We start from the raw sequence: 56,683 nt of genomic DNA on the forward strand, positions 1-56,683 counted from the left end.
CCGTTCGCCGCGACACACGGTTGGGGAACCACCTGGGGTTTCGTCGACCTGCTGGTGTTCGCGCTGGTGACCGGCTGGCTGACGATACGTACCGGTGGCCTGGAGGCCGCGATCGCGCTGCACGTGACCAACAACCTCGCCGGGATGCTGCTGGCGGCGGCCGTCGGCCAACTCGACCTGAACGACACGGCGGCCGACGCGCCCTGGCAGTTCCTCGCTGTCGACGTCGCGGTCCTCATCGGGTACGCGGCTCTGGTGTCCTGGCTGGCCGGGCGCGGACGGGTGCGGCGGGTTGCCGATACCGGTACCCGACCAGCCGACCTGCCGCCCTCGCCAGGGCACCGCGACCGGCACACCGCCGAGACGGTGCTTCCGGCAGCCGCCCGATGACCGCCGTGGCCGCTCAGCGGCGCACCGCGGGAGTGCTGGCGGCCGCGTACGGCCTCAGCGGCGCGGGCCGGCCGATCGGCACCGAGCACCTGCTCAGCGCGCTGACGCTGCGGGCGGGCGGCCCGGTCGCAGCGGCGCTGGACCGGGTGGATCTCACCCCGACGGTTGCGTTCGCCGTGCTCCGGGACCGCGCGGACGACTGGCACAGCGACGACGGAGGCCGGCATGTCGGGTCGGCCGGGCCGACGCCGCTGGCAGCGGGCGTGCCGGCCGGCCGGCACGGGCAGCGTCCTGGCACTGCGGCGGCCTGCCGGGCGTTCGCCGTCGCCGCGTCCGTCGCCGCCGACACCGGTAGCCGGGTCGTCAGCCCCGGTGACGTGCTGCACGGGCTGCTCGCCGATACCACCAACCGGGCGACCGAACTGCTCGCCTGGTGCGCCGTCGACCCGGCCCGGCTGGCCAATGCGTCGGGTGGTGCCGCACCGAGGGAACGTGTGGCCCGGGTCGGTGTGGAGCTGCACGCCACCCGCGACGCGCTGCTGGGCCGCCGCCGTTGTCCGGCCGAATCGCCGGCCGACCGGCTGTCCGGCTGGCTGCTGCACCGTATGCGGGTCAACCTCGCCCGGCAGCCGGTCTACTGGTTGCGCCGGGACGCGGTCGACCAGGCACGCCGGTCCGGGTTCCGCCACCCACGTAGCGAACATCTGCTGCTCGCCCTGCTGGCCACGCACGAGGTGGCCACCGCCTATCCGGAGCTGAGCGCCCGGTACGCACACCGTTACGACGGCGGACGGCGGCTGGCGGATGCCGGGTTGCGTTACCGCGACGTCCTGGCCGTGGCCCATGCCCACCGCGAACAGTTGGGCATGGACGCCGCGCCGGTCGCCGCGTTCCTGCCGGCCGCGGGCCGGGGCGAGCCCGCCGGAACCGGCGAGGTGCTGCGGGCGCTGCTCGCCACCGGCGGGAACCGGGCCGTGCGCCTGCTCGACCTGTTGGGACCGCACCGTGATACCGGGCAACCGGCCTGGTGAGCCGCGGCGGATGCCGCGACCTCCCGCCCGGATCGGTCTACCGGATCCGATCGCCGATGGTAGTTTTTGTCTGAATTGCTTATTTAGTAGAGATATGTCAAATAACAATGTCGTATGACTGTGCAGAGTTCACCGGGGAGAACTTGATGGAGCCGGGGTCCGATCCACCGGCGGTCGGCGGTCGCCCGGCGACTGATCCGGCGCGGCCGCCGGCCGCCGTGCGTCGTTCCGCCGTACGTCGCTACGACGCGGTGAAGCGAGTGCTCGACCTCACCGGTGCGGCGGTCGGACTGCTCGTCGCCGCACCGGTGCTGGCGTCGGTCGCCCTGCTGGTGTTGATCGCGTTGGGCCGGCCGGTGCTGTTTCGGCAGGTCCGGCCGGGTCGCGACGGCGAACTGTTTGAAATGATCAAGTTCCGTACGATGCTGCCGGTCGATCCGGGCCGGCACCTGGTCACCGACGCCGAGCGGATGACCCGGGTCGGGCGGTGGCTGCGGGCCACCAGCCTGGACGAGTTGCCGGAGCTGTTCAACGTGCTGCGCGGGCAGATGAGCCTGGTCGGCCCACGTCCGTACCTGGTCAAGTACCTCGATCTCTACACGCCCTGGCAGTCCCGTCGGCACGAGGTGCGGCCCGGTATCACCGGGTTGGCCCAGGTCCGTGGCCGCAACGACCTGTCCTGGGAGGACAAGCTTGCCTACGACGTCGCCTACGTCGACAACCGCAGCCTGCGACTCGACCTGCGGATCCTGACCGAAACGGTGCGCGCCGTGCTGCGCCGCGACGGCATCACGGTGCCCGGCACGGTCAGCGCCGCCGAGTTCACCGGCGCGCCGGTCACCATCCGGGCGGACCCCACAGCCGTAGGTAGCGATCGATCATAGTGTTGGTCTGTCGGGGGACTTCGAACTGGAAGAAGTGCCCGGAACCGACGACCTGTCCGGTGACCGCCTCGGGCACCAACTCCCGTAGCCGGCCGTAGTCGGCGTACGGTGCCGGACCGCCGATGTACAGCAACCGCCGGCCCCACCCGGTCAGCGCCGCGTCACCACCGGCCTCGACGAAGCCGGCCAGCCCGTCCAGCGTGGCCGCGGCGACCTCGTCACTGGGGCGCAGCATCTGTTCGATCGCCCAGTCCACCAACCGCGGATCGGATTCCGGGACGAAGAACGACCGGATGATGTCGATCCGTGCCTGTCGGGGGTCGTCCCCACGGATGGACTCGGCCAGGGCGGCTACCTGCTCCGCCGTGCCCGGCGGCACCGCGACGGAGGAGTCCAGCAGGATCAACGAGCCGATCCGGTCCGGCACCTGGGTGGCCGCGGCCAGCGACCACACCCCGCCCATGCTGTGCCCGATCAGCACGACGTCGGTCATGTCCAGCTCGATCATCAGGTCACGCAGGTCTGTGCCGAGTTCGGGCACCGTGAAGCCGCGCTCGCCGGCCGGGCTCCTGCCGTGCCCCCGCATGTCGACCGAGACGATCCGTCGACGCCAACTGGCCAGGTGCGCGGCAATCGGCTTCATGAACCGGTGGTTGCAGCACCAACCGTGTACGAGAAGTACGTCTTGACGGCCCCGTCCGGTCTGCCAGTAGCGCATCCCGGCGGCCATTCGCTCGTCACCCATCTGGATCGGCCTCCTTGGTCTCGGTGCTACGCCGCGCCCCGATACGGCCTGTAACCTATTGTGCCTCATCTGATTACAGTCGGCATCGCTGCGGCTACCGATCGTTGAGGGGGCCGGAACTGGTCACCCGGCGGCTCGGCGTCGGCAATCACCCGGCACGGGTGATCCCCACTCGTTCGAGGACGAGCGAAGCTGCGCCCGATGTCCGACGAAATCGACGAGTTCTTCGACTCCTTGGGAGCGCACGGTGACGGACGGTTGCCGCCGCAGGTTTGCGGGACGATCCGTTTCCGGCTCTCCGATCCGGCCGGAGACACTCGCAGTTGGTCGGTGACGTACCGCGACGGTCACGCCGAGGTCGAGTCCGGTGCCGGCGGCGAGACCGCCGACTGCACCATCGACGCGTCCGATGAAACCTTCCAGCGGTTGATCGACGGGCGGGAGAACGCCGTCGCACTGCTGCTGCGAAACGGCGTCTCGGTTCGCGGGGACCTACCGCTGTTCCTGGTCTTCCGCCGGCTGCTGCCGTTGCACGCCGACAGCGCCGGCCCGCCGTCGCCGGCCCGTCCGCTCGCCGAAGCGCGGCGCACCACGTCGGTGGTCGCCCGGCCGGTCAGTATCTTCTACGGCAACCTGTTCATGATCAGCGACCAACGCGGCGACATCGAGACCGTACCGTTCGTACCGCTCGGCCTGTTCTTCTACGACACCCGGTTCGTCTCGCACTGGCGGCTGAGCGTCAACGGCGAGCGTGTGCACACCCTTTCCGTCGACGACCTGCAGTATTTCGAGTCCCGCTTCTTCCAGGTGCCGGGCGAGCCGACGCACTACGTCGACGCGGACATCTCGGTGTTCCGGCACCGCTGGATCGGCGACGCGTTCACCGAGCAGGTGGCGTTGTTCAACCACCGGGAGGAGCCGGTGCGCCTGCGCCTGCGCCTCGACGTCGGCGCCGACTTCGCCCAGGTTCTCGAGGTGAAGGACGGCTACCACACCGATCGCGACATCATCACCACGGTCGAGGACACCGCGCTGCGGTTCCGCTACGAACGCGACACCTACTTCCGGGAAACGATCCTGTCCGCCACCGAACCGGCCCTGATCGACCCGGCCGGGCTGACCTTCGAGGTCGACCTGGCCGCCCACGAGACCTGGTGCACGGACCTGACCGTGAAGACGTTCGTCCGTGGCGCCGGTAACCGTGACCTGCGCGAGAGCCTGCGCAGCTACGCCGAACGGCCGAAGCCGCAGGTGCACCGGGAACTCGACGACTGGGTGGCCGCCGCACCGACGCTGACCTGCGACTACGAGCCGTTGCGCGAGGCGTACCGGCGCGGCGTCGTCGACCTCGCCGCGCTGCGCTACAAAGGGGTCAATTTCCGGGATCCGCTGCCGGCCGCCGGCATGCCCTGGTTCATGACGTACTTCGGCCGCGACGCCGCACTGAGTTGCCTGCAGGCGTTGCCGTTCGTACCGAGTACCGCCGTGCCCGCGCTGCGGATAATGGCGCTCACCCAGGGGACCCGCGAGGATCCGTTCCGCGCCGAACAGCCCGGCAAGATTTCGCAGGAGAGCCGCTACGGCGAGTCGGCGCTGTTCAACGAGGTTTCGCACGCCTTCGACTTCTCCGCCGCGGACACCACCGCGCTGTTCCTCGTGCTGCTCGACGAGTACGAGCGGTGGACCGGCGACACCGCTCTGGTGTGCGGCATGCAGTTCGAGGCCCGGGCCGCGCTCGACTGGATCGACCGGCACGCCGACCTGATGGGCACCGGTTACGTCTGGTACGGACCCCGGGCCACCCGCACCGGCGTGCTCAACCAGAGCTGGAAGTGCTCGCCGGGGGCGGTGTCGTTCGGCGACGGCACGCCGGCCACGTTCCCGCAGGCCACCTGCGAGATCCAGGGGTACGTCTACGACGCGAAGCTACGCGGTGCCCGGCTCGCGCGTACCTGTTGGGGTGATCCGGACCTGGCCGACCGGCTGCAACAGCAGGCCGCGGAACTGCGCGAGCGGTTCAACCGGGACTTCTGGATCGCCGATCGCGGGTACTACGCGCACGCGCTGCAAGGTGACGGCCGCCAGGTCGACGCCCTCACCTCCAACATCGGCCACCTGCTGTGGAGCGGTATCGTCGAGCCGGCGTACGCCCAGTCGGTGGTCGATCACCTGATGGGCCCGCAACTGTTCTCGGGCTGGGGGATCCGTACCCTGGCCAGCGGTGCGCACCGGTTCAATCCGGTCGGCTACCACACCGGCACCGTGTGGCCGTTCGACAATTCGTTCATCGCCTGGGGGCTGTGGCGGTACGGATACCGTGCCGAAGCGGCCCGGGTCGTGCGGGCGGTGCTGGAGGCATCGCGGTACTTCGGCGCGCGGCTGCCGGAGACCTTCGCCGGCTACGACCGGTCGCTGACGAAGTATCCGGTGCCGTACTCGGCGGCGGGCAGCCCGCACGCGACGTCGGCCGGTGCGCCGCTGCTGTTCCTGCGGGTGCTGCTCGGCCTGGAGCCCTACGACGGCGACCTGATCGTCGATCCCGCCGTGCCCGAGGATCTGGGCCACATCGAGGTGCACGACATCCCTGGCCCGTGGGGCAAGCTGGACGCCCTCGGCCGTGGCCGACGCGACCTGGCCCGGTCCCACCGGCGTGGCCGCCGTCCCGGCGACCCGTTGCGGGCCGCGTTGTGACCTGGCGCAACTGGTCCGGCGGACTCAGCTTCGAGCCGGGTTCGGTGGCCTATCCGGACTCCGAACCCGAGGTGTGCCGGGTGATCAGGCGGGCCGCCGCGAACGGGGCTACGGTGCGGCCGGTCGGGGCCGGGCACTCCTCGGCGCCGCTGGTGCGCACCGACGACGTCCTGCTGTCACTGGACCGGCTACCGGCCGGCGTGCTGGACACCCCACGCGACGGGCAGGTCTGGGTGGGTGCCGGTACCCGGCTGCACCGGCTCGGAGAGGATCTCGGTCGTCACCGGTTGGCCATGGTCAACCTGGGTGACGTCGACACACAGGCGATCGCCGGCGCGGTGAGCACCGGTACGCACGGCAGCGGTCGCGGCCTACCGAACCTGTCCGCGCTGGTCACCGGGGTCCGGATGGTCACCGCCGCCGGCCAGGTCCAGCAGGTCGAGGCGGAGCACGATCTCGATCTGCTGCGGGCCGTCCAGGTGTCGATGGGCCTGCTCGGCGTCTTCACCGCCGTCCGGGTCCGGGTGGTGCCGGTTTTCCAGGCCCGCCGCCGCGAGTGGGGGCTGCCGGTACAGCAGTGCCTGGACACCTTTGACGAGTTGCTGACGAGCAACCGCAACGTGGACTTCTACTGGTATCCGCGCCGCGACGACGCGCACCTGCGGACGGTCAACCCGGTCGACGACGATCCCGGGCCGTGGCAGTTGCCGGCGAGCGGCTGCACCGAGGAACAGGCCGGGTGGAGCAACGCCACGCTGAGCAAGCGACGGTCGCTGCGGTTCCACGAGATCGAGTACGCGGTACCGGCACCGGCCGGTCCGGCCTGTTTCCAGGAGGTGCGCCACCGGATCCGGTCGCGGCACCGTCAGCACACCGCCTGGCGGGTGCTCTACCGCTACGTCGCGGCCGACGCGGCGTATCTGAGTCCGGCGTACGGGCGCGACAGCGTCACCATCTCGCTGCACCAGAACGAGAACCTGCCGTACCGCGAGTTCTTCGCCGACGTGGAGCCGATCTTCCTGGCCTACGGTGGCCGCCCGCACTGGGCGAAGATCCATCGGCTCGCCGGTCGGCGCCTACTCGAGCGTTATCCGCAGGCGGACCGGTTCCTCGCGGCCCGGGATCGGCTCGACCCGCACGGCCTGTTCGTCAATGACTACCTGCACCACCTGCTGGGCCTGGGCGACGAGACGGCCGCGGCGGCCAGCCTATGATTGCCCGGTCGGGTTTCCGGGTAGGAACGGACGCGCCGGCGGCCCCGGCCTGACCGGTGCGGGTCCCGGTGCCAGGCACCCGCACGGGAAACGGATGGGACGTCGTGTCGCAGCAAACGCGCAACCAGCAGCCAACGGCCGGGCAGCAACCGCACGCGGCGCAGTCGCCGGTCGACGGTGCGTCGCCGGCCGGCGACCGACCCGGGCCGCCCCGCCGTGTGATGATCATCCTCGGGGTGATCGCGGCGCTGTTGGTCGCCGGTACGATCGTGGCGGTCGTGATCGACCGGTTGGGCTCCGGCTCCGCCGCCGGCCCGGGCTTCGACGGCGGCGACGGTGCGCCCGCCTGGACCGTTCAGGAGCCGCTGGGCGGCCGGACCGTCGCTCGGCTGGAGGTACTCGACGGCGCGACCGAGATCCGGGTGCTCGCCGCCGATCTCGGCGACCAGCTGTTGCGGGCGCGGACACCGCCGCAGGGCGCGGTGGCGCCGCAGGTGACCGTGCGGGACGACAGCGTGCAGGTCGGACTCGCCGAGACAGGCAACGGGGGCACCGGCGTGCTGGACATCGAACTGCACCGTGACGTGCGCTGGTCGGTCCGGATCCTCGGCGGCGCGACCGAGCAGCGGATCGATCTCACCGGTACCCGCATTTCCGAGGTGGAACTCGCCGGTGGGGTGAGCACATTGGATATCGTGCTGCCGGAGCCGGACGGCACCGTCGGAATCCGGATGTCCGGCGGAGCCGGCACCTGGCGCGTCGAAGCGCCGGCGCAGGTGCCGGTCCGGGTGCGGGCCGGTTCCGGCGCCGGCAGCATCAGTGTGGACGGCGAGCGCCGCGACGGGGTCGCCGCTGGCGAGACGGTGAGCACCCCCTCCTGGGAGGAGACGACCGACCGGTACGACATCGACGCCGCCGCCGGATTCTCCGACCTGACGGTGACCAGGGTGGATTGAGCCACCTTGGGCACGATGACGCCAGGCGTCGTACGGTACGCGAGTGGCGGTTGTCGTACGGCAATTGGTCGCCGTATGGCCAGGTGTCGCTACGCGGAGTGCTTGCCGCCTCCGGTAAGTGATTCGACTGGTTCCGTCGGGTGACTATCCTCGGGTTCGGGAAAGGCGGGTAGATGCCGATCGGCCCGACCGGCGAACAAGGCCACTTCGTAGGCGACGGCGTCCATGTCGGATCCGGCGTCGAATACCGCAGCGATGATGGCGCCACCGGGAGTAGCGGCGATGAACAGGAAAGCGGTGCCCATCTGGATGACGATCTGTCGTACCCGTCCGGTGCCGGCGTGTTGACCGGCCGCGACAGCGAGTGCGCGCAGTCCTGCTACCACTCCGGACAGTTGTTCCGCCTGCTCAAGCTCGACGCCTTTGGAATGCGCGAGCAGTAGACCGTCGGGAGACAGCGCAACGGCTTGTTGCGCTTCGGGCACCCGCTCCACCAAGTCGTCCAGCAGCCGGGAGACGTCACCAGTGGTGACCACGGGGTATGCCATGAACGGTCTCTCTTTCGGTCGGTGCACCTTGCCCGGGCAAACAGTACCCCCGACCGGACCCGTCAGCCGGTTACGGCACGAATCATCGGAATAGATTTCTTCTCTATGGTGGACGCCCGCGCTGCCGATCCGGCGAGTGGAACGACGAGCGGGGTGCCGCTGGCCGGATCCTCGATCACCATCACCCGCAGTCCGAAGACCTGCTCCACCAGCTCGGGGGTGAGCACCTGGGCCGGTGGGCCACCGGCCAGTACCTCGCCGTCCTTCATGGCGATCAGTTGCCGGGCGTAGCGGGCGGCCAGATTGAGGTCGTGCAGCACCATCACCACGGTCCGACCGTGCTCGCGGTGCAGCCGGTCGACCAACTCCAGTACGTCGATCTGGTGGGCCAGGTCGAGATACGTGGTCGGCTCGTCGAGCAGCAGGATGTCCGTGCCCTGGGCCAGGGCCATCGAGATCCAGGCCCGTTGCCGCTGACCGCCGGAGAGGGTGTCCACCGGGTGCGTGGCGAGCTCGGTCAGCCCGGTCCAGGCCAGCGCCTGGGTGACGACCTGTTCGTCGGCCCGCGACCACTGCCGCAGCCAGCTCTGGTGCGGCTGGCGGCCGCGCATGACGAGATCGGCGACGGTGAGCCCGTCCGGTGCGCTCGGTGATTGGGGCAGGATGCCGAGTCGGCGGGCGACTTCGCGGGTGGGCAACTGTTGGATCCGTTGCCCGTCGAGCAGTACCTCCCCGGCGGTCGGTCGGAGCAGTCGGCCGAGCGCGCGCAGCAGGGTCGACTTGCCGCAGCCGTTCGGTCCGACGATCGCGGTGACCGAGCCGTCGACGATGTCGAGATCGAGTCGCGGCACCACGACCTGTGCGCCGTAGCCGAGGCGCAGCGCCCTGGTGCGTAGCCGGGGCGCTGCGTCCCGGGCGCCGGCCGACGCCGTGGTAGGCGGGGCGGTTCGCGGGGGTCGCTCGACGATGTCGGGCATCGCACACTCCTGGCCGGGTCGGGGGACCTGCTCCGGCCAGCCGGAACACCGGCGGCCAGCCGTATCGCAAAGGGTAGCCTTGCCAAACGTCCGGCTCCACCCGCTGTCCGATCCGGTGCTCGCCGACCGCCCGACACGTGCTGCCGTGACAGCGGCTGGTCAGAAAATATCGGCGATGTGCCGAATGGTGGCAGCTGCGTAATTTAGCCTGGTTGCCGTGGTCTTGGTCCTGAAGGTGGGCTCTTAGCCGCGGCTGTCCCGCCTCAACCGTCCCACCGAGGCCCCGACAGACAGGAGCGGGCGTGGCCGATGCGTTGACTGGGTGCCGGGTGCTGATCACCGGCGGCACCGGTTCCTTCGGGCGGACGATGGCCCGCTATCTGCTCGACACGAGCATCGCCGAGGTGCGTGTCCTCAGCCGCGACGAGGCGAAGCAGGACACGATGCGCCGCGCGTTCGACGACGGCCGGTTGCGTTTCCAGCTGGGTGACGTACGGGACCCGGACACGGTCCGTCGAGCCTGCCGTGACATGGACTTCGTCTTCCACGCCGCCGCGCTCAAACAGGTGCCCTCCGGGGAGTTCTTTCCCCTGGAGGCGGTCCGGACCAACGTCCTCGGTAGTGCGGCCGTCATCGAGGCCGCCGAACGGACCGGGGTGCGCACCGTGGTGACACTCAGTACCGACAAGGCCGTCTACCCGGTGAGCGCGATGGGCATGTCCAAGGCGCTGATGGAAAAGCTCGTCCAGTCGTACGTGTACGACCGGCGGCCGAACGGCCCGGTCGTGTCGTGCGTGCGTTACGGGAACGTGCTCTACTCGCGCGGCTCGGTCCTTCCGCTGTTCGTCGAGCAGATCCGGCAGGGCCGGCCGCTCACCGTCACAGATCCGCGGATGACCCGCTTCCTGATGTCGCTGCCCGACGCGGTGGACCTCGTCGCCAGGGCCTTCACCCAGGCCCAACCGGGCGACATCTTCATCCGTAAGGCGCCTGCCTGTACGGTCGCCGATCTGGCCGAAGCGGTCTGTACGGTGTTCGAGGTGGCGCCGAAGACCGACGTCATCGGCGTTCGGCACGGCGAGAAGACCGCGGAGACCCTGGCGACCGCCCACGAGCTCGCCCGTGCCGACGATCTCGGCGAGGTCCTGCGGGTGCCGGCGGACACCCGAGGGCTGAACTACCACAGTGACCTGCCGGCCGGCGTCGGCCCGGGCGGTGATCGTGGCGGCGGCGACTTCACCTCCGACACCGCGACCCGGTTGACCGTCGCCCAGCTGGTCGAGTTGCTGGGCAACCTGCCGGAGATCAGGTCCGAGGTGGGCGCCGGGGAACTGGTGATGGTCGGATGAGCCACCGGCTCGTGCTGACCGGCGGCAACGGGTTCCTCGGCTGGCACCTGCGGGTGCTCTGCCGGGCACTCGGCTGGCCGGAGCCGGCGGTGATCGGTCGTGCCGAACTGGCCGATCCGCTGCGCGTCGCGGACAAGCTCACCGGCGCGGATCGACTGGTGCACCTCGCCGGGGTGAACCGGGGCACGCCCGATCAGGTCGCGGTCGGTAACGTCGCGCTGGCCAGGGCCGTCGCCGAAGGGCTGCGTCGCTGCCAACGACCACCACAGCAGGTGGCGTTCGCCAACTCGATCCAGGCGGGCAACGGTACGCCGTACGGTGACTCCAAGGCGGCGGCTGCGGCCCTGCTGGCCGAGGCCAGCCCACGCCCCGACGCTTTCATCGATCTGCTCCTGCCCAATCTGTTCGGCGAGCATGGACGGCCGGACTACAACTCGGTGGTCGCGACGTTCTGCCGCCGGTTGGCCGACGACGTCTCACCACAGATCCGCGACGATCGGCCGCTGGACCTGGTCCACGCGGGTGACGCCGCGGCCGCGCTCGCCGGAGCTCCGACCGGCGACACCTGGTCGACCGCGCTGTCCGCCCGGCGGATCTCGGTCGGTCAGCTCGCCGGACTGCTCGGTCGGTTCGCCACCGACTACCGTGGCGGGGAGATCCCGGCACTGGCGGACCGGTTCGAGACCCAGCTGTTCAACACCTACCGGTCGCACGTGTTTCCGCAGGCGTATCCGATGCCGCTGATCCGCCGTGGCGACCACCGGGGTGATCTGGTCGAGGTCGTGCGCGTGCACGGTGGCGGTGGCGGTGGCCAGGTCTTCTGCTCCACCACCCGGCCCGGTGCCAGCCGCGGCGAGCACTTCCATCTCGCCAAGATCGAGCGGTTCGCGGTGCTCGCCGGCAGCGGCGAGATCCGGCTGCGGCGGGTGGCCAGCCGCGAGACGGCACGTTTCCCGGTCAGCGGCGAGCGACCGGTCGTGGTCGACATGCCCACCATGTGGGCGCACCACATCGTCAACACCGGGAACGACGACCTGGTCACGTTGTTCTGGGCCGACCAGGTCTTCGATCCGGCCCGCCCGGACACCTATCCGGAGCTGGTGGAGCCGCCGCAGGTGCGGATCGGGTCCCCGGCGCCGACGGGTGCGCCGGTGGTGACCCGGTGACCCGGATCGCGGCGGAGGGTCTGCGGATCGGCGTCGTCTCGCAGTGGTACCCGCCGGAGCCGGCGTTCATCCCGGGCAGCCTGGCCACCGAGCTGACCGCTCGCGGGCACGAGGTCCGGGTGCTCACCGGCTACCCCAACTATCCGCAGGGCACGGTCTATCCCGGCTACCGGCAGTCCTGGCGGCACCGGCACACCGATGGGCGGTTGTCGGTGCGCCGGGTGCCGCTCTACCCCAGCCACGACGCGTCGGCGGCACGTCGGGCGGCGACGTTTGTATCCTTCGCCGCGAGCAGCGTCCTCGCCGCGCCACGGTATCTGGCCGACATCGACGTGCTCTATGTCTACCTGCCGCCGGGCACCGCGTACGCGGCGGCGGCCGTGCTGCGTCTGTTGCGTCGTGTCCCGGTGGTGCTGCACGTGCAGGACGTGTGGCCGGAGTCGGTGACGGCGTCGCCGCTGTGCCCTGGGGGGCTGACCGGCCGCGTGGCTGACGCCGCGCTGGCCCGGTTGATGCGTGCGGTCTACCGCTCCGCCGACCGGGTCGTCGTGATCGCGCCCGGCGCCCGCGACCTGGTAGCGGCCCGGGGCGCGGACCGACGACGGGTGCAGGTGGTGTTGAACTGGACCGACGAGAGGCTGTTCAGACCGGTGCCGGCGACCAGTCGGGCCCGCGATCAGGTCCGGGCGGGTGGGCGGAGCCGTTGCACCATCATGTACGCGGGAAATCTCGGTGTCTTCCAGGGCGTAGACGAGGCCGTTCGGGCCGCTGCCGCGATGGCGGGCAAGGTCGATCTGGTACTGGTCGGTTCCGGCGTCGCGGCACACTCGGCCCGGTCCCTGGCCGAGGAACTGGGCGCCGGCAACGTGCGGTTTCTGGGGCAGCGCCCGCCCGAGGAGATGGCCGAACTGGCCGCCGCCGCCGATTACCAGTTGGTGACCCTGCGGGACCTGCCGGTGTTGCGTGGGGTCATCCCGTCGAAGCTGCAGGCGGCGCTCGCCTGCGGGGTACCGGTGATCGCGGCGGCCGCCGGGGACACCGCGCGATTCGTGCGCCGTACCGGGGTGGGCTGGAGTTGCCCACCCGGGGACTGGCGCGCGATCGCCGACGCGTTCAGCGCCGCCGCGGCGGCCGGCGACACCGAACGGGCGCGGTTGGCCGTGCGTGCCCGGCGGACGTACGAGCTCGAGATGTCGCTGGCGGGCGGGGTGGACCGGATCGAGCAGTTGCTGCTGGAGGCGGCCCACCGGCGGGCGGTGGCCCGATGAGGAGCACCCGGGTGATGACCGTCGTCGGCACCCGGCCGGAGATCATCCGGCTGTCCGAAGTCGTCCGCCGGCTCGACGCCACCGTGGACCATGTGCTGGTGCACACCGGGCAGAACTGGGATCCCCAGCTGTCCGACGTGTTCTTCACCGAGCTGGCGTTGCGCGCACCGGACCGGTTCCTGCGGGTGGACACCCGCTCGCTTGGCCGGGTCTTCGCCGACGTCCTCGTCGGCGTCGAGGAGGCGATCCGCGCCCACCGGCCGGATGCTCTGCTGGTGCTCGGCGACACCAACAGTTGCATCGCCGCGCTGATCGCCCGCCGGATGCGGGTGCCGGTCTACCACATGGAGGCGGGCAACCGGTGCTTCGACCTGAACGTCCCGGAGGAGACCAACCGTCGGCTGGTCGACCACGTCAGCGACTTCAACCTGGTCTACACCGAGCACGCCCGGCGCAACCTGCTCGCCGAGGGTCTGCATCCGCGGCGCATCCTGCTGACCGGTTCGCCGATGCGGGAGGTGCTCGACCGGCACCGGGAGGCGATCGCCGCCGCCCGCGTGCTGACCCACCTGGGCCTGCATCCCGGCGAGTACTTCGTGGTCAGCGCGCACCGGGAGGAAAACGTCGACGATCCGGCCCGGCTGGCCCGACTGCTGGACTGCCTGCGGGCGGTCCACCAGCGCTGGCGCCTGCCGGTGCTGGTCTCCACACATCCGCGCACCCGTAAGCGGATCGACGCCGCCGGGTTGGCACCCGACGCACTGTCCGGTGTCGTCTTCCATGAACCGTTCGGCTTCTTCGACTACGTACACCTGCAGCGCCGGGCCCGGTGCACGCTGTCGGACAGCGGCACCGTCAGTGAGGAGGCGTCGATCGTCGGTTTTCCCGCGGTCACCCTGCGTGAGTCGATCGAGCGGCCGGAGGCATTGGAGGTGGGCGGGATCGTGATGACCGGTCTCGATCCGGTCGGGGTGGTCGAGGCGGTGAGCACCGTCACCGCGCAGGTGTCGGTGGCCGGCGTGCCCTGCCCGGCCGACTACCAGATACCGGACACCTCACGTCGGGTGGTCGACTTCATCCTGTCGACCGTGCGTCGCCACCACCAGTGGGCGGGGATCCGGGCGTGACCTTGGTGCTCGACACGGCCGGTGGCGCCGGCGGCGGTGCCGCCAGATGGCGGGCCGAACTCGACCGGCACCTGCGACGCGCCGGTGCCGGTCGCCGGTGCGGGGCGGTCGACCAGGTGACGGTGATCGGTCGGGGACGGCGAATCACCCCGGGCTGGCTGCTGCGTCGCGAGTCACTGGCCCGCCGGGCCCGCACCACGATCGCGGCCAACAACGTCTCATTCCTGGTCAGCGGCGGTCGGCGGGTGGTTCTGGCCCGCAACGCCCTGCACTTTCTCTACCCGGACGAGTCCCATCTGGCCACTCGTCTACCGCCGGCGTGGCGGGCCCAGATCCCGGTGGTGCGCCGATCGCTGGAGCGGGCCGACGTGATCGTCGTGCCCTGCAGCCCGATGGCCGAGCGGGTGGTCTTCCACCGGCCGGCGCTGGCTGCCCGGATCGTCGTCCGCCCACATCCGGTCACCGCGGTGCCGCGTCGCGGCTCGGCCGAGCGCGCGCTGCTGGTGCCGGTGGTGCCGGGTCCGTACAAGAACCTCACCACGGAACTGCGGTCGCTGGTGGCGGTGCTGGCCGGAATGGCCGATCCACCCCTGGTACGGGTCACCGCGAGCCGTACCCAGTTGCCGCCGGATCTGGCCGACCACCCGTTGCTGCGCGTGCTCGGGCCGTTGCCCTCCGAGGAGATGACGGACCATTGGGCCACCGCCACCGGGATCTTCTACCCGTGCGTGGTGGAGTCGTTCGGCTATCCGCTGGCGGAGGCACGCGCCGGCGGTGTCGCCGTGATCGCTCCGGACGGCGCGCAGGCCCGCGAGATCGCCGGCGGGGCGCTGCGGCCGTACCGTCCGGCGGATCCGCGCACGCTGCGGGAGGCGGTGATCCGGCTGAGTGAACCGGTGGTGCCGGATCCGGACCCATTTTCCCCGGCCGACTACTTCGACTGGCTACTGGACGGGGCGGCGGGATGACCGCCGTCGCGACGGAAAACGCGTCGGTGCCGGCCGGCGTCGGCCGGCACCGACGGGCACCGGCCGGCTGGCTGCGCCGGTTTCCGGTCACCATCGGACTGACCGTGCAGTACGTGCCGTTCGCGGTGGTGCCGGCGGTGCTGTCCGGCAACCCGCACCGGTGGTTCGTCATCCAGTTGACCGGACTGGCGGTGCTGGCCGCGTTCGGTGTGGAGGTGGCGCTGGCCCGGCTGCACCGGCCGGGACCACAGTGGGTGGCCCGACTCACCGGCCCGGTCGGCCGGGACCGTCGGCTCGCCCGGGGCGCCCGACTCGTCGCCGCGGTGGCTCTGGGCACCAACCTGCTCGGCACCCTGGTCGGGATGAACTCGTACCGGGTCGCGATCGACGCGGTGTCGCGGTCAACGGTCGAACCGCTGCTCACCCCGTTTCGGGCCTGGCCGTTGATCGCGGTGGTGCTGATCAGCTGTGCCTGGCGGGCGGGAGTGTTGCCGGTGCGGGCCGCGCTCGGCTGGCTCGCCGCCCTGGCCGCCAGCGTGCTGCTCAACGTCACGGTGGCGGGGATGTTCGCGCCCGCGTTCGAGTTCTTCACCGGCGCCGCCGCCTGCCTGCTGCTCCTCGGGCTGGTCCGGGTCCGCACGGTGCTGGCGGTGGTGCTGGCCGGTCTGCTCCTGTGGCCGATGGCGATCACGGTGCGCAACGAGGTCCGGATGGCCGCCGGAGCGGTCCAGTACCGCGACTACGACGCGTACGGCCGGTTGCGGCTGGACACGCTGATCGGATCGGCGGCCGGGCATCCGGTGCCGATCGACGTGGGACAGCCGGATTTGCTGACCATGGCCAGGTACGCGGTGCTGCCCCGGATGCTGGACCGCGACCGGCCGCAGGTGAGCACCGGCCGGCTGCTCGACACGTTCCGGGGTGGTTCGGGGCAGTCGTCGTACACGTTCCTGTCGGTGGGCAACCTGTGGCTGCTCACCGGGCCGGCCGGGATGATGCTGTTCTTCGCGGTCGTCGCCGCTTATCTCGGGCTGTTGCTGGCGACCCGGTCGGGGCCGTTCAAACTGGCCGCCGCCGTGCTGGTCATCGAGGACCTGGTGCTGGTCGGGATGATGTATCCGGACAGCATCGCCGGTCACCTGCAGGCGTTGGTCGCGCTCGGCGCCGCGTACCTGGTGGTGCGGTTGGCCGGCGGTGCCCGGCGGGCGGACCGCGGTTCACCCACGGACCGCGGTCGGCGGACCGCGTCGGTCGGTCCCGGCGATTCGACTACCGACGTACGCCCTATCTGATACAAATTGTCCGTATAGTAGATGTCGATGAGAGTGAGTGGTCCGTGCTGTCCCACGAGCCCAGCGTGCCTGCCGGCCCGTCGCTGTCCGGGCTGGTCCTGCTCGGCACCTCCGGGCACGCCCGCGAGATCCTCGCCATCGCGGAAGCCGCCGGCGATTACAAGATCATCGGCTGCACCGGTCCCCGGCGTGATGCCGATTTGGCCGTCCTACCGGTGCCATGGCTGGGTGACGACGGGTGGTGGCAGCAGCAGGCGTCGCCCGGGCCGCGGTACCTGATCGGCATCGGAGCCGGACCGGTCCGGGCCCGGGTCGACGCCCGGCTGCGCGCGGTACCGGCCCGGCTGGTCCATCCGGCCGCCGTCGTGTGCCGTGGCGCCGACCTCGGACCCGGCACCGTGCTGTGGCCGGGCGCGATCCTGATGAGCGACGTGCGCACCGGACGGCACGTGCACGTCGACGCCAACGCCTCGGTCGGGCACGACACCGTCCTCGACGACTACGCCACCCTGCTGCCGGCCAGCACGGTGGCCGGTGGTGCCCGCATCGGCTGCGCCGCCACCATCGGAGCCGGCGCCACCGTGATCGACGGGATCTCGGTCGGTGCCGGCGCGGTGGTCGGTGCCGGCGCGACCGTCATCCACGACGTACCGCCGCAGATCGTGGTCGCCGGTGTGCCGGCCCGCCCGCTGACCGGCACCCGTTGACCGAACTGTGAGGTCCCATGTCCGCCACCGCGCTGATCACCGGGATCACCGGCCAGGACGGCAGCTACCTGGCCGAGTTCCTGCTCGCCCGCGGCTACACGGTGCACGGGTTGAAGCGACGCTCGTCGAGCTTCAACACCGACCGGGTCGACCGCATCGACGTGCATCCCCGCGACCCGGACGCGCGCCTGTTCCTGCACTATGGTGACCTGACCGATACCGGTTCGCTGGTGCGGCTGCTGCGCCGGACCGAACCGGACGAGGTGTACAACCTCGCCGCGCAGAGCCACGTGCGGGTCTCGTTCGACACCCCCGGTCACACCGCCGAGGTCACCGGGCTCGGTGCCCAGCGCCTGCTGGAGGCGGTCCGGGTGGCGGGGGTGTCCAGTCGGATATACCAGGCGTCATCGTCGGAGATGTTCGGCGCCGCGCCGCCACCGCAACACGAGGGCACCCCGTTCCACCCGCGCAGTCCGTACGGCTGCGCCAAGGTCTTCGCCTACTGGACCGCGGTGAACTACCGCGAGGCGTGGGACATGTACGTCAGCAACGGGATCCTGTTCAACCACGAGAGCCCACGGCGCGGAGAGAACTTCGTCACCCGCAAGATCACCCGCGCGGTGGCCCGGATCGAGGCGGGCATCCAGGACGAACTGTTCCTGGGCAACCTGGATGCGGTCCGCGACTGGGGATACGCCCCCGAGTACGTGGCGGCCATGTGGCTGACCCTGCAGCCGGAGCGCCCTGACGACTACGTGGTGGCCACCGGCGAGGCGCACACCGTACGCGAGTTCGTCGCCGCCGCCTTCGACCACGTCGGCCTGGACTGGCAGCGGTACGTGCGGGTGGATCCCCGCTACTACCGTCCCGCCGAGGTCGACGTCCTCATCGGAGACGCCGGGAAGGCGCGTCGGCAACTCGGCTGGCAGCCCAAGACCCTCTTCACCGACCTGGTCCGGATCATGGTGGATGCCGACCGGCAACTGCTCGACGACGAGCGTTGTGGCCGCCTGGTACGGATCGACAGGTAGCCGGATTGCCCGCCCGCGCGTCGATCCGGGCCCTGGCCGCCGAGCGCGGACTCGAACTGAGCGCCCTGTTGACCGCGGTGATCGGGTTGGTCGCCAGCGCGATCGCCGCCCGGACCGTGGACGCCGGCGGGCGGGGAGCGCTCGCTGTCCTGGTCACCTGGGCGACGGTGCTCGCGTGGACCGCGACCGGTTCGGTCGACAAGGCGGTGATCGCCCGGGCCGATGTCCGGTCCCGACCGGTCGTGCCGCCCGCGGTCGGGCTGACCGTCCTGGGTCTGCTGGGTGTAGCGAGCGTTCCGCTGGCTCTGGGGGTAGGCGCCGTCGTCGTGGACGGGCCCTGGTTGGTCGTCATGTTCGCGGCTGTGACCTGTGGAAACGTGGCCGTCGACATGCGAGCGGCGGATCTGGTGGCACGTCGCCGCTGGTCCGGGCTCGTCCGGATGCGGCTGCTGCAGCCGTTGCTCTACCTCGGCGGCTGCCTGGCCGCCGCGGCGACCACCGCCATCTGGCCGGCGTATGGGATCTCGTTGTTCGTCGCGGCCGTCGGCGTCAGCGTCTGGCTACCACCGCTGCTGGTCGGCGGTTGGCGCCGGATCCGTCCGGTCTGGCCGACCCGGGGGCAGTCCCGGCGGTTGGTCGGCTTCGCCGGTGGCTACCATCTCGGCGCGGTGCTGCACCTGGTCAACCTGCGCATCGATCTGCTGCTGCTGCCGAGCGCTTTCGCACTGCCGCAGGTCGGCGTGTACGCGGTCGCCACCGCGGCCGGGAACATCGTCGGTGTGCTTGGCAGCGCGGGCCTGTTGCGTGGCCTGACCGGGCGGGCGCCAGGGAACCGGGTGATCGACGGCACAGGCCTGGGACTGTCCTCGTTGCTCGCCGCGGTCGTCGCGGGCAGCGCGCCGTGGAGCGTGCCGCTCGCGTTCGGGTCCGGCTTCGTCGCGGCGGTGCCGGCGGCCCAGTTGCTCTGCCTGGCCGGGGTGCTCGTCGCGGTGCGGCACGGGGTCAACGGGCGACTCGCCGGGCAACACCGCCCGTGGGCGACCGCCGCGGTGAACGGCTGCGCCTTGCTGGTCTTCCTCGCGGTGTTCCCGTTCTGCCGCACGGTGACCGAGGTGGCGTCGGCGACGGTCCTCGCGTCGGCCGTGTCCCTGGCCCTGGCCGGCTGGTTAGTCACCATGAAGCCGCATGCCGCGCAGGAGGTCATCAGGGAGGTGCAGCCGTGCGAATCCGCATCGACGCCTCAGCCATCGTGCCCGAGCGCTCCGCCGGGGTCGAGTCCTTCGCCTACGGGCTCGTCAGCGGGCTCGCCGCTGGCGCCGACGAGGTCGAGGTGATCGTCGTCGCCGGCACCGCCGAGCGGTGGCGCCAGCGGACCGGCCCCGCCCCGGTGCGGTGGCGGGAGGTCCAGCAACCGTTCACCGCGATCCGTCAGTCCGGCGGGTTGCGCCGCTGGGTGCCGGGCTGGGTCAGTTCCTCGGCACCGGCCCGGCGGGCGGTCGCCGCGCTGCGCCAGCGGGCCAATCCGGTGCCCACCGACGACGCGGTCACCATCTACCCGTTCCACCGGGTCCCGGTGCGTGCGGCGCGCAGCGTGCTGGTCCTGCACGACCTGCGGGTGTTCCAGGACGAGTTCCGCAGCGCGGCCGACCAGGCGCTGATCCGGCGCAACGTGGCCCGGGCCGCGGCGGTCGTGGTCTCCTGGCCGCATCCGTACCAGCAGGTCCGCGAGCTGTTCGGGCAGGCTCGCGGGCGTACCGCGTTGATCCCGTTGCCGGCGTTCCATCCCCGCCCCGCCGGGCTGCCCGCGCGCTCCGAGCCGGGCCTGCTGCTGTACCCGTCGGCCACGGCCCGGCACAAGAACCACCGGACGCTGCTGGCCGCGGTGGCGCAACTGCCCGAGGTCCGGCTGGTGTGCCCCGGCCCACTGGTGGATCCGCAGGCAACCCAGCTACGCCGACGGGCGGCCGAGCCCGACCTGGCCGGCCGGGTGAGCTTCACCGGGTTCGTCTCCGAGGGGGAGTTGACCGCGCTGTTCAGCCGGGCCGACGCCGTGGTGGTGCCGTCGCTGTGGGAGGCGGCCAGCGGCGCGATCTTCGAGGCGTTCAGTTGGGGCCTGCCGGTCGCCTGCGCGGATGTCGCGCCGCTTCGGGCGCAGGTCGAGTTCGCCGGCGGCGACGTCTGCTTCTTCGATCCGCACAGCCCTCGGTCGATCCGGGACGCGATTCGCCGGCTGCGGCGTGAGCGGCGGCGCTACGCCGAGGCGTCGGCGCTGGCCGGACACCGGCTGGCCGGACGCACCTGGGCGGACACCGCGGCCGACTACGCCGCGGTCTGTCGGTGGGTCGCGGACGGCTGCCGGGGACCGATCCCGGGATCGGGCCACGCGGCGCCGGCCGACCTCGCTGGTGGCGGCCGGTGAGCCCGCGGCGCGGCGTCCCGACCGACTACCGCTTCCCGCTGGCCGAGCCGGCGTTGAGCGACCTGGAGGAGAAGTACGTCCTGGACGCGGTGCGCAGCGGCTGGGTGTCGTCCCGGGGCGCCTACCTGGACCGGTTCGAGCACGAGTTCGCCGCCTGGTGCCGGACCCGGTACGCGGTGGCCACGGCCAACGGCACGGTGGCCCTGCATCTGGCCCTGGCCGCGGCCGGGATCGGGCCGGGTGACGAGGTCATCGTGCCTGCGCTGACCTACGTCGCCACCGCGAACGCCGTGGTGTACTGCGGTGCCCGCCCGGTGTTCGTCGATGTCTGCCCACGTACCTGGTGCCTGGACCCGGGGCAGGTGCGCGCTGCGGTGACCAACCGGACCAGGGCGGTACTCGCCGTCGACCTGTACGGCCAGCCGGCGGACTACCCGGCGTTGCGTCGACTCTGCCACGAACACGGCCTGTTGCTGGTGGCCGACGCCGCCGAGTCGCTCGGGGCCAGCGTGGCCGGCGCGCCGGTGGGTGCCCTGGCCGATCTGACCACGTTCTCGTTCTTCGGCAACAAGATCCTGACCTGTGGCGAGGGCGGCGCGGTGGTGACCACCGATCCGCTGCTCGTCGAGCGGATGCGGATGCTGCGCAACCAGGGCATGGATCCGCAGCGCCGCTACTACCACCCACTGATCGGGTTCAACTACCGGCTCACCAACGTCGCCGCGGCGATGCTCTGCGCGCAGTTGGAACGGGCCGAGGACCTGCTCGCCCGCCGTAGGCGGATCATCCGTGGGTACACCCGTGCCCTCGCCGGCGCTGCCGGACTGGCCGAGCGCCCGCCGCCCGACCCGGGGACACGCCGTGCGCCCTGGATGGCGTGCGCGCTGGTCGCGGGTGGTGGCCGGGCGGTACGGGACACGCTGTTGCGCCGGCTGGCGCACCTCGGGGTGGAGACCCGGCCGTTCTTCGTCCCATTGCCTGAATTGCCGCCCTACCGGGGATCGGCGGGCCGGTTTCCGGTCTCGACCGACCTGGCCGCGCGCGGATTCAACCTGCCTACCCTGCCACGGCTGACCGACGGCGACGTCACCGAGATCGCCGCCCGGGTCCGCGCGGTCGCCGCGGGGCTGCTCTAGCCGCACGGCCGGCGATCGGTGTGCGGCCCCCGACGAGGATGGCGGCTGCCTGCCGCTCGGCCACCCCCGGTGGCCTGCCCGGTGTGGTCAGCTGAGGCAGGATGGTGCCCAGGGGTGGTCGACGGCGACCGGTGCCTACCCGCCGCCTGCCGCCGGCCCCGGTCGGCCACCGCCCCTGCCCGAACCGACAAGTGCCCCGGAGAGACTCCCGTGACCGTCGACGTTCACTCGCAGACCTCGCCTCCCGACGCCTTCGCCGTGCCGACCGATCTGGAGACACCGAACCTACTGCTTGATCTGGACGTGCTGGAACGCAATCTGGACGAGATGGTCGGGCTCTGCCACCAGCACCAGGTGGCACTGCGCCCGCATGCCAAGACGCACCGCGTCGCGCAGATCGCGCAGCTGCAGATGCAACGCGGGGCGGACGGCATCTGCGTGGCCAAGCTCGGCGAGGCACATGCCCTGGTCGCGGCCGGGGTGCCGCGGCTGACGGTGGCGTACCCACTGGTCGGGGCGGACAAGGCGCAGCGTGCGGTGCGGCTGGCTCAGCGGTGCGAACTCACTGTCGGCACCGACAGCGTGGCCGGCGCCCGCAGTCTCGGTGAGGCGTTCGCCGGTTCGGGCCGGCTGCTGGACATGGTGCTGATCGTCGACAGCGGACTCGGCCGCTGTGGGGTCGACCCGGCGGACGCGGCCCGCATCGCGTGGGACATCGCCGAGCTGCCGGGGGTGCGGTTGACCGGGGTGATGACTCACGAAGGATCCGTGTACGGGGCCACCGACCGGGCCGATCTCGCCGCCCGGTCCCGGGCTGCCGCCCAGGCCATGGTCGCCGTCGCCGACGCGATCCGGGCCGCCGGGTTGACCCTGTCGACCGTGTCGATGGGCGCCTCGGCGTCGGCCCGCCATGTCGCGGCCGCCCCGGGCGTGACCGAGATCCGCCCGGGGATCTATGCCTTCAACGACCTGGGGCAGATCGCGTTGGGCAACGCCACTGCCGCGACGTGCGCGGTGCGGGTGCTGTCGACCGTGGTCAGCCACGCCCGGCCGGACCGGGCGTGTATCGACGCGGGCTCGAAGGCACTGAGCCAGGACGGCCTTGCGGCGGTGGCACACGTCTCACGGTTTCCCGGCCATGGCCAGCTGCTGGGGTTGCCCGGCTGGTACATCGACCGGCTGTCCGAGGAGCACGGCTGGCTGCGCTGGGCCGGGGCCGGCGAGCCGACCCGGCTGACGGTGGGGCAGCGGGTGCAGATCATCCCCAACCACGTCTGCACCGTCTTCTCCAGCCTCGGTGAGGTCACCGCGCTGCGCGGCGGTGCGGTCGAGGCGGTCTGGACGACGATCGGTCCGGGCGCGTCCCGCTGAGCCGGTGGCCGCGGCCGACCGTGACACCTGTCACCGCGCCGACTGGCCGACGGGAACTGCCCTGGTACGGCACGCTTTCGGGACGGTCGCGCGTCCGTCCGCCGGCTTCGTTCCGGCTGCTGAGGTGAGCCGCGACGGTGACGACGCGGTGATCCGGGTCGAGTTGCCCGGCGTGGGCGTCGACGAGCGGCACGGCCGGCGCTGGCGCGAGGTCCGTCACGGCTCGTTCCGCCGTTCGTTCGCACTGCCCGCGCAGGTGACCGCGGACGCGGTCACCGCCAGCTACGACGCGGGGGTGTGACCGGGTTCTCGACCCGTTCGGCACACCCGACCATCCGGCTACCTGTGTGCGTGGTGCCCCGGGCGCGGTGACGTGTGCGGGGCACCGCCACAGGAACGACCATCCAGACACCAACCCCTGCTAGTTGCAAAGACATTGCAACAAGGGATACTGGTCGAGACCTGCTGGGATCAGACCGAGAGGTGGACGATGGCCGTCTACACGCTTCCCGACATGCCGTACGACTACGGCGCGCTCGAACCCGCGATGTCCGGCGAAATCCTCGAGTTGCACCACGGCAAGCACCACGCCGCGTACGTCAAGGGCAGCAACGACACGCTCGACCAGCTCGCCGAAGTCCGCGACAAGGGTGACTACGCAGCCTTGGTCGGTCTGGAGAAGACGCTGGCGTTCAATCTCTCTGGCCACGTCCTGCACTCGATCTTCTGGCGCAACCTGTCACCGGACGGCGGTGACCGCCCCGACGGGGAACTCGCCGCGGCGATCGACGAGCACTTCGGCTCGTTCGACGCCTTCGCCGGCCAGCTCTCGGCGGCCACCAAGGGGGTGCAGGGCTCCGGCTGGGGGGTGCTGGCCTGGGAGCCGCTGGGGCAGCGGCTGCTCGTCGAGCAGGTGTACGACCATCACGGCAACGTGGGGCAGGCCACCACCCCGGTCCTTGTCTTCGACGCCTGGGAACACGCCTACTACCTGCAGTACCGCAACGTCCGCCCGGACTACGTCGACCGGCTCTGGGGCCTGGTCGACTGGTCGGACGTGGCCAGCCGATTCACGGCGGCGCGCTCCGTCGGCAACCCGATCCGACAACCGTGAGCGGTGAACCCGACAACCGGGTGGCCTTCGCCGAGTCGGCGTTCGTCGCGGCGCAACGTGCCGCCGGCTTCATCGGCGCCCGGCATCGAGGTGACCACGACGGGGCGGCGGCCCTGCTGGCCGAGTTTCCTGACGAAGCCACCCGGACCAGCGGGTTCTGCCTGCTCGCCGAGTTGGCCCTGGCGTTGGTGCGGGCACAGACCGGGCAGCGCATGGAGGATCTGGTGCAGGAGCTTTCCCTGCACCTGGCTGCCGCGGCCGCCGATCCACCACCCGCTCCACCGCCGAGCCGGCCACCGGCCGACTGAGCCGCGGCCGGGCGGGACCTGACGTACCGTCCGGCCGCGCGACAGGCGATCATTGGCCTGACTCAGCGTACGTCGGTCGACCGGTGGGGGTGGAGCGCGGTGCAGATGCGCCTGCACGTGGGTTGCGCGATGTGGACGCACAAGGCGTGGCAGGAACGCCTGCTCGGGCATCCGCGTACACCGCAGGACCGACTGCGCCACTACGCCAGTTGGTGCAACGCGGTCGAGGGCAACACGACGTTCTACGCGACACCGACGCGGGCGACGGTGGCCACCTGGGCGGACCAGGTCGATCCCGACTTCCGGTTCGTTCTGAAGCTGCCCAGGACCGTCACGCACGAGCACCGGCTGACCGGCGCCGACGGGCCGGTACACAGCTTCCTGACAGCGATCGAGCCGCTCGGGCCACGGGCCGACCCGCTCTGGATACAACTACCCGGATCGTTCGGCCCGCACGAGGTACCGGCGCTCGTGCGCTTCCTACGGCGGATGCCGGCGACGTACCGGTACGCCGTTGAGGTCCGCCATCCGGCGTTCTTCGTCGACGCCGCCGCTACCCGGACGTTGGAAGACGCGCTCGCCACCGTGGCCGCCGAGTGGATCCCCTTCGACACCACCGGGTTCTTCCGCAGCCCGCCGACCAGCGACGCGGAACGCGACGCCTGGACCAGCAAGCCCCGTACCCCGCTGCGGTCGCGCGCGTTGACCGACCGCCCCGTCGTGCGCTACCTCGGTCGCGACGACCCCGACCAGACGGCCGACGGATGGCGGCACTGGGTCGATGCCACCGTGACCTGGCTGCGTGAGGGCCGCTCGCCGACCATGTTCATCCACACCCCGGACAACCGCGAGGCGCCGGTGCTCGCGCGCCGTTTCCATGACGAGGTGCGCGCCCGGGTGCCCGAGCTCGAGGCATTGCCGCAGCCGACACCGGCCGGGCCGGCGACCCTGTTCTGACCACCGGTACACGCCGGCCGATGCCCCGGACCGCGTCTTGACAGGCGTCTGACCAGCGGCGATAGTTCCCGGCGTCGGGACGACACGCCGTTTCGCGCCGAGGAGGAGGCACCAGTGAGCCGAACCGAGAGCCTGCGGCATGCCCGGCAGGGCCGTCCCCGGCCGGCCGAGCAGGCGGCGACGATCGAACCCGCCCGCCGCGAGGGCGACCTGCTCTGGCTCTCCGGCCAGGTCGCCATGGCCGACGGCGGGTTGCTGGCCACCGGCCGGGTGGGTGCCGAGGTCGACCTCGGGCAGGCCCGTCGTTGTGCCCGGCAGTGCGCCATCAACCTGCTGTCCGTCGTCGAGCAGACGATCGGCCTGGACGCGGTCGGGTCGGTGCTCCGGTTGGCTGTCTATGTCGCCAGCGACCCGACCTTCACCGACCAGCATCTGGTCGCCCACGCGGCCACGGACGTGTTCTCCGAGGTGATCGGCGGCCCACCGCACGTGCGGACCGCACTCGGTGTGGCGACGCTGCCGTTGGGCAGCCCGGTGGAGGCCGACGCGGTCCTGGTACTGCGCGGCTAGCCGATCCTCGCCGCGGATCAGGCCGAAGCGCCGGATCCGTGTGCGGCGGCGGCCGACGTCTCGGCGGTGCTCGTCGCCGCCCCGGTGTGGCGTGCCGGTGTCGGCGGCCGGGCCCCGAGCTGACCGCCGGTTCCGACCAGCGGCGGTTCCGGCTGGCAGAGGGCGGCCAGGTCGTCGGTCAGATCGTCGGGTCGGCCGTACGGGTCGAGCAGGTGCACGTGGACCGGGTCCAGCGCCGGGACGGGAACCTGGGAGATCAGCGGATGCAGCGGGCGAGCGTCGCGTTCGGCGCGACCGAGCAGGTCCTCGTGCAGCTTCTCGCCGGGGCGCAGACCGGTGTAGACGATGGTGACAGGGTTGTCGTACTGCTCGGCGATGCTGCGGGCGACGTCCGCGATCCGCACCGGTCTGCCCATGTCGAGCACCAACGCCTCACCGTCGCGACCGATCGCCGCGGCCTGGATGACCAGCTGCACCGCCTCCTGGACGGTCATGAAGTACCGGGTCACCTCGGGATCGGTGACGGTTATCGGTTTGCCTGCGGCTGCCTGGGCGCAGAATGCGTGCAGGACCGACCCGCGGCTGCCGAGCACGTTGCCGAACCGTACGCTGAGGAAGGTGCCCGGATTGACGCCGGCGGCGAACGCGGTCAGTCGTTCGGTGATCCGTTTCGAGTAGCCGAGCACACTGGTCGGATCGGCGGCTTTGTCGGTCGAGATGTTGACGAAGCGTTCCACCGCGGCGGCGGCCTCCAGCAACGTCTGGGTGCCCCAGACGTTGCTCTTGACCGCTTCCCCGGGATGGCGCTCCAACAAGGTCAGGTGCTTGAGGGCGGCGGCGTGGAACACCACCTCCGGCCGGCGGGTCCGGATGATGGCGCGGATCGCTTCGCTGTCGCGCAGGTCGGCGAGGATCAGGTCGGGGCTGTCCAGCAACGCCCGGCCACGAAGCGACAGTTGTACGGCGTGCAGCGCCGACTCGTCGCGGTCGAGCATCATCAGTTCCCCCGGCTGGAAGCGCTGGATCTGCCGGCAGAGTTCAGAGCCGATCGAACCGCCGGCTCCGGTGATCAGGACACGCTTGCCGGTCAGGTACCCGGCGATGGAATCCAGATCGGTCTCGATCTGGTGCCGGCCGAGCAGGTCGCTGTGGTCCGGGTCGCGCAGGTCGGTGACGGCCGGCTCGTTCTCCAGCAGTTCGCTGACCGACGGCACCACCTTGAACCGGGCGCCGGCCTGGTGGGCGAGTTGACGGACCTCGCGGATGAGCGCGGCGTCGGCGTTCGCGACCGCCGACACGACGGTGCTGGCACCGGTCGCGGCCACGGCGGCGGGAATGTCCTGGCGAGCGCCGAGCACCGGGACGCCGTTGAGCCGTAGTTGTCGTTTCGCGGGGTCGTCGTCGAGCAGGCCGACCGGCAGATACCGCCCGTCGGGCTCGTCGAGCATCGCCCGCAGCAGCGACTGCCCGGCGGAGCCGGCGCCGAAGAGCAACACCGGTTGGGCGTCCCGTCCACGGCTGCGCAGGCGCCGCTCGCGGCGTAGCCGGCGTAGGTAGCGCACACCGAGCATCTGGGTCAGGGCGAGGCACCCACCGACCAGGGGCGCGCTGGCCGGCACCGGGCGTTGCGGTGCTGCGAGATCGAGCAGGAGCAGCACCGCCATGGTGGTCAGTACGCAGCGCGACACCGCCCATACCTCGTCGAAGCTGCCCAGCCGGTACCGGTCCCGGTAGAGGTAGCCGGTGTGGGCGAGTGCGGTGTGCAGCACGACCGCGGCGAGTATGGCCAGCAGCAGGCCGTTGAGGTGCATGCCGGTGAGGGCGAACTCGTAGCGGGTCCAGGCCGCGACGACCAGCCCTGTGCACCAGGCGGCCAGATCGGCCAGCCACAGTCCGGCGACCGTGCGTTCGCGTGGGCGACGTGCGGTGGTGTCGTCAGGTCGGGTCGATAGCTCCATCACAGCCCCGTTCGATCGGCGTACGGGCGGGCCGGCCGGCAGTGCCGGCGGCGGTCGTCCCTGTCTCGTCCACTGGCTCTCGTCCACTGACTACGGACGGAAAGCTCGATGTCATTATTTCACCAGAAACATCCCTCTAATTGGGCTAATTAGTACAAGATGGGTTCGACAGGACTTGGTGGGAGCTTTGGAGGCCGTACCGATGGAACTGCGTGACTACCTCGACGCGGTACGGAAGCGATGGCTGTGGGTGGTGGCCGCGGTTGTCGTTGCGGTGGGTACCGCAGCGCTGATCAACGCGCGGGCTACCCCGCAGTACGCCACCTCGGTGACCTTCTTCGTGTCGACCGCCACCGTGCAGGGGGTGACCGATGCCTACCAGGGCGGCCTGTTCTCCCAGCAGCGGGTGAAGTCCTACAGCGGCCTGCTGACCAGCGACCGTCTCGCCGAGACCGTGGTGGACCGGCACAGCCTGGGGCTGACCGCCGGGCAGGTGCGCGCCCGGATCAGCGCGCGGCCGGTGCCGGACACCGTGATGCTGCAGGCGACGGTGACCGACAGCTCGCCGAACCGTTCGGAGGCGATCGCCGGGGCGATCGCCCGTGAGTTCGTCACCCTGGTGCAGCGGCTGGAAACCTCGCCCGGCGCGAGCCGTCCGGCGGTCAAGGTCGAGGTGATCGCGGGTCCCCGGCTCAACCCCGACCCGGTCGCCCCGCGGCCGGTACGCAATCTGAGCCTGGCGACGCTGCTCGGGCTGGTGGCCGGCGCCGGTCTGGCGTTGTTGCGTGGCCTGCTCGACACGACGGTCCGCACCGCCGACCAGGCGCAGGCGGTGACGTCGGCGGCGGTGCTCGGCACGATCCCGCTGGACGCCGCCGCGCGCCGGGAACCACTGATCGTCGGCCGGCAGGCTCACTCGCCCCGGGCCGAGGCATTCCGCCAGCTCCGGACCAATCTGCAGTACGCCGACATCGACAAGCCGTTACGCAGCCTGGTGGTGACGAGCGCGATGCCGGGCGAGGGCAAGACCACCACCGCCACCAACCTGGCGCTGGCCTTCGCCGAGGCAGGCAGTCGCGTGCTGCTGGTGGAGGCCGACCTGCGTCGCCCGCAGGCCACGTCCTATCTCGACATGGAGGGCGCGGTCGGGCTCACCAACGTGCTGGCCGGCCAGGCGGAGCTCGACGACGTGCTCCAGCCCTGGGGCGACAGCGGGCTGACCCTGCTGCCCAGCGGCTTCATTCCGCCGAATCCCAGCGAGCTGCTGGGCTCGCAGCAGATGGCCGACCTGCTGAGTACGCTGCGCCAACGGTTCGACGTCGTGATCGTGGACACCGCGCCGCTGCTGCCGGTCACCGACGCGGCGCCGATCGCCGCCCAGTCCGACGGGGCGATCCTGGTGGGACGGTGCGCCAAGACCACCGAGGCCCACCTGCTCGCGGCCGTGACCGCGCTTCGGGCGGTCGACGCCCGCCTGCTCGGCTGTGTGCTGAACATGGCCCCGCAGCGCAGCGGCGTGTACAACAACTACTACCAGGATCGACGCCGACGCCACCGCGGCGGACCGGCCCGGCAGCCCACCGTACGCGCCGTCGCCGTCGCGGCGGCCGATCAGCCGGGCCCGGACCGGTCCGGGCCGAATTCACCGGGCGCCGACCAGCGCGAGCCGGTCGGCAGCGGCGCGATCAGGGCTTCGTGATGAGATCCAGCAACACGTCGAGTGTCCGGCTGATCTGGTCGGCACAGTCGCGGAAGTCGGCCAACGGTCGAAGCACCGGATCGGCCAGGTCGTCCTGGCCGGCCGAGACGGGTTGGATCCGGCTACGGGCCGCGGCCGCAGCCGTGATCAGGCCCCGGGCCCGGGCGGTGGGTGTGTCGGCGGTGACACCGACGGCCGCGCCGGTGCCCACGGGCGCCGCGACGACGGCCCCGGCGAGCCGGCCGAACTGCCGGACGGTGAAGGTCCGGGCCACCGCCTGCGGTGCCAGGTTGACGCAGTGCGCCCGATGCCGGCGGCTGGCGGTCAGCACCAGATCGGCCGAGCCGAGGTGGCCGGCGCCGACCAACCGGCTGCGAAAGCCGGCGACGTCCGCCTGGCGCTCCCGCAACACGCGCTCGGTGTGCGGGTGCATCGGTTGGTCGGCCAGCGCGTGGGTGCCGGCGCTGTGTACGGCGAACACCTCGGCTTGCGCGCCCAGCCGGCATGCGATGGCATGCCGGGCCAACCGTTCGGCCATGGGCGAGCGGCAGATGTTCGCCCGGCACACGAACAGGATGGTGAAACGGTCGTCATCCGGGACGGTGACGTCATCGTCGGTCAACGGTGCCAGCCATTCCGCGGCGCCCTCGTTGCCCTGCCCGGTCGCGATGATCCGGCGACTGCGCCTCAGGGGGACGCCGCAACCGGCCCTGAGCTCGGGTCTCGTGCAGCCTAGCGGCTGGTCGACGCTCTCGGCCGGAGCATCGCGATGACCGGCCGGATCCATCTGTCCGCGCCCGACGTGGGCGATCTGGAGGCGGAGTTCGTGGTGAGCGCGTTGCGCTCCGGGTGGGTCGCGCCGTCGGGGCCGGAGGTGGACGAGTTCGAGCGCGAACTCGCCGGCCGGGTCGGCGCGCAGTACGCGGTGGCGGTGAGTTCGGGCACCGCAGGTCTGCACCTGGCCCTGCTCGCGCTCGGCGTCGGCGCGGGACAGTCGGTGGTGGTGCCGACGTTGACGTTCGCGGCTACCGCCAACGCGGTCGCGTACACCGGAGCCGTACCGATTTTCGTCGACTGTGATCCGGCTACCGGAAACATCGACAGTGGGCTGCTCGGCGAAGCGCTCGATCGCCGCGACGCACCCTGGCCCCCGGTGACCGCGGTGATCCCGGTGGACATGTTCGGCCGCTGCGCCGACTACGACGCGATCCTGCCGCTGTGCGCGGCGCACCGGGTACCGGTCGTGGCTGACGCGGCGGAGGCGCTCGGTGCGGCACTGCACGGTCGTCCGGCGGGATCGTTCGGCCGTGCGAGTGTCCTCTCGTTCAACGGCAACAAGATCATGACCACCTCGGGCGGCGGGATGGTGACCACCGACGACCAGACGCTGGCCGCTCACTGCCGCTATCTGGCCGGCCAGGCCCGCCAGCCGGTGGCCCACTACGAGCACACCGACATCGGCTACAACTACCGGTTGAGCAATCTGCTGGCCGCGCTCGGTCGGGCGCAGCTACGTCGACTCGACTCGATGATCGCCCGACGCCGGGAACTGCGCCAGCGTTACGCCAAGACCTTCGCCGCGGTGCCGGGGGTGAACCTGCTGGGCGATCTCGGCGACGCCGCCGATCAGGGCGCCAACGCCTGGTTGACGGTGATCGTGGTGGACCCGCAGCGGGCCGGCTGGGATGTCGGTGCGCTCGCCCGGTACCTCGCCGGACGACACATCGAGACCCGACCAGTATGGAAGCCGATGCATCGCCAGCCGGTGCACGCCGGCGCGTACCGGCTGGTCACCGGCGCGGCCGACCAACTGTTCGGCACCGGGCTCGCCCTGCCCAGCGGGTCGTCATTGGGTGACGAGCAGATCGTCGAGGTGCTGGCGGCGATCGACAGGTTTCTCGACGGCGACCGGAGCGGGCGATGAGTTCCCGCGATCTGGTCATCGTCGGCTGCGGCGGGCACGGTCGCGAGGTGTTCGGCATCGTCACCGCGATCAACCGGTGCGTCGCCGGTCGACCCTGGCGGGTACTCGGCTTCGTCGACGACGATCCGAGCCCGGCCGACAAGGAGTCGCTGGACCGCCTCGGTGTGCCGCTGCTCGGCGCGGTGAGCTGGCTGACCACCACGACCGCACCACCGGCCTACGTGATCGGCATCGGCGTTCCCGCCTACCGTCGCGCGGTGGGTCGGCGTATCGACGCGGCCGTGGTGAACCCGGCCGGCGGAGCGCGGCCGGCTGCCGCGACCCTGGTCCATCCGAGTGCGACGGTCGGGTTGGCCAGCCGTCTCGGCCCCGGCACGGTGCTGTTCGCCGGAGCACGGGTGACCACGAACGTCAGGCTCGGTCGGCACGTGCATCTGAACCAGAACAGCGTCGTCGGGCATGACACCACGATGGACGACTACTGCTCGGTCAACCCGTTGGCGGCGGTCTCCGGCAGTTGCCGGCTGGCCGAGGCGGTGCTGGTCGGCACGACCGCGGCGATCCTGCAGGGTCTGCGGGTCGGCGCCGGTGCGACCGTCGGCGCCGGTGCCTGCGTGGTGCGCGACGTACCGGCGGGCGCGGTGGTCAAGGGCGTACCGGCGCGATGAGGCGGTCGAGAGGGCGCCGTCGGCACCTCGCGCCCGACGCGCCGGTGGACGCGGGGGCGAGCGTGCGCGTCGTGGTGATGCTCAAGACCACCGAAGGCGGGCGGTGGATCATGCCGCAGGTCGAGGAGCTGCGCCGGCGCGGCAACGACGTGACCGTCGTCCTGCCGCCCGGCGCCGGACGACTGCGTGAGCAGCTGGACCGCGCCGGGGTACCGATGGCCGACTCACCCTTTCGTTTCCGGTTCCGGCCATCGCCGTCGACGCCGCTGCAGTTGTGGCGGCTGCGGCGGTTGCTGCGCCGGCTGCGGCCGGACGTGGTCCAGTGCCACCACTACCATGCGGCGCTGGCGGTCCGCCTGTGCTCGCCAGGGCTCGGCGTGGCCCGGGTCTTCATGGTGCCGGGACCGCTGTTTCTGGAATCACGGTGGATCCGTGCCGTCGAGCGGCTGCTGGTCCGGCTCGACGACGTCGTGATCGCCGGCAGCGTTCACACCGCGGCGCTCTACCGTCGGCTCGGCATGCCCGAGCACCGGGTCAGCATGGTGCCGTACGGAGTGGACACCGCCGCGTTCGTTCCGGCCGACACCGCCGCCCGGGTCGTCGCCCGCCGTCAGTTCGGCCTGCCGGACGACGTGTTCGTGGTGATCATGGTTGCCTATGTGTACGCCCCCCGGTCGATCGTGCACCGCGGGCTCGGCATCAAGGGCCACGACGTCCTGCTGGCGGCCTGGCGTGCCTTCCGAAGCGAGCGTCCGCGGTCGCGGCTGGTTCTGGTCGGCGCGGGGTGGGACGCGGCGGGGGAGGAGCACCGGCAGGACCTGATCAGCCGGTTCGACGTGCTGGGTGATCCGAGCATCGACTGGTTCGCCGGCGTCGTCGATGTTCGTCGGTACTACGCGACGGCCGATCTGAGCGTCAGTCCGTCGCGATCGGAGAACCACGGGGCGGCGCTGGAGGCCGGGGCATCCGGTGTCGCCTCCATCGTGTCGACGGCCGGTGGCCTTGGCGAAACGGTCGATGCGGCGTGTGGCTGGGTGGTCCCGGCGGGGGACGTCGCGGCGCTGACCGCCGCGTTGCGGGCGGCCGAGGCCGAGTTCCGGTCAGGTGCGCTGACCCGGCGCGGCCGGCTCGCCCGCGAGCGTACCGAGAGACTGTTCGACAGTGGTGACTGCGCGCGGGCGATGGCCGACGTGGTGGAGGCTGCCGGTGGCGGGCATCGGTCGCCGACGCGGCGCCGGACGGTCGGGGCCGCGCGACGCTGACCCGCGTGGCGGTTGCCGTCGGGGCAGGCATCCCGGCGGTCCATGGGATCAGGTGGAAACCGACGAAATGCCCTAACAGCCTGTTACCGTCATAGCGGATAGCACATCTTGCTGGCGTTGCGGGGGGCACAGTGGAGAAACTGCCAGGACCAGCGGCGGGCACTGTCGCGGTCAGCACCGAGTCGCGGCTGCAGCGCACGCCCGACGGAGCGGTGTGGGCCAGGGTCGGGCCGGCGCACTCCTTCTGGACCCGATATCTGTCGGCGTTCGAGCGGGTACGGCTGCTCGCCCGGGTCACCGACGTCACGACGGCACCGGCCGACGGGTCGCGGGTGGACGGCCTCGGCGTCGAGGTCTGGCCACTGCCGTACTACGTCGGTCCGGGCGGCTACCTGCTGCGTCGACGGTCGCTGCGCCGGTCGTTGCAGGCGGCGGTCCGCGGTGTCGAGGCCGTCATCCTGCGGGTTCCGTCGCCGATCGCCGCGACGCTGGTCCCGATCCTGCGCCGGCAGCACCGCGGCTACGTGGTGGAGGTGGTCGGCGATCCGTACGACGTGTTCGCCCCGGGCGTGGTGGATCATCCGCTGCGGCCGCTGGTCCGCCGCTGGGCCGTCCGTCGGCTGCGGGATCAGTGCCGCCACGCCACCGGTGCCGCGTACGTCACCGAGACCCACCTGCAGGCCCGCTACCCACCCGGCCCGCACACGGTCAGCGCCTGGTACTCCAGTATCGATCTGCGGGCGGGAGCGTTCGTCGGCGAGCCGCGGCCGGCGCCACCGGCCGGCGCCCCGGTCACCCTGGTCTGTGTCGGCGCACTCGAACAGATGTACAAAGGCGTCGACGTGTTGCTGCTGGCGATGCGCCGGTTGATCGACGACGGTATCGCGCTGCGCCTGGTGCACGTCGGTGACGGCCGGTTCCGGCCGGGGCTGCAACGGCTCGCGGCCGCGCACGGTCTGGCCGGGCAGGTCACCTTCACCGGGAACCTGCCGGCGAGCGAGGTCCGGGCCCAGCTCGACGGCGCGGACCTGTTCGTGCTGCCGTCGCGCACCGAAGGGCTGTCGCGGGCTCTGGTCGAGGCGATGGCGCGCGCACTGCCGGCGATCGCGACGTCGGTCGGCGGGCTGCCCGAACTGCTCGATCCGGACTGCCTGGTCCGGGCGGGAGACCCGACCGCGCTGGCCACCGCCATCCGGGGCCTGCTGGACGACCCCGCGCGAATGGCCCGGGCCTCGGCGCGCAACCTGGCGCGCGCCAGCGACTACCGGGCCGAGGTGCTGGCGCCGCGGCGGGCCGCCTTCTACCGGACGATCCGGCTGGCGTGCCGCCCGTCGCCGGTCGAACCGGCCGTCGTGCCGCGCGAACATGTCGCCGCGAACTGAGCCCGGGACCCCTCGATGAGGAGTGGCATGTATCCAGGTACCCGTTCCCGGCTGTTGATCACCGGCGGTGCCGGGTTCATCGGAGCGAATCTGAGCCGCGCCGCACTGGCCGACCCGGCCATCGCCGACGTACGGATTCTCGACGACCTGTCGACGGGCACCCGGCGGGCGCTGGACGGCGTCGACGTCGAGTTCGTACACGGTTCGTTGCTCGATCCCGACGCGCTGCGGCGGGCGGTGCGCGATCGTGACGCCGTCGTACATCTCGGGGCACTGCCGAGCGTGCCCCGTTCGGTGCGGGATCCGGTCGCGTCGCACCACGCCAACGCGACCGGAACGCTGCTGCTGCTGCAGGCGGCCCGCCGGTACGACGTCGGGCAGGTGATCGTCGCCTCGTCGTCGTCGGTGTACGGCGCCAACCCGGTGCTACCGAAAAGCGAGCTGGACTGGACCCGGCCGCTGAGCCCGTACGCGGTGAGCAAGCTGGCCACCGAGGCGTACGCTCTGGCCTTCGCCAGTACCTACCAGCTCAGCACCCTCGCGTTCCGGTTCTTCAACGTCTACGGCCCCGGCCAGCGACACGACCATCCGTACGCCGCGGTCATCCCGAGGTTCGTACACTCCGCGCTGCGCGCCGAGCCGCTCGTCTGCTACGGCGACGGGCTGCAGTCGCGGGACTTCACCTACGTCGACACGGTCACCGCGGTGCTGCTCGACGCGGTACGCCGTCGGGTGACCCACGATCAGCCGGTCAACCTGGCACTGGGTAGCAGGCTGCGGCTGCGCGACGTCGTCGCGGAGTTGGAGCGCGTCGTCGGTCATCCGATCGTGGTACGGCACGAGCCGCCGCGCCCCGGGGACGTGCGGCACTCGCAGGCGTGCGACGCGTTACTGCGGGAGCTGTTTCCACAGGTCGAGCCGGTGCCGTTGGCGCAGGGACTGGCGGCCACCGTGGACTGGTTCCGCTGCGCCCACTCGGGAAGACTCACAGGAGTTCGACGCGGGCGGCGGCAGGTGCCCGTCGGCGGGTGTCCAACACCAACGGTGCCTCGCTGAGCAGCTGGTAGTCGATGGCGTCGTGATCGGTGAGAACGACGACCGCGTCCGCGGCCCGCACCTGGTCGACGGTCAGCCGTACCGGCAGCACGAAGCCGGGCATCTGCTCCGGCCGCAGGTGCGGATCGACCGCGCGGACTCGGGCACCGGCCAGATGCAGCAGTTCCGCGACGCGTACCGCCGGGGATTCCCGGCAGTCACCGGTGTTGCCCTTGTAGGCGAGGCCGACCAGCAGTACCACCGCGCCGTTGACCGTGCGACTGCGCCGGTTCAGCGCGCTGGTCAGCCGCTCCACCACGTAGCTCGGCATGTAGTTGTTCACGTCGTTGGCCAGCTCGACGAAGCGGAAGCTGCGGCCGAGGGTGCGTTTGACCTCCCACGACAGGTAGGACGGATCCACCGGCAGGCAGTGCCCGCCCACACCGGGGCCCGGGGTGAACCGCATGAATCCGAACGGTTTGGTGCTGGCCGCGTCGATGGCCGACCAGATGTCGATGCCGAGCATGTGGGCGTACATCGCCAGTTCGTTGACCAGCGCGATGTTCACGTGCCGGAACGTGTTCTCCAGCAACTTGGTGGTCTCGGCCTCGCGGGTGCCGGGCACCACGACCGTACGCTCCACCAGTCGGTCGTAGAACGCCTGGACCGCCCGCAGTGACTCGTCGTCGATGCCGCTGACTACCTTGGGAGTATTGACGAAGGTCCACCGGGGGTTGCCCGGGTCGATGCGTTCCGGGCTGTAGCCCAGGTGGAAGTCGAGCCCGGCCTGGAGTCCGCTGCCCTTTTCCAACAGCGGCCGTAACAGCTCGTCGGTGGTGCCGGGGTAGGTGGTCGACTCGAGGATCACCGTCGCGCCGACGCTCAGGTGGGCGGCCAGGCGCCGGGCGGCGTCCTCGATGTGCCGTAGATCCGGGGCTCCGTCGTGCAGCGGCGTGGGTACCGTGATGACGGCGGTCGAGAAGCCGGCGGCCAGCGCGTAGTCGGTGGTCGCGGTGTACCGGCCGCCGGCCAGCGCGGCGGCCAGCATGGTATCGGGGACGTCCTCGACGTACGAGACGCCGGCCAGCAGCATGCGGACCCGTTCGACGCTGGTGTCCAGGCCGACGACCTGGTGGCCGACCTGCACCGCGCGCATCGCGACGGGCAGTCCGACGTATCCCTGACCGATGACCACCACCGGCCCGCTTGCCGTGTCCATTGACATCCCCGAGAAGCTTAATACGGACATAACGCATCTAAGCATCTGGTGTCCGGCGGTGGAGCGAGTGCCCGAAAATCCGTTCGCGCATGTCGGCTTGCGGGTCTGACAATCGGTGGGTGTCAACTGCCATCGAGCCTGTCCTACTGCCACCGGGATACACCACCCGTGCGCCGGACACCACGGACGCGTCCGCCATCTTCGCGTTGGTTTCGACGCACACCACGGCGGTGATCGGGTTTGCCGATTACACCCTGGCGGAGGTCGTCGACGAACTCACCGCCCCGGATTTCGATCCGGGACACGACGGATGGCTGGTGCACGACCCGGGCGCAACCCTGGTCGGTTGGGGCTGGGCCTGCCGCAAGGGCACCAGCGGCACCATCGATATCGACGCGTACCACGCCGCCGGCGAGTCGGCGGTCGGTGACTGGCTCTGGCAGCGGGTCCAACGGCGGGCCGTCGAGATCGCCGCCGGACTCGGCCACCGGCGCGCCGTGCTGGACACCGGCTGCTACCGCGAGGACGGCGCGACAGCCGCTCGACTCGCCGGCGCCGGCTTCACCGTCGCAACCGTGTTCAACCGGATGTTCATCGCGCACGAACCGGGTACACCGCGACCGGTCCCGCCGACCCCCGACGGCATCGCGATCCGGTCCACCGGCCGGGATCCGCAGGTCCGTCGCGACGGCTGGACCGTCCACCAGGCGGCCTTCGCGGACCACTTCGGGTTCGCTGCCAAGTCCTTTCCCGACTGGGTCGATCACCTGCAGGCGCACAGCACCCATGACTGGGCGCTCGGCGAGGTGGCCTACGCCGGTGCCGTCGCCGTCGCGATGGTGCTGCGGTCACACGCCTTCGTCGCCGACGAGCGATCCGGATACGTGTGGCTGCTCGCGGTGCACCCGCACTGGCAAGGACGAGGCCTGGGCCGGCTGCTGCTGCGCCGGGCGTTCGCCGCGGACGTCGCCGACCAGCGGCGGGGCACCTTCCTGCACGTCGACACCGACCCACGGCGGCCGGCCCTGGGCCTCTACCTGACCGAGGGCATGCGGCCGGTACAGGTCATCGACGCCTGGCGTCGGGTCGTCACGGTGGCGGGCTGAGCGCGGCCACGGTACGGCGCAGCGCCTCGTCGAAGACATCGCCGTCCAGGGCGGTCAGCGACGCGGTCATGGTCACCAGGACGAGGGTGGTGCCGACCTGTGATACGGCGAGTGCCGTCGTGGCGCTCACCCGGCTGGCCCCACTGCCCAACGTGCTGATCAGGTCCACCCGCCAGGCGCGCTCGCCGGCCTCCGGCGCCGGCCGGGTGAGCGCCTGCACCCGCAACCCGGACGGGGTGTCGGTGAGTTCCCGGCAGGCCGAGGCCGCCCGCCGGGTAGCGGCGAAGAACAGCTCCACCGGCTCGCCGTAGGACACGATGTCGATCTGCAAGGTGAGACGGGACAGACCCACCCCGCCGGGGGACGTGACCGCGGCGTACCGCGCGACGCCGTGGCCGATCCGGTGCGGGCGCATGCTCCGCAGGTAAGCGTCGATGATCGACCGATGGCAGCTGGCCGGCCGCTGACCTGCCGGGGGCGGGGCGGGCAGCGGATCGGCCTGCCACCGGGGACCGAGCACCACCTCGACCGACCGGGCCGCCAGGTTCGCCGCAGCGGTGCCGACGGCGCTCGTAACCGGCCCGGGCCGGTCCTGCGGCGGTGTGGCGGATCGGGCGGGCGTCGGTGCCGGTCCGGCCGCTTGACCGTGGGTGGTGCCGGGCGCGACCGGCGGTATCCGAGCGGGCAACCCGGTGGCGGGAAACACCGCGGCGCCTGCGGCGAGCCCGGCCAGCGTGCCGGCCACCGCGCTGACCCGGTGCCAGTGCCTGCGGGCGTCGCGACCACCCGGGGTGAGTGGTGTCGGCAGGCCGGCCAGCGTCAGCGCCGCGCACACCGCGCTGACGCCGACCCACAGACGCGGATCGGCGGACGGCGCCACGTGCCAGGCCACAGCGGCCACCGTCAACGCACCGGCGCCGGCGACCGCTCCGGCGGCCGAGCCGGCCAACCAGGCACCCGCCACGGACGGCCGGGGCGGGTGCCGTCCGGGCCCGGGCAGCCGCAGCGCCAGCCCGGCCACCACGGCGGCGAGCAGAAGGAACCGGACCGCGTCGAACCACGACACGCCAATGGTGGTGCGTCCGCACGCGATCACCAGGACGAGTCCAGCCGCGCACGGCATGACCAGCCGCGGCCAGCCGCCGTCCATCGGTGGCCAGCCGGCGTGACTCGTGCCGAGCAGGTCGAGCTGGGTGCGTACCAGCGGGTCGAAACGCGCCGGCGCGACGGGCTGAGCCGCCACCACCGCCGGAACGACGACGGTCGCCGGGCGGCCCGGAACCCGCACGCTGGTCGCCCGTTGCCCACCGACCCGCAGTCGCGGTCGTCGCGGGCCGTCACACCGATGCTGCCGGCAGAGCTCGACGAAGCGCGCCTGGAGCAGCGGATGCGCCGGGCGGGTCGCGGCCAGCCGGGTCCGCTGCCAGAGCCCGACCAGCAGCGCCGTACCCAGCCCGGCGCCGAGCGTGCCGGCGGCGGCACTGAGCATCAGTAGCCCGACCGGCCTGGTCGCCCGGGTCAGGCAGGCCGCGTAGCCGGTGGATCCCGCCGGGCACAGCGCCAGCGCGTTGGCGTACGCGAGGCCAGTCGCCCGGTGCGTGGTCGCCACCAGCCATCCGGCCGCCGCCCCGAGCACGGCGAGCGCGACGGCGGCCAGCAGCAGCGACGAGACGGCGCGACGCGTCCGGCGTGCAGGCCGTAGGCCGGGTTGCCCGTCGAACGGCTGGGGGGCGGTCATGATCTCGCAACCTTTCGCCATTGCGCTAAGTACGAAGAAAGTCACCCTGTGTTGCATATGATGCGGTACGGCAGCCCGTGCGGTCCATACCCCGATCCGCGCGGCTGGATCCCGCCCCGGAGAGGCACGAGCGGATGGACGAACGCGTCGGCACCGCGGAACGCGATCAGGTCGTCGGACTGCTCGGCCAGGCCCTGAGCGAGGGCTACCTGGGCCTTGCCGAGTACGAACACCGGGTGAGCGTGGCGACCGCTGCGCGGACCACCGGCGAACTCGTCGCACAGCTTCGGGATTTGCCGCGACGGTTCGACTGGAAGCCTGGTACCGAGCTGGCCGGGAGGCTGCCGTCGGCCGGGCGTGCCGTCGCTACCCGTACGTCGATCGCGTTGCTGCTGGCGATCGGCGCCCTGCCGCTGTCCGCCTGCTACGGCATCGGTGGACTGCTCGGCCTGGCCGCGATCGGGCTCGGCCGTGCCGGCCTGCGTACCGGCGACCAGCGAACCAAGGCGTTCGTCGCCATCGGGGTGGGCCTGTCCAGCGTCGTGCTGTCGATCGTGGTCGGGGTGCTGCTGGTCGTCGTCGGCTGATCCGCGGCCCGGTCTCTCCCGGGAAGGTGCCACGTTCGCCTCGGCCGCCGTCGGCGTCGGCCGACGCACTGCCAAGGTCGACGGCATGCGTACGATGCGATCGGTGATTCCCACGGCCCTGGTCGTGGTGACGATGTTGTCCCTGTCCGCCTGTGCGGCGGCCACGGCCAAGTGTCGGAACAACGACTGCACCGTCGCGGTGAAGACCGACGGTACCGTGGGCATCGAGATTCTGGACTATCCGGTGGTCTTTCGGGATCTGCTCGCCGACACGGTGACGGTCGAGTACGCCGGCGTGTCGTACACCATCGCCGTCGGGCAGACGACGCTGGTCGGCCCGATGAGCGTGACCGTCACGGCGGCGACGCCGGGGCGGGCAGAGCTGCGTATCACCGCCGACCATCGCGGTGGTGACGCCGCGGGCGCGGCCAGCGCGACCGCGGGCGCCGGACCGGCTAGCGCTGGATCCACAGCCGAAGTTCGCGTGAGTCCAAGCAGGTGAGTACGGCTTCGTGCAGCATCATCCCGGCCGCGCGGGCCAGCGACAGGTCGAGGTGACTGCTGTGTCCGTCGGGCAGTCGTAGCTGGATGTCGCCGGTGCGTCGGTCGACGGTGCAGCCGAGCGGCAGTTCTGCCGGTCGACCCCCGGCGGTGCGGACGAAGACCCGCATCTCGACGACACCGGGTACGGTGTGCGGCCGACCGGCCGGTCGGCTCTGCGGGCGCCGGGCCTGTCCCTCGCCCGTGTCGGCCGGGTTCGTCTGCGGCGCCGACGGCACCGACCCGGTGCCTGGCGTCGGTGCCGGGACGGCCGGTTCCGGTGGCGGCAGGGCACCTGTGCGGGGCGCCAGCTCGGCCCGGCCGATCATGACGGTGTCGACCCCGGTGCCCTGCGCACCGGTGACGCGATAACGGATGGTGACGGCGGTAGGGGAGCGGACCAGCACCACTCCGGCCCGCCAGGCACCGGCCCGATGGACCCAGATCGCGGCGCCCGGTCGGTACGGCGGGCACGGATCGGTCGGGTCCCCCTCAGGCGCGCGTACGGTGCTGCTCATCGCTGCTCACCCGAGGTACGTATCGCATTGTGGTTGAACTGCCTCTGATCGCCGGGACGGATCTGTCGCTGCCTGGCTGACGATACTTCCCTGCCGACAGAGACGGCAGGGGTGAATCGCCGGTGTCAATTTATGGATATTGTGGACTTCGCGACATCGCGGTCCGTCGACGTCAGAAGTGGTCACTTCCGGCTTGTCGATCATTGTGGCGCAGGCCGAATTCCGGGCAGGACCGGATCGGCGACGACATCGCCGTCGCCGTCCGCGCTGGCCGGCACCGGCGGCACCGCCTGGCCCGGACGGCCCGGCGATCCCCGGCGTTACCTGCTGCTAAGCCAGTTCGATCGCTCAGCCTAGCGTCCTAGGACGTCTAGCGGACATGATCTGCGTCGCATCCACATGCAACACCCTGAAGACTTTGTCTTAAGTGGAAATTGATTGCGCCGGCAACCTCTTCGGCGGCCCGGACGGGAGTCGAACTCGACCGTTTTGCGGCGGTGCGTCGCGTTCGAGGAAGCAGCCGACTAGTGGCGTGCGGTGATGCCGTCGAGGAAGATCGCCGTGCAATCGGTAATGAGACGATTCAGTGAGTGCTTGGTGTTCGGCTTGAACCACCGTACGGTCAACCAGATAGCGTCCCGGGTGAGCCGGTAGAACGTCTTGGGGTCGATGTCGGTGCGTAGCGACCCGTCCTGGCGGCCGGCCTCGATCACCGTCAGCCAGGTGGTTTCGACATCCCGTCCGGCGCTGCGGAGATATCCGAACCGGGACAGGCCGCGTAGGTAGTTGGCGTCGTTCTGGTAGATCTCGGTGGCGTGGGGGTGGGCGGCTGCGCTTTCCAACGAGGCGCGGATCAGGCTGCGTAGCTGGACGCCTGGCCCGGCGGGGTCGGCCAGCACCTGCTGGTACCGGGTGCGCAGGTCCGCGAGATAGCCGGAGAGTATCTCGTCGACCATGGCCTCTTTGGACTCGAAGTGGTGATAGAGGCTACCCGACAGGATGCCTACGTCGTCGGCGATTTCGCGGACCGTGGTTCCGGCGACGCCCTTGCTGGCGAAGAGGGCACCGGCCCGGTGGAGTATGTGGTCGCGGCGGCTGCGGGAAGTCGCCATCGTCTCCCTCATCATGTGCTGGCATAGCGAACATTTGTTTGGCACCTCCCGCGATGACGAGCCACGATGGTGATCCTGACTGGATCCAGATAATGTCCATCGCGGCTCTGACCTATGTGATCTCTGACGGCACGGCCGTCGTCGAGGGGCGGGTGGGGTACGCACGCCAGTGTAGGGCCAGTCGATGCGGGCCCTGCGTGGTGTATTGGCCTCGCGTCCAGTGTGTTTTGTCGGGAGAGTATTTTGCTGTTCAGCGGCTCAGCCGACTACCGCTGACCTGGCGGCTACTGTTGATCGCGGCGCCCGGTCTGCCGGCCCCGAGCCGCCCGCGCACCGCCACGGCTGCGGATGGTGACTCCCGAGTAGTGCAGCCGACGGTGCACGTAGCTGTAGGAGACGCCGAGTTCGGCCGCGATCTGCCGGATCGGCTGCCCGGTCCGGTAGCGGTCGACGATCTCGGCCGTGCTCGGGCGCCGCGACGGCGGGACTGCCGGCATGACTCCTCCCTGCCTCGGCGGAGGTCCGACGGTTACCGGTCGTCTTCCATTCCTGACCGGTCCTGCATATGTCGCGCCCGGGCCGAACGGGGTTGACCGGCGAACTGTCGGATCAACGGCACTGCCCCGCAGATCCGTGGATCTGCGGGGCAGTGCCGTGCGCCGTGCGGTTGCCGACGACCGGCGGCGTGGCCAGCCAGGTGGCGGCTATCCGGACGGTGTGTCCTCGCGGTGTAACTGCGTGGCCCCGGCGGCCACCGACCACCCGGCCACCCAGGTTTCGGTGCTGCCGGCGTCGGCACGGTCAGCCAGGTGGTACCAGTCCATCCGGCAGCGCTCGGCGGTCACGTCGAGTAGGCCGTAGCCGTGCCCGTCGAGCTCGGTCCAGCGCACGTGCGGATTGGTCAGCCGGACCAGGCCGGCGCCGAGCGTGCTGAGCGCGTTCCCGGCCGGGAGTCCGAGAAAGTCGTCGACGTTGTCGCTGGTCACCGACGGAACCACGAATTCGACAGCGGCCGGTGGCCGTCCGGCGGTGGACCGGGTGGTGATTTCGTTCGCCCACGAGGTGTGGATGTCGCCGGTGAGAAAGACGACGTCGCGGGTACCGGTGGCGAGCAGGTGGTTGACCAACGTGTTGCGGTCGGCGTTGTAGCCGTCCCACTGGTCGACGTTGAGCACCAGGCCGTTCTGCGGCACGCCGAGCAGCCGGCCGAGCGGGCCGAGCAGCCAGGCCGGCAGCGAGCCGACGTCGAGCCGGGCCATCATCACCGGGTTGCCGACCAGCTTCCACTGCGCGTTCGAACTGGCCAGACCGTCGCGCAGCCAGCCCATCTGGTCGGCACCGGTAATGGTGCGGCTGCGGTCGTCGACGTCGCTGCCGGATGCCTGCTGGGACCGGTACGTGCGCAGATCCAGCAGGGACAGCTCGGCGAGCGTGCCGAAGCGCAGCCGCCGGTAGATGCGTCCCGCCGGGCCGGTGCGCACGGGCATCCACTCGAAGTAGGCCTGGCGCGCCGCGGCGAGGCGTCGTGACCAGTCGCCTTCCGTACCCGGGGTGTGGTTTTCGGCGCCGCCGGACCACTGGTCGTTGGCGACCTCGTGATCGTCCCAGGTGATGGCCCACGGCACGGCGGCGTGCAATGCCTGCAACTCGGGGTCGGTCTTGTAGCAGCCATGCCGGGCGCGGTAGTCCGCCAGGGTGAGTACCTCGTGGGCCGGGCGCACCGGTCGTACGACCCGCCCGCCCGCGTCGAACTCGCCGGTGCCGTACTCGTACAGGTAGTCACCCAGATGCACGATCAGGTCCAGGTCGTCACGCCGGGCCAGCTGCCGGTACGCGGCGAAGTGGCCTGCCTCCCAGTTGGAGCAGGAGACGACGCCGAAACGGAGCTGGTCGACCGGGGCGTCGGCACCGGGCGCGGTCCGGGCGTGTCCGATCGGCGACCAGGTGTCCTGGCAGCCGAAGCGGTACCAGTATCCGGTGGCTGCGGCGAGCCCGGTGATCTCCACCTTGACCGTGTGGTCGCGGGCCGCGCCGGTAGCCACCGCGCCAGCGTCGATCACCGTGGTGAACTCCGGATCGGAGGCGACCTGCCAGGTCACCGTCACGTCCGGTCCGGCACCGGATCCGGGCAGCGCGTCCTCGCTCGGGGTCACCCGGGTCCAGAGCAGGATTCCGTCGGGTGTCGGGTCGCCCGACGCCACGCCGTGTCGAAACGTCGCGCCGGGGGACTGGGCGGTGGCGGGGGTGATCGCCACCGCCCCGGCCAGCGCGGTGGTGCCGGCCGATGCGCCGGCGATCCGTAGAACGGTACGCCGATCGATGGGGGTCGTCATGGCCTTCTTGTCTAGCCGGTCGCCCGGCGGTGGCGCTGGCGCCATCGGAGGATTTCGCCGACTCTTCGCCTGCCGTTTCGACGGTCGCCGTGGATCGCGGACATGGTTCTTCCTCGTCCTCGGTGGTGGCGAATGCTCAAATGATCTTCTGGCAATACTCAATTGTGAGTAGGTCAGTGCTTAATCTTTGTCGCGATGATTGTCTAGTCCGTTGTCAGTAACCCGATAGGTGGGCTGCTCGGCGTGCGAAGGTGCCGGTCGCGCGACTAGTGTTCAGGAAGACGTCTACAGAGGAGCATGCTGCGTAATGCCGTTGGTGCAACGCTTAGTCCGGCGGTTCCGGCAGTACAATGCCCGCCCTCACGTGTTCCACGCTGGCCGGTGTCTTGCGGACGGCATCCGACCCGCCGATTCGGCGGTGCCAGCGGTTCGGGCCGCCGCGACGTACCTGCGGGGCGGAGAGCTCGGGTGATACGGATTCTGCTCGTCGAAGAGTTGGGCTTGGTGCGTGATGCGCTCCGCACCGTCTTGTCGAGTGAGGACGACATGGCGGTCGTGGTCGATGTGGCGGCGGTCGGCCACGTCGTACCGGAGGTCCAGCGGGTACGGCCCGACGTCGTGTTGGTCAACACGGACCGGGTCGGACCGGAGATCATCCGGATGGCCCGGGCGGTCACCACCTCGTTCCCGGCGACCGGCGTGCTCGTGATCAGCGCCAGCCGCAGCCCGGAGGCGCTGTCCGCGGCGCTACGGGCCGGTGTGCGCGGATTCGTCGGCACTGATATCGCTCCCGCGGATCTGGTGAAGCTGGTGCGCGCGATGGCGGCCGGTGAGTCGGTGGTGGACGACGCGGTCGCGGTCGCGGCCCTGCGTCCGTCGGAGAACCCGCTGACCGAGCGGGAACGGCAGGTGTTGCAGGCGGTCGCGGACGGCTGGCCGCTGCGGGAGATCGGCACCGGGCTGCACCTGTCGTACGGAACGGTGCGCAACTATCTTTCCCGGATCATGCGCAAGACCGGCAGCCGCAACCGGATCGAGGCGATCCGACGAGCGCAGCAGGAGGGCTGGATCTGACCGACGGGGTCGTCGACGGGCCGGCAGCGGTGAGCGGTCCGCGGTATCGAGCGGATCGTCCGCCAGTGTGTTGTGATCGTTACCACTAGCCGTCGCGGATGTTTCGCGGGCGTCAAGGGAGTAGGGATGATTCGGGTTCTGCTGGCGCTCGACGGGGCACTCGTGCGAGGTTCGATCGCTTTCGTGTTGTCAGCCGAACCGGACATCGAGGTGGTCGCCGAGATCCAGCAGGCCGACCAGATCGGGCCGGCCTGGCAGGCGACCCGGCCGGACGTGACCGTCGTCGACCTCGACCTGTACGAGTTGGACGATCCACCGCGGTACGAGTCGCAGGATTGCGCGCAGCCGGGCCCGGTGCTGATTCTCGCCGCCGCGCGCCAGGTGGCGCGACTGCGTCGGGCACTGGTCCGCGACACCTGCATGCTCGGCTTTCTCAGCAACGACGTGGCGCCGGTGAGAGTCGTGGATGCGGTCCGTCGACTGGCCCGTGGTGAGCCGGTCGCCGACGCGGACCTGGTGGTGGAGGCGCTGACCGCCAAGACGCCGTTCACCACCAGGGAACTCGAAGTCCTGGAGATAGCCGCGCAGGGCCACCCGGTGGCCGAGATCGCCGCCCAGCTGGCGCTGTCTCCCGGCACCGTGCGGAACCATCTGTCCCGGGTCACGGTCAAGACCGGTGCGCGCACGAGGATCGACGCGGTACGCATCGCCCGCGAGGCTGGCTGGATCAGCTGACCGGGTCGGGCCCGGCGGGTCGGGCCGACCAGTATCCGACCAGGTCGCGGTACGTGCCGGAGCTGACGAGTTGCTCCTCGTGCGGGCCGAGGGTCGCCGATCTGTCGTCGATGACCAGAACCCGCGGGGCCCGCAGCGCGGAGCTGATCCGGTGCGCGATCACGATCAAGGCTCCCGGCCTGGCCATGAAGGCGTGCTCGATCCGGGCCTCGGTGGCCGGATCGCAGTGGCTGGTCGCTTCATCGAGAACCGCCAGCGGCGCGGGGGACAGATAGGCCCGCGCGGCGGCCAGCACCTGGCGCTCGCCACCGGAAAGCAGGGCCGGGTCGACCGGTTCGGTCAGCCCGCCGAGCCGGTCGACCAACGGGCGCAGGCCAAGGCGATCAACTGCCTGCAGGAGATCGGTGTCGGACGCCTTCGGGCGCAGGTAACGCAGGTTGTCCGCCACGGTACCGGTGAACACGTACGCCTCCTGCGGAACGAGGACCCGTAGTTCGGCCAGCTCCGCCGCCGTCAGGTCGTGGATCGGCCGGCCAGCCAGTTCCACCGTGCCGTGGTCGGCTCGACGTAGCCCCGCCACCAGGGCGGCGAACGTCGATTTGCCCGCGCCGCTGGGGCCGACCACGGCGAGGTGGGCGCCAGCGGGCAGGCACAGGGTGAGCCGGTCGATGACCGGTCGGGTCGACCGCTGGTAGTGGTAGGTCACCTCGCGCAGGTCGACCGCCGCTGCGGGTACGCCGGTGCCGGCGCGACGCGCCGGCACCGGCGTCCGGTGCCGCTGGACGCCGCTGTCACGGTCACCCGCCGATCCGTCCACGACCGGCGCGCAGGACTCGCGCAGCAGTCGGTCCAGCGTCACGACGAAACGCAGCCCGCCGGCCGCGACGCCCTGCACCAGGGCGTGCAGCGCGGGCTGCAGGCCGGTGCACACGTAGACGAGGGCGCCGAGCACCGCCCCTGGGGTCAGGCCACGGTCGACCAGCCACGGCGCCGCGGACAACAGCAGTATCAGCGGTAGCCAGGCGCCAACCGCAAGGACGAGGCTGCGGGTGGCCGCCATCGCGGCCAGGGTACGTTCGGCCGCCGCCTGGGCGTCTATCGCGGCGCCGACCTGGGTAGCCGCCCACGTCTGGGCACCACAGGCCGTCACGTCCCGGTGCCCTCGGATCGTGTCGGTGGCCCGGCCGCCGAGCCGTTCGCCGGCGTGCACGTAGGTTCGCTGCCGGGCCGCCATCGCGGGCAGCGTCGCGGCGAACAGGATCAGCCCGACGACCAATGGTGCCGCGACCAGCGCCGCGACCAGCGGATCCAGCGACATCAGGCCGATCAGCGCCGCGGTCGCGGCCACCAGGAATCCGCGTACCACCATGATCAGTCCGGCGAAGGTGTCCCGAACGGTCTCCACCTGGTGGGTCAGCCGGGACACCGCGGCCGGGTCGCCGGCGGTGCCGGTGCCGACCGCTCGCCGCAGCGAGGCGGTCACCACCAGGTCGGTCAGCTGGTCACGGAACGGTTCGACGATCGTGGCCAGACAACGGTAGGTTCCGGCGGTGCCGGCCGCTCCGACCAAGACCGTGGCCGCCGTCGCGGCCAGCCAGGCCATCCCGAGCGCTGGCTGGCCCGCGAGGAAGCCGTCGTCGACCGCCCTGGCGGTCGCGTACCCGGTGACCAGCGCCGGCAGCGCCTCCAGTGCCGACCAGGCGGCGAGCCGCCCGAGGCTGCCGGGCTGTCGGGACAGGGCACGCAGAGTTACCGGCGCCACCCGGGAGCGGGTCATCGGTGGACCGGTGCCGGGGGCACCTGATCGTCGGCGTGCTCCGGCCCGGCCGACTCGGCGACCGGCGCGCGGAACACCGCACGGTATCCGGGCAGCCGCCACAACCGAGCGTGGGGTCCAACGGCCCGGACCCGGCCGGCGTCGAGCCAGACCACCACGTCGGCGGCGGCGGCACCGGTCACCCGGTGGGTGATCACCAACCGGGTACGGTGATCTCCTGCTGCGGCGACCGCCGTGGCGATCCGGTGCGCGGTGACGGTGTCCAGGTTCGACGTCGCGTCGTCGAGGATCAGGAGCCGTTGGGCCCGCATCGCGCGGGCCAGGCCGAGACGTTGCGTCTCGCCGCCCGACATCGGCGTGTCGGCGAGCGCGGCGTGGTATCCCCCCGGCAGTCCGGTGACGAACTGATCGATGGCGGCGGCGCGGGCCAGTCGCTCGAGCTCGGCTGGGCTGACGCCGTCGGCGCCCAGCCCGATCGCGTCGGCGAGCGTGGAACCGACCAGGGTGGGCCGGTCGAAGCCGTACCCGACCGCACGGCGCAGCGCGTCGGGGCGTAGCGCGTCCAGCGGGATCCCGTCCAGCCGCACCTGCCCGGCGTCGGGGTCCCGAAGCCGGCCGGCGATCTCGGCCAGCGTCGACTTGCCCGCGCCGGACACGCCCACCACGGCGGTGGTCGACCCACCTGGCACGCGAAGACTGACCCGGTCCAGGATCGACCGACCGTCCGAGGTGTACACGCTCACGTCGTCCAGGACCAGTTCGCCGGGCCCGGGGGGCAGTACCGCCCCGCCGTACCGCATCCGGGGCTCGGCCAGGATCTCCGCTGCCCGCCAGGCCCCGGTACGTGCGCGGATGATCCGGTTGAGCGTGGCGACCACGGCGCCGAGCCCGGTGCCGAGCGCGGCGTACTGCATCGCGGCGAAGAGTTGGCCGGGACTGAGCCGACCCGTCGTGACGGCGTGTCCGGCGACCGCCACGACGGCCAGTTGCAGAGCCGGCGCGACCAGCGCGGTGCGTCCGGCCGCGCGGGCCAGCACCAGCCAGGACCGCCGGCCGTAGGCGTGCAGGTCGGGTAGGGGCGCGAGTATCCTCGCCGCTTCGGCCGTCGTGGTGCCGGCCGCACCGATCGTCCGCGCGCCGGTGAGTGCCTCGATCAGCCGGCCGGCGATCTCACCGTGGGTGCGCTGGTAGCCGCGCATGGCGTCGGTGGCGTCGGCGACGAACGCGTGGATCAGCAGGCTCATCACGAGCAGGCCGGCGACGAAGGTGATCGCGAGCCAGGGATCGAGCATCGCGAGTGCGGCCACGCTGCCGACGCTCGGCAGGGCCGCGGTGAGGCCGAGAACGAGTGCCGTGCCGGCCTGCCCGGCGTCCGCGGCCTGGCCGACCAACCGGGTGACGAGATCGCCGGCGGGACGGCGGGCGGCCGCTGCCGGAGCGAGGCCGAGAATGTGACGGATCAGCAGATGGCGCAACCGGCCGGTGGCGCGGGCAGCACCGTAGCCGCTGGCCAGCTCACCGGCGATCCCGGTGAGCACGATTGTCCCGACCAGCGCGGCGGCGGCGATCAACCAACGGCCGTCGCTACCGGCCAGGGCGGCGTCCACCGCCTGGCCCAGCGTCGCCGGCAGCAGTAACTCGGCCGCGTTGCCGGCCAGCGCGGTGAGGCCCAGCAAAACGGTCCAGCCGCCCGCGTGGCGGGCCGAGCGCAGCAACGGCCGGTCGCGTCCGGCAGCCATCATCGCCTCCGCAGTGCCCAAGGGCCGTACGGCCCTTGGTGGGGCACCGTGGATGCCCCACCAAGGGCGTGACCGGACCTAGTTGCAGGTCGTCACGGACAGCGAGCTGTCGCCGCAGAGCAGCAGGCTCGCGGAGCTGCCACCGGTACGCTCGGCGGCAGGCAACTCCATACCCTGGAGATCCAGGAGCGCCATGTCTGTCACCTCCCTCCTGTCGTCGTGGTCGTCGTCACCCTCACGGTTGCGAGGGGGCTCGGGACGCGCCGGTCAACGGCGCGAGGAACGGCAGGGTCACCGGATTGTCCTGGCGGATCATCGCGGCGGCGAACAGCACGCCTGCGGTACCGGTGGCCAGGTCCATGGACAACCGCAGCAGCCGCTCGCCCGGAAACGCCAACCCGCCGCGGTACGGCAGGGCGTGCCAGGCCAGCCGCCGTAGCTGGGCCGATGCTTCGCGCAGGTCGTCCGCCGCATCCGGGTCGTCGGTGTGCTGGTGCGGTGACGTGGTCCGTCCGGATCGGGTCCCGCCGACCAGCTGCCGGGTAGCCAGGTAGGCGATGATTCCGGCCCGGCCGGCGAACAGCCCGGATTGCGCGTAGAACGGGGAGCGGGCGGCGCGGCGGATCGATCCGGCGGCCCCGACGAGTTCGTCGTCACCCGGTCGATGGCGCAGAAGCTGATCGAGCACCACGCCGACACCGGTGCTGCCCTCAGCGAGGTAGGGCATGGTGCGCCAGCCTTCGTTGACCTCCATCGCCCCGTTGTCACGTACGACGCATCGGCGCAGGTCCCAGCGCAGTGCCCGGTCCGCCCGGTCGAGTAGTTCGGGTTCGCCGGTCAGCTCGTAGGCCCGCAGGAACAGCAGAGCCGGCCCGCTGCGTCCCCGGCACAGGCCGGCCGGCGGATGTCCGCCGCCGCTGACCGGTGTCCCGGTCGGGGCGGCGTCGTCGGCGTCGTCGGCGTCGAGCCGGTCGGCGACGAGTCGCAGTGCCTGCCGTGCGGCGTCGTGCAGCCCGGTGTCCCCAGTGCGGTGCGCGAAGTCCAACAGGTTCAGGGCTATCCCGGCCAGGCCACCGAACAGGTCGGGGCCGAGGCGCTGCCAGGGCTCGTCGAGACAGAGGCCGAGCAGGTCGAGGGCGGCGTCGCGATGGCCGAGCCGGTCCAGCACGTACGCGATGCCGTGCAGGCCGTCGTAGAAGCCGTACCGGGAGCCGGAGGGGGGATTCGCGACGCGCCGCAGGAGCCACTGGGTGTGTTCGTGGGGTGGCTCGACACCAGCCGAGACGAGTGCCCACAGTACGCCTGCCGCGCCGTAGGCGACGTTGTGTCCGCTGGTGCGGAACTGGGCGATGTCGCCCGGGTAGAGGCGGTCGTCGCGGTGCACGGTGGCGCTGGCCAGGATGGCGTCGACGAACGCCCGCCGCACCAACGGCCACGTCGCCACGTCCGACAGCCCGGCCGGCTGGTCCGCGTCGTGGTGCCCGCGCCGGGTCGAGACGGACTGCGGGTGCCCGACGATCTCGGCGACAGCGCCGTCGCAGAACTCGGCGGGGACGGGGAAGGTGGCCGCGATCACCTCGGCCAGTTCGGTCGCCTTGTGCGGCACGAGCCGGACCAGCTGGGTGACTGGCAGGAACAGGGCGAGTTTCAAGCAGGCCAGGGCGTACCGGTCGACGGCCGGTCCGGTGCGGTCGCGGGGGGCGGCGAAACCCTGGTTGCGCAGCGCTGGACGGCCTGGTGCGCCGGTCGGCTGCGCGACCTCGAAGTCGATCAGTGCGATCGTGTCGTCGTCGCGGACCATGATGTTGAACAGGTGCAGGTCCCCGTAGACCACGCCCCGGTCGTGGATCGCGTCGATCGCTGCCGCGACCTGCTCGTACAGCCGCATCGCCCAGGCGGTGTACGCGACGTAGCGCGCCGCCGGCGCGTCGGCGTCGACCAACGGGTACCGCTGCACGATGACCTTGTTCAGCGGCTGCCCGTCGATGAACTCCAGGGCGAGGAACTGGTGCTCGCCGACGGCGAACTCGTCGAGCACCGCCGGAACCTGGGGGATGCCGTGCAGCTGCCGCAGAATCCGTGCCTCCTGCCGAAGCCGGGTGACCGCGTCGGTTCCGGCGCTGTCGAGGCCGGCGTGCGGCCGGGCTTCCTTGAGCACCACCGGCCGGTCGTCGCGGACATCCCGGCCGGCGTAGACGCCGCCGCCGTTGGAGAAGTGGATCACCCGGTCGATCTGGTACGGCAGGTCCGCGACCGTGGTCGCGTTGCGGGCCGCCAGGTGCGGGGCGAGGAAGGCCGGTATCGGCACCCAGTCCGGCGGCCGGAAGACCGGGTCGCGGCGATCGGGAACCAGGCTGCCGCTCGGGTCGGCGATGGCCGGGACCGTCTGGCCGTCGGCCGAGATGCAGAACCGGGCGGCGAAGCCGCCGTAGCGTACGTGCACCGGTCCCGCCCCGTAGCGCAGATCGCTGAGAATGTGCGGACCGGCTTCCTCTTCGAGTGCTTCGGCAAGCGCCTTGCAGGCGATCTCCAGCTCTGCTTCTTCATGTGGATAGATCGTGATGAACTTGCCGCTGGAGCCGCGTGATGCATATTTCGAATTGCGCATCATCAGCATGTGCGGGCCACGGAGGAATTTGAAGGGAAGCCCGTGATCGAGGCAGTATCGCCGTACGATCGCCAGTATCCGCTCCGCGTTGTCCAGCTTTGCCGACACGTGGATCTTCCAGCCCTGGTCGGGCAGTACGTCACCGGTGCGACCGACGATCACCCAGTCGTCCTTGAGTTCTCGGTGCCAGCCGGGCGGTGTCGCCGTCGCCGAGGTGAATTCCCTGACCGACGCGGACGCCGTGGCGAGCGAATCATAGAAGATCGGATCAGCCGCGCAGAACGCGTCATATCCCTCATTCATGTCTCGCCCACCTCCGGGAAAGTCGAGGATCTGCCGTTGCCGATTCGAATGTTTCCGAATAGCGCGACAACTCGATTCTCCGATGCTCCACGAGCATCGATCCAGTGTGTTTAGTAACTGGCGGTCATGAATGGCGCACGGTTCGATGTGACAAACGTCAGGCGGTGCACGGGCAGCCGCAGCCGCACCGGCCCGCGGGTCGGTGCGGCATCAGTACGGAAGAGAGGTGTGCGGCTCAGGCGGCGCGGTCGTGGCGTCGTCGGATCGACGCCGCGCCGCCGGTGATCACCCGCAGCGGCGGGGGTGTCGAGCCGGGGTTCTCCTCGTCGAGCTCGACCCGCCACCGCGACCCGGTACGCTGCCGGTCGCCGGTGGGTGTGTCCGGGTCGGTGCCACGTCGGCTCAGGGCGATCAGGAGCACGTATCCGAAGACCAGGAAGCCGTGGCTGAGCAGGCGGGAGTAGTCCACCCGGCCAGCGATGAGGTCGTTGACCGACAGCAGCGCCAACACGGTGACGAACGCGGTCAGCGTGGGCAGGATCCCGCTGGGGCGGGTACGACGCAGGGCGATCCAGACGAACCCGGCACCGATGGCGACGTTCCAGGCTGCGGATTCGTGCCACAGGTGGTTCGGCGCGGTGCCGCCGACCTGATCCGGCACGTGCAGGTGCCCTTCGGACACGCCGCCGATCTGGGTGGCGCCCAGCAGGAACTGCACGACGCCGAGTACGCCCAGCGTGCCGCGTAGCCAGAGGGTCGCCGCGGCGGCGGTGAACCGCCGGGGCGTCGGGAGGGCGTCGAGGACGGACTCGTCCAGCCGCGCCGCCGGCTCCGGGCCAGCGCTGGCGGCCAGCGCGTCCAGGCGTGCGGCGGCGGCGTGCCAGGCCCGGCAGTCCACGCATCCAGCCAGGTGCTGGTGGGCCACCGCGATCTCGTCAGCGGCGGCTTCTCCGTCGAGTTGGGCGGACAGCAGTTCGCGAAAGTCGGTGCACCCCACATGTCAATAGTCGGCCCGAGGGCCGGGACGGTTCCCACCGGCCCCAGCTCGCCGGGAACCGCGCCGGCGAGCTGGGGCGCAGCCGCATGGCCGGCCGGGGCTGTCGGTCCCGGGTCGCAGTCGCTACCCTTTCAGTCATGCCGCGTACCGGATCGGACGACGACGAAATCACCCGATGGGCGTTGGCCGCCCGCGACGGTGACCGGGCGGCCGCCACTGCCTTCATCCGGTCCACCCAGCAACACGTGCAGCGGTTCCTGGCCCATCTGGTCGACGCGACCGAAGCCGAGGACCTCACCCAGGAGACCTATCTGCGGGCGATGCGGGCGTTGCCCAGTTTCGCCGGCCGGTCCACCGCCCGCACCTGGCTGCTCGCCATCGCGCGTCGCGTCGCGGCGGACAGTATCCGGGCGCTGATGGTGCGGCCGCGGGTGGCCAATCTCGAAGACTGGCAGGCGGTGGCGGAGACGGCGACCGGTGGCGCCGGTTCACGTTTCGACGACGCGGTGGTGCTGCGGCACCTGCTGCACGGGCTGGCCACCGACCGCCGGGAGGCGTTCGTGACCACCCAGGTGCTGGGGCTGAGCTACGCCGAAGCCGCCGAGGTGTGCGACTGCCCGGTCGGCACCATCCGGTCGCGTGTCGCCCGAGCCCGTGAGGATCTGATCGCTGCCATGACCGAACGCGATCAAGGCCCGACCCGTCGGTTGCGGGCCATCAGCTGACCGGCAGCACCAGGGAAGACCGACCGGTCAGCGGATGATCCGGCCAGCTGGTCAATGACCGCGGGTGACCCAGTCCACCAGGTGCGGCGCCTCCGCGCCGATCGTGGTGCTGTCGCCATGCCCGGTGTGCACCACGGTTTCCGGTGGCAGCACCAGCAGGTGGTCGCGGATCGAGTCGATGATCACGCCGAAGTCACTGTACGAGCGTCCGGTCGCCCCCGGCCCGCCGGCGAACAGCGTGTCACCGGTGAAGACGGCGCCGAGGTCCGGGGCGTACAGGCTGCAGGCACCGGGGCTGTGACCCGGGGTGTGCAGCACCTGGAGCCGGGTGCCGGCGACGTCGATCTGTTGTCCGTGGGTCAGCGGGCCGTCGGGTGGCACACGTGGATGCACCAGGTCCCACAGCACCCGGTCCGCCGGGTGCAGCAGCACCGGTGCGCCGGTCGCCGCCGCGAGTGCCGGCGCCGTCCGTACATGATCGTCGTGAGCGTGGGTGGCGATCACCGCCCGGACGACGCGGTCGCCGATGACGGTGCGGATCGCGTCGACGTCGTGTGGCGCGTCGATCACCACGCACTCGCTGTCGTCGCCGATCACCCACACGTTGTTGTCGACGTCGAACGTCTGCCCGTCGAGGGAGAACGTCCCGGAGGTGACGGTGTGGTCGATCCGGGCACCCATCAGAACATCACCACCGAGCGCAGCACGTCACCGTGGTGCATCCGGGTGAACGCCTCCTCGACCTGGTCGAGCGCGATCTCCTCGGTGACGAACGCGTCGAGATCCAGCCGGCCCTGCAGGTACAACTCGACGAGCATCGGGAAGTCACGCGCCGGTAGGCAGTCGCCGTACCAGCTGGACTTGAGCGCGCCGCCGCGGCCGAACACGTCCAACAGCGGCACCTCGACGCGCATCTCGGGCGTCGGCACCCCGACCAGCACGACGGTGCCGGCCAGGTCGCGGGCGTAGAAGGCCTGCCGCCAGGTTTCGGGGCGGCCGACCGCGTCGATGACCACGTCGGCACCGAAACCGCCGGTGAGTTCCCGGATCGTCTCGACCACGTCGACGGTGCCGGCGTTCACGGTGTGGGTGGCGCCGAACCTCTTCGCCCAGTCGAGTTTGCGTCCGTCGGTGTCGACGGCGATGATCGTGGTGGCGCCGGCGAGGGCGGCGCCGGCGATCGCGCCGTCACCGACGCCGCCGCAGCCGATCACGGCGACGGAGTCGCCCCGGCCGACTCCGCCGGTGTTCATCGCCGCGCCGAGCCCGGCCATCACGCCACAGCCGAGCAGTCCGGCGGCGGCGGGCCGGGCGGCCGGGTCGACCTTGGTGCACTGACCGGCATGGACCAGCGTCTTCTCGACGAACGCGCCGATGCCCAGGGCCGGCGAGAGTTCGGTGCCGTCGGCGAGGGTCATCTTGCGC

At 71.2% G+C, this 56,683-nt stretch carries 53 protein-coding genes (2 of these 53 running past the window's edge); 35 read left to right on the forward strand and 18 right to left on the reverse strand.

Annotated elements, in window-relative coordinates:
- The 3 genes from ACN27F_RS00685 to ACN27F_RS00695 all read left to right on the forward strand — a co-directional run.
- Nucleotides 1-390: the 3' end of a CPBP family intramembrane glutamic endopeptidase gene (locus tag ACN27F_RS00685; protein ID WP_421430594.1), read on the forward strand. Its footprint begins 663 nt before the window's first position; only the last 390 of its 1,053 coding nucleotides appear in the window; its start codon lies off the left edge, out of view; its stop codon occupies nt 388-390.
- Nucleotides 387-1,421, forward strand: a complete 1,035-nt coding sequence (locus ACN27F_RS00690) for a Clp protease N-terminal domain-containing protein (protein WP_421430595.1) — start codon at nt 387-389, stop codon at nt 1,419-1,421. Before ACN27F_RS00685 ends, ACN27F_RS00690 begins: the two co-directional genes overlap by 4 nt.
- Nucleotides 1,422-1,567: 146 nt before the next feature.
- Complete coding sequence (locus tag ACN27F_RS00695) at nt 1,568-2,305, forward strand: sugar transferase (protein WP_421430596.1); 738 nt, start codon at nt 1,568-1,570, stop codon at nt 2,303-2,305.
- Here the strand turns inward: ACN27F_RS00695 and ACN27F_RS00700 are convergent.
- Entirely contained in the window at nt 2,259-3,050 is a 792-nt protein-coding gene (locus ACN27F_RS00700) for an alpha/beta fold hydrolase (RefSeq protein ID WP_421430597.1), read from the reverse strand. The two genes, ACN27F_RS00695 and ACN27F_RS00700, sit on opposite strands and share 47 nt — an antisense overlap.
- A gap of 201 nt (nt 3,051-3,251) precedes the next feature.
- Between ACN27F_RS00700 and ACN27F_RS00705 the strand changes: the two genes are divergently transcribed.
- The 3 genes from ACN27F_RS00705 (at nt 3,252) to ACN27F_RS00715 (ending at nt 7,911) form a co-directional block, all read left to right on the forward strand.
- Nucleotides 3,252-5,741 carry a glycogen debranching N-terminal domain-containing protein gene (locus ACN27F_RS00705; protein WP_421430598.1) on the forward strand — a complete coding sequence of 830 codons (2,490 nt, stop codon included), beginning with the start codon at nt 3,252-3,254 and terminating at the stop codon, nt 5,739-5,741.
- A gap of 44 nt (nt 5,742-5,785) precedes the next feature.
- The gene (locus tag ACN27F_RS00710) at nt 5,786-6,955 is read left to right on the forward strand and encodes a D-arabinono-1,4-lactone oxidase (protein WP_421439876.1); all 1,170 of its coding nucleotides are present in this window, start codon (nt 5,786-5,788) and stop codon (nt 6,953-6,955) included.
- A 104-nt stretch (nt 6,956-7,059) separates the two neighbouring features.
- Entirely contained in the window at nt 7,060-7,911 is an 852-nt protein-coding gene (locus ACN27F_RS00715) for a hypothetical protein (protein WP_421430599.1), read from the forward strand.
- A gap of 89 nt (nt 7,912-8,000) precedes the next feature.
- Here the strand turns inward: ACN27F_RS00715 and ACN27F_RS00720 are convergent, their stop codons facing one another.
- Nucleotides 8,001-8,459 carry a roadblock/LC7 domain-containing protein gene (locus ACN27F_RS00720; RefSeq protein WP_421430600.1) on the reverse strand — a complete coding sequence of 153 codons (459 nt, stop codon included), beginning with the start codon at nt 8,457-8,459 and terminating at the stop codon, nt 8,001-8,003.
- A 62-nt stretch (nt 8,460-8,521) separates the two neighbouring features.
- A complete protein-coding gene (locus ACN27F_RS00725; protein ID WP_421430601.1) occupies nt 8,522-9,436 on the reverse strand; it encodes an ABC transporter ATP-binding protein in 915 nt (304 codons plus the stop codon).
- Nucleotides 9,437-9,738: 302 nt separating this feature from the next.
- Between ACN27F_RS00725 and ACN27F_RS00730 the strand changes: the two genes are divergently transcribed.
- From ACN27F_RS00730 to ACN27F_RS00810, 17 genes are all read left to right on the forward strand, one after another.
- A complete protein-coding gene (locus ACN27F_RS00730) occupies nt 9,739-10,785 on the forward strand; it encodes a polysaccharide biosynthesis protein (protein WP_421430602.1) in 1,047 nt (348 codons plus the stop codon).
- Complete coding sequence (locus ACN27F_RS00735; RefSeq protein WP_421430603.1) at nt 10,782-11,951, forward strand: NAD-dependent epimerase/dehydratase family protein; 1,170 nt, start codon at nt 10,782-10,784, stop codon at nt 11,949-11,951. The genes ACN27F_RS00730 and ACN27F_RS00735 overlap by 4 nt, the downstream gene beginning before the upstream one ends.
- A gap of 20 nt (nt 11,952-11,971) precedes the next feature.
- Entirely contained in the window at nt 11,972-13,219 is a 1,248-nt protein-coding gene (locus ACN27F_RS00740) for a glycosyltransferase family 4 protein (protein ID WP_421439877.1), read from the forward strand.
- Entirely contained in the window at nt 13,216-14,346 is a 1,131-nt protein-coding gene (gene wecB, locus ACN27F_RS00745) for a non-hydrolyzing UDP-N-acetylglucosamine 2-epimerase (RefSeq protein ID WP_421430604.1), read from the forward strand. Before ACN27F_RS00740 ends, wecB begins: the two co-directional genes overlap by 4 nt.
- Entirely contained in the window at nt 14,343-15,314 is a 972-nt protein-coding gene (locus tag ACN27F_RS00750) for a hypothetical protein (protein ID WP_421430605.1), read from the forward strand. The genes wecB and ACN27F_RS00750 overlap by 4 nt, the downstream gene beginning before the upstream one ends.
- A complete protein-coding gene (locus ACN27F_RS00755; RefSeq protein WP_421430606.1) occupies nt 15,311-16,606 on the forward strand; it encodes a hypothetical protein in 1,296 nt (431 codons plus the stop codon). The genes ACN27F_RS00750 and ACN27F_RS00755 overlap by 4 nt, the downstream gene beginning before the upstream one ends.
- Before the next feature lie 65 nt (nt 16,607-16,671).
- On the forward strand, nt 16,672-17,313 hold the full coding sequence (locus ACN27F_RS00760) for a NeuD/PglB/VioB family sugar acetyltransferase (RefSeq protein ID WP_421430607.1): 642 nt from the start codon (nt 16,672-16,674) through the stop codon (nt 17,311-17,313).
- Between the two features lie 17 nt (nt 17,314-17,330).
- Nucleotides 17,331-18,344 (forward strand): GDP-mannose 4,6-dehydratase, encoded by a 1,014-nt coding sequence (gene gmd, locus ACN27F_RS00765; protein WP_421430608.1) that lies wholly within the window; start codon nt 17,331-17,333, stop codon nt 18,342-18,344.
- A gap of 5 nt (nt 18,345-18,349) precedes the next feature.
- Nucleotides 18,350-19,678 (forward strand): hypothetical protein, encoded by a 1,329-nt coding sequence (locus ACN27F_RS00770; RefSeq protein WP_421430609.1) that lies wholly within the window; start codon nt 18,350-18,352, stop codon nt 19,676-19,678.
- On the forward strand, nt 19,564-20,763 hold the full coding sequence (locus tag ACN27F_RS00775) for a glycosyltransferase (RefSeq protein WP_421430610.1): 1,200 nt from the start codon (nt 19,564-19,566) through the stop codon (nt 20,761-20,763). The genes ACN27F_RS00770 and ACN27F_RS00775 overlap by 115 nt, the downstream gene beginning before the upstream one ends.
- Nucleotides 20,760-21,899, forward strand: coding sequence for a DegT/DnrJ/EryC1/StrS family aminotransferase (locus ACN27F_RS00780; RefSeq protein ID WP_421430611.1), 1,140 nt, complete (start codon nt 20,760-20,762; stop codon nt 21,897-21,899). Before ACN27F_RS00775 ends, ACN27F_RS00780 begins: the two co-directional genes overlap by 4 nt.
- Nucleotides 21,900-22,109: 210 nt before the next feature.
- Nucleotides 22,110-23,270 (forward strand): alanine racemase, encoded by a 1,161-nt coding sequence (locus ACN27F_RS00785; protein ID WP_421430612.1) that lies wholly within the window; start codon nt 22,110-22,112, stop codon nt 23,268-23,270.
- 4 nt (nt 23,271-23,274) lie between these two features.
- A complete protein-coding gene (locus ACN27F_RS00790; RefSeq protein WP_421430613.1) occupies nt 23,275-23,571 on the forward strand; it encodes an Hsp20/alpha crystallin family protein in 297 nt (98 codons plus the stop codon).
- A gap of 189 nt (nt 23,572-23,760) precedes the next feature.
- Nucleotides 23,761-24,384, forward strand: coding sequence for a superoxide dismutase (locus ACN27F_RS00795; protein WP_421430614.1), 624 nt, complete (start codon nt 23,761-23,763; stop codon nt 24,382-24,384).
- A complete protein-coding gene (locus ACN27F_RS00800; protein WP_421430615.1) occupies nt 24,381-24,692 on the forward strand; it encodes a superoxide dismutase in 312 nt (103 codons plus the stop codon). The genes ACN27F_RS00795 and ACN27F_RS00800 overlap by 4 nt, the downstream gene beginning before the upstream one ends.
- 129 nt (nt 24,693-24,821) lie before the next feature.
- Nucleotides 24,822-25,649, forward strand: coding sequence for a DUF72 domain-containing protein (locus tag ACN27F_RS00805; protein ID WP_421439879.1), 828 nt, complete (start codon nt 24,822-24,824; stop codon nt 25,647-25,649).
- Nucleotides 25,650-25,763: 114 nt separating this feature from the next.
- Nucleotides 25,764-26,219, forward strand: a complete 456-nt coding sequence (locus ACN27F_RS00810; protein ID WP_421430616.1) for a RidA family protein — start codon at nt 25,764-25,766, stop codon at nt 26,217-26,219.
- 17 nt (nt 26,220-26,236) lie between these two features.
- On the opposite strand, the gene ACN27F_RS00815 is transcribed toward ACN27F_RS00810, so the two are convergent.
- Nucleotides 26,237-28,177 (reverse strand): polysaccharide biosynthesis protein, encoded by a 1,941-nt coding sequence (locus ACN27F_RS00815; RefSeq protein WP_421430617.1) that lies wholly within the window; start codon nt 28,175-28,177, stop codon nt 26,237-26,239.
- A 202-nt stretch (nt 28,178-28,379) separates the two neighbouring features.
- Here ACN27F_RS00815 and ACN27F_RS00820 point away from each other — a divergent pair, with 202 nt between their 5' ends.
- Nucleotides 28,380-29,876, forward strand: coding sequence for a polysaccharide biosynthesis tyrosine autokinase (locus ACN27F_RS00820; RefSeq protein ID WP_421430618.1), 1,497 nt, complete (start codon nt 28,380-28,382; stop codon nt 29,874-29,876).
- On the opposite strand, the gene ACN27F_RS00825 is transcribed toward ACN27F_RS00820, so the two are convergent.
- On the reverse strand, nt 29,863-30,498 hold the full coding sequence (locus ACN27F_RS00825) for a low molecular weight phosphatase family protein (RefSeq protein WP_421430619.1): 636 nt from the start codon (nt 30,496-30,498) through the stop codon (nt 29,863-29,865). The genes ACN27F_RS00820 and ACN27F_RS00825 overlap by 14 nt on opposite strands.
- 147 nt (nt 30,499-30,645) lie before the next feature.
- Here ACN27F_RS00825 and ACN27F_RS00830 point away from each other — a divergent pair, with 147 nt between their 5' ends.
- From ACN27F_RS00830 to ACN27F_RS00850, 5 genes are all read left to right on the forward strand, one after another.
- Nucleotides 30,646-31,800, forward strand: coding sequence for a DegT/DnrJ/EryC1/StrS family aminotransferase (locus ACN27F_RS00830; protein ID WP_421430620.1), 1,155 nt, complete (start codon nt 30,646-30,648; stop codon nt 31,798-31,800).
- Entirely contained in the window at nt 31,797-32,468 is a 672-nt protein-coding gene (locus tag ACN27F_RS00835; RefSeq protein WP_421430621.1) for a NeuD/PglB/VioB family sugar acetyltransferase, read from the forward strand. The genes ACN27F_RS00830 and ACN27F_RS00835 overlap by 4 nt, the downstream gene beginning before the upstream one ends.
- A complete protein-coding gene (locus ACN27F_RS00840) occupies nt 32,465-33,730 on the forward strand; it encodes a glycosyltransferase family 4 protein (RefSeq protein ID WP_421430622.1) in 1,266 nt (421 codons plus the stop codon). Before ACN27F_RS00835 ends, ACN27F_RS00840 begins: the two co-directional genes overlap by 4 nt.
- A gap of 131 nt (nt 33,731-33,861) precedes the next feature.
- Nucleotides 33,862-35,112 carry a glycosyltransferase gene (locus tag ACN27F_RS00845; RefSeq protein WP_421430623.1) on the forward strand — a complete coding sequence of 417 codons (1,251 nt, stop codon included), beginning with the start codon at nt 33,862-33,864 and terminating at the stop codon, nt 35,110-35,112.
- A 27-nt stretch (nt 35,113-35,139) separates the two neighbouring features.
- The gene (locus ACN27F_RS00850) at nt 35,140-36,168 is read left to right on the forward strand and encodes an NAD-dependent epimerase/dehydratase family protein (protein ID WP_421430624.1); all 1,029 of its coding nucleotides are present in this window, start codon (nt 35,140-35,142) and stop codon (nt 36,166-36,168) included.
- On the opposite strand, the gene ACN27F_RS00855 is transcribed toward ACN27F_RS00850, so the two are convergent.
- Nucleotides 36,098-37,366, reverse strand: a complete 1,269-nt coding sequence (locus tag ACN27F_RS00855) for a nucleotide sugar dehydrogenase (protein WP_421430625.1) — start codon at nt 37,364-37,366, stop codon at nt 36,098-36,100. The genes ACN27F_RS00850 and ACN27F_RS00855 overlap by 71 nt on opposite strands.
- 119 nt (nt 37,367-37,485) lie before the next feature.
- Between ACN27F_RS00855 and ACN27F_RS00860 the strand changes: the two genes are divergently transcribed.
- Complete coding sequence (locus tag ACN27F_RS00860) at nt 37,486-38,472, forward strand: GNAT family N-acetyltransferase (protein WP_421430626.1); 987 nt, start codon at nt 37,486-37,488, stop codon at nt 38,470-38,472.
- Here the strand turns inward: ACN27F_RS00860 and ACN27F_RS00865 are convergent.
- Nucleotides 38,456-40,210, reverse strand: a complete 1,755-nt coding sequence (locus ACN27F_RS00865; RefSeq protein WP_421430627.1) for a hypothetical protein — start codon at nt 40,208-40,210, stop codon at nt 38,456-38,458. The genes ACN27F_RS00860 and ACN27F_RS00865 overlap by 17 nt on opposite strands.
- Before the next feature lie 134 nt (nt 40,211-40,344).
- Here ACN27F_RS00865 and ACN27F_RS00870 point away from each other — a divergent pair, with 134 nt between their 5' ends.
- Complete coding sequence (locus tag ACN27F_RS00870; RefSeq protein WP_421430628.1) at nt 40,345-40,797, forward strand: DUF1707 SHOCT-like domain-containing protein; 453 nt, start codon at nt 40,345-40,347, stop codon at nt 40,795-40,797.
- Between the two features lie 103 nt (nt 40,798-40,900).
- Nucleotides 40,901-41,299, forward strand: a complete 399-nt coding sequence (locus tag ACN27F_RS00875; RefSeq protein WP_421430629.1) for a hypothetical protein — start codon at nt 40,901-40,903, stop codon at nt 41,297-41,299.
- Here ACN27F_RS00875 and ACN27F_RS00880 read toward each other — a convergent pair.
- The 4 genes from ACN27F_RS00880 to ACN27F_RS00895 form a co-directional block, all read right to left on the reverse strand.
- Nucleotides 41,253-41,855: a hypothetical protein gene (locus tag ACN27F_RS00880; RefSeq protein ID WP_421430630.1), complete on the reverse strand. Its 603-nt coding sequence runs from the start codon at nt 41,853-41,855 to the stop codon at nt 41,253-41,255. The two genes, ACN27F_RS00875 and ACN27F_RS00880, sit on opposite strands and share 47 nt — an antisense overlap.
- A gap of 524 nt (nt 41,856-42,379) precedes the next feature.
- On the reverse strand, nt 42,380-42,967 hold the full coding sequence (locus ACN27F_RS00885) for a TetR/AcrR family transcriptional regulator (protein ID WP_421430631.1): 588 nt from the start codon (nt 42,965-42,967) through the stop codon (nt 42,380-42,382).
- A gap of 284 nt (nt 42,968-43,251) precedes the next feature.
- On the reverse strand, nt 43,252-43,464 hold the full coding sequence (locus ACN27F_RS00890) for a helix-turn-helix domain-containing protein (protein ID WP_421430632.1): 213 nt from the start codon (nt 43,462-43,464) through the stop codon (nt 43,252-43,254).
- A gap of 207 nt (nt 43,465-43,671) precedes the next feature.
- Nucleotides 43,672-45,300, reverse strand: coding sequence for an alkaline phosphatase D family protein (locus ACN27F_RS00895; protein ID WP_421430633.1), 1,629 nt, complete (start codon nt 45,298-45,300; stop codon nt 43,672-43,674).
- Nucleotides 45,301-45,768: 468 nt separating this feature from the next.
- Here ACN27F_RS00895 and ACN27F_RS00900 point away from each other — a divergent pair, with 468 nt between their 5' ends.
- Both ACN27F_RS00900 and ACN27F_RS00905 read left to right on the forward strand, forming a co-directional pair.
- The gene (locus ACN27F_RS00900; RefSeq protein WP_421430634.1) at nt 45,769-46,374 is read left to right on the forward strand and encodes a response regulator transcription factor; all 606 of its coding nucleotides are present in this window, start codon (nt 45,769-45,771) and stop codon (nt 46,372-46,374) included.
- A 126-nt stretch (nt 46,375-46,500) separates the two neighbouring features.
- Complete coding sequence (locus tag ACN27F_RS00905) at nt 46,501-47,109, forward strand: response regulator transcription factor (protein ID WP_421430635.1); 609 nt, start codon at nt 46,501-46,503, stop codon at nt 47,107-47,109.
- Here the strand turns inward: ACN27F_RS00905 and ACN27F_RS00910 are convergent.
- The 5 genes from ACN27F_RS00910 to ACN27F_RS00930 form a co-directional block, all read right to left on the reverse strand.
- Nucleotides 47,102-48,886 carry an ATP-binding cassette domain-containing protein gene (locus ACN27F_RS00910; protein ID WP_421430636.1) on the reverse strand — a complete coding sequence of 595 codons (1,785 nt, stop codon included), beginning with the start codon at nt 48,884-48,886 and terminating at the stop codon, nt 47,102-47,104. The two genes, ACN27F_RS00905 and ACN27F_RS00910, sit on opposite strands and share 8 nt — an antisense overlap.
- Entirely contained in the window at nt 48,883-50,625 is a 1,743-nt protein-coding gene (locus ACN27F_RS00915) for an ABC transporter ATP-binding protein (RefSeq protein WP_421430637.1), read from the reverse strand. Before ACN27F_RS00915 ends, ACN27F_RS00910 begins: the two co-directional genes overlap by 4 nt.
- Nucleotides 50,626-50,703: 78 nt before the next feature.
- Complete coding sequence (locus ACN27F_RS00920) at nt 50,704-50,820, reverse strand: SapB/AmfS family lanthipeptide (RefSeq protein ID WP_421430638.1); 117 nt, start codon at nt 50,818-50,820, stop codon at nt 50,704-50,706.
- Between the two features lie 40 nt (nt 50,821-50,860).
- A complete protein-coding gene (gene lanKC, locus ACN27F_RS00925) occupies nt 50,861-53,536 on the reverse strand; it encodes a class III lanthionine synthetase LanKC (RefSeq protein WP_421430639.1) in 2,676 nt (891 codons plus the stop codon).
- Nucleotides 53,537-53,771: 235 nt separating this feature from the next.
- Nucleotides 53,772-54,533, reverse strand: coding sequence for a zf-HC2 domain-containing protein (locus ACN27F_RS00930; protein ID WP_421430640.1), 762 nt, complete (start codon nt 54,531-54,533; stop codon nt 53,772-53,774).
- Between the two features lie 137 nt (nt 54,534-54,670).
- On the opposite strand from ACN27F_RS00930, the gene ACN27F_RS00935 reads away from it, so the two are divergent.
- Nucleotides 54,671-55,258, forward strand: a complete 588-nt coding sequence (locus tag ACN27F_RS00935) for a sigma-70 family RNA polymerase sigma factor (RefSeq protein ID WP_421430641.1) — start codon at nt 54,671-54,673, stop codon at nt 55,256-55,258.
- Between the two features lie 51 nt (nt 55,259-55,309).
- Here ACN27F_RS00935 and ACN27F_RS00940 read toward each other — a convergent pair whose 3' ends face one another.
- Nucleotides 55,310-55,939 carry an MBL fold metallo-hydrolase gene (locus ACN27F_RS00940; protein WP_421430642.1) on the reverse strand — a complete coding sequence of 210 codons (630 nt, stop codon included), beginning with the start codon at nt 55,937-55,939 and terminating at the stop codon, nt 55,310-55,312.
- A protein-coding gene (locus ACN27F_RS00945; protein ID WP_421430643.1) for an S-(hydroxymethyl)mycothiol dehydrogenase crosses the window boundary here: on the reverse strand, nt 55,939-56,683 show its 3' portion. The gene runs 341 nt beyond the window's last position; 745 of the gene's 1,086 nt are visible here — the last part of the coding sequence; its start codon lies off the right edge, out of view — the gene reads right to left on this strand; the stop codon is at nt 55,939-55,941. Before ACN27F_RS00945 ends, ACN27F_RS00940 begins: the two co-directional genes overlap by 1 nt.

The organism is Solwaraspora sp. WMMB335 (genome assembly GCF_049179075.1).
GTDB lineage: Bacteria > Actinomycetota > Actinomycetes > Mycobacteriales > Micromonosporaceae > Micromonospora_E.

What these genes read in the sequence shown, in the direction of transcription:
- ACN27F_RS00840 (WP_421430622.1), top strand. Translation starts at nt 32,465, where the DNA reads ATGAGGCGGTCGAGAGGGCGCCGTCGGCACCTCGCGCCCGACGCGCCG.
- ACN27F_RS00880 (WP_421430630.1), bottom strand. Translation starts at nt 41,855, where the DNA reads ATGAGCAGCACCGTACGCGCGCCTGAGGGGGACCCGACCGATCCGTGC.
- ACN27F_RS00920 (WP_421430638.1), bottom strand. Translation starts at nt 50,820, where the DNA reads ATGGCGCTCCTGGATCTCCAGGGTATGGAGTTGCCTGCCGCCGAGCGT.
- ACN27F_RS00690 (WP_421430595.1), top strand. Translation starts at nt 387, where the DNA reads ATGACCGCCGTGGCCGCTCAGCGGCGCACCGCGGGAGTGCTGGCGGCC.
- ACN27F_RS00890 (WP_421430632.1), bottom strand. Translation starts at nt 43,464, where the DNA reads ATGCCGGCAGTCCCGCCGTCGCGGCGCCCGAGCACGGCCGAGATCGTC.
- ACN27F_RS00725 (WP_421430601.1), bottom strand. Translation starts at nt 9,436, where the DNA reads ATGCCCGACATCGTCGAGCGACCCCCGCGAACCGCCCCGCCTACCACG.
- ACN27F_RS00815 (WP_421430617.1), bottom strand. Translation starts at nt 28,177, where the DNA reads ATGGAGCTATCGACCCGACCTGACGACACCACCGCACGTCGCCCACGC.
- ACN27F_RS00795 (WP_421430614.1), top strand. Translation starts at nt 23,761, where the DNA reads ATGGCCGTCTACACGCTTCCCGACATGCCGTACGACTACGGCGCGCTC.
- ACN27F_RS00720 (WP_421430600.1), bottom strand. Translation starts at nt 8,459, where the DNA reads ATGGCATACCCCGTGGTCACCACTGGTGACGTCTCCCGGCTGCTGGAC.
- ACN27F_RS00855 (WP_421430625.1), bottom strand. Translation starts at nt 37,366, where the DNA reads ATGGACACGGCAAGCGGGCCGGTGGTGGTCATCGGTCAGGGATACGTC.
- ACN27F_RS00935 (WP_421430641.1), top strand. Translation starts at nt 54,671, where the DNA reads ATGCCGCGTACCGGATCGGACGACGACGAAATCACCCGATGGGCGTTG.
- ACN27F_RS00865 (WP_421430627.1), bottom strand. Translation starts at nt 40,210, where the DNA reads ATGACCGCCCCCCAGCCGTTCGACGGGCAACCCGGCCTACGGCCTGCA.
- ACN27F_RS00700 (WP_421430597.1), bottom strand. Translation starts at nt 3,050, where the DNA reads ATGGGTGACGAGCGAATGGCCGCCGGGATGCGCTACTGGCAGACCGGA.
- ACN27F_RS00805 (WP_421439879.1), top strand. Translation starts at nt 24,822, where the DNA reads ATGTGGACGCACAAGGCGTGGCAGGAACGCCTGCTCGGGCATCCGCGT.
- ACN27F_RS00885 (WP_421430631.1), bottom strand. Translation starts at nt 42,967, where the DNA reads ATGGCGACTTCCCGCAGCCGCCGCGACCACATACTCCACCGGGCCGGT.
- ACN27F_RS00835 (WP_421430621.1), top strand. Translation starts at nt 31,797, where the DNA reads ATGAGTTCCCGCGATCTGGTCATCGTCGGCTGCGGCGGGCACGGTCGC.
- ACN27F_RS00695 (WP_421430596.1), top strand. Translation starts at nt 1,568, where the DNA reads ATGGAGCCGGGGTCCGATCCACCGGCGGTCGGCGGTCGCCCGGCGACT.
- ACN27F_RS00755 (WP_421430606.1), top strand. Translation starts at nt 15,311, where the DNA reads ATGACCGCCGTCGCGACGGAAAACGCGTCGGTGCCGGCCGGCGTCGGC.
- ACN27F_RS00820 (WP_421430618.1), top strand. Translation starts at nt 28,380, where the DNA reads ATGGAACTGCGTGACTACCTCGACGCGGTACGGAAGCGATGGCTGTGG.
- lanKC (WP_421430639.1), bottom strand. Translation starts at nt 53,536, where the DNA reads ATGAATGAGGGATATGACGCGTTCTGCGCGGCTGATCCGATCTTCTAT.
- ACN27F_RS00705 (WP_421430598.1), top strand. Translation starts at nt 3,252, where the DNA reads ATGTCCGACGAAATCGACGAGTTCTTCGACTCCTTGGGAGCGCACGGT.
- ACN27F_RS00735 (WP_421430603.1), top strand. Translation starts at nt 10,782, where the DNA reads ATGAGCCACCGGCTCGTGCTGACCGGCGGCAACGGGTTCCTCGGCTGG.
- ACN27F_RS00830 (WP_421430620.1), top strand. Translation starts at nt 30,646, where the DNA reads ATGACCGGCCGGATCCATCTGTCCGCGCCCGACGTGGGCGATCTGGAG.
- wecB (WP_421430604.1), top strand. Translation starts at nt 13,216, where the DNA reads ATGAGGAGCACCCGGGTGATGACCGTCGTCGGCACCCGGCCGGAGATC.
- ACN27F_RS00940 (WP_421430642.1), bottom strand. Translation starts at nt 55,939, where the DNA reads ATGGGTGCCCGGATCGACCACACCGTCACCTCCGGGACGTTCTCCCTC.
- ACN27F_RS00905 (WP_421430635.1), top strand. Translation starts at nt 46,501, where the DNA reads ATGATTCGGGTTCTGCTGGCGCTCGACGGGGCACTCGTGCGAGGTTCG.
- ACN27F_RS00850 (WP_421430624.1), top strand. Translation starts at nt 35,140, where the DNA reads ATGTATCCAGGTACCCGTTCCCGGCTGTTGATCACCGGCGGTGCCGGG.
- ACN27F_RS00915 (WP_421430637.1), bottom strand. Translation starts at nt 50,625, where the DNA reads ATGGCTGCCGGACGCGACCGGCCGTTGCTGCGCTCGGCCCGCCACGCG.
- ACN27F_RS00870 (WP_421430628.1), top strand. Translation starts at nt 40,345, where the DNA reads ATGGACGAACGCGTCGGCACCGCGGAACGCGATCAGGTCGTCGGACTG.
- ACN27F_RS00895 (WP_421430633.1), bottom strand. Translation starts at nt 45,300, where the DNA reads ATGACGACCCCCATCGATCGGCGTACCGTTCTACGGATCGCCGGCGCA.
- ACN27F_RS00910 (WP_421430636.1), bottom strand. Translation starts at nt 48,886, where the DNA reads ATGACCCGCTCCCGGGTGGCGCCGGTAACTCTGCGTGCCCTGTCCCGA.
- gmd (WP_421430608.1), top strand. Translation starts at nt 17,331, where the DNA reads ATGTCCGCCACCGCGCTGATCACCGGGATCACCGGCCAGGACGGCAGC.